This is a genomic window from Streptomyces sp. NPDC051907 (genome assembly GCF_040681075.1).
In the GTDB taxonomy this organism is placed as follows: Bacteria; Actinomycetota; Actinomycetes; order Streptomycetales; family Streptomycetaceae; genus Streptomyces.
In genome coordinates this window covers 56182-113041 of the sequence record NZ_JBFAYB010000014.1, presented here as the reverse complement: position 1 = coordinate 113041, position 56860 = coordinate 56182, and the positions used below count along the sequence as shown (strand labels likewise).

The 56860-nt window shown below is 70.8% G+C and carries 49 protein-coding genes and 4 tRNA genes (1 of these 53 cut by a window edge); 27 read left to right on the top strand and 26 right to left on the bottom strand.

What is annotated here, in order from left to right; all coding sequences use genetic code 11:
• The first annotated feature begins 29 nt into the window (after positions 1–29).
• From AB0M39_RS11595 to AB0M39_RS11585, 3 genes are all read left to right on the top strand, one after another.
• Complete coding sequence (locus tag AB0M39_RS11595; RefSeq protein WP_365362768.1) at positions 30–260, top strand: hypothetical protein; 231 nt, start codon at positions 30–32, stop codon at positions 258–260.
• A 247-nt stretch (positions 261–507) separates the two neighbouring features.
• Positions 508–951: a hypothetical protein gene (locus AB0M39_RS11590; RefSeq protein WP_365362766.1), complete on the top strand. Its 444-nt coding sequence runs from the start codon at positions 508–510 to the stop codon at positions 949–951.
• A gap of 70 nt (positions 952–1021) precedes the next feature.
• On the top strand, positions 1022–1858 hold the full coding sequence (locus tag AB0M39_RS11585) for a protein kinase (protein WP_365362764.1): 837 nt from the start codon (positions 1022–1024) through the stop codon (positions 1856–1858).
• A gap of 144 nt (positions 1859–2002) precedes the next feature.
• Here AB0M39_RS11585 and AB0M39_RS11580 read toward each other — a convergent pair whose 3' ends face one another.
• The 3 genes from AB0M39_RS11580 to AB0M39_RS11570 form a co-directional block, all read right to left on the bottom strand.
• Entirely contained in the window at positions 2003–2755 is a 753-nt protein-coding gene (locus tag AB0M39_RS11580) for a PASTA domain-containing protein (RefSeq protein ID WP_365362762.1), read from the bottom strand.
• A gap of 360 nt (positions 2756–3115) precedes the next feature.
• A tRNA-Arg gene (locus AB0M39_RS11575) sits at positions 3116–3188 on the bottom strand.
• A gap of 349 nt (positions 3189–3537) precedes the next feature.
• Positions 3538–3631: transfer RNA gene (locus tag AB0M39_RS11570), tRNA-Ser, on the bottom strand.
• Positions 3632–3916: 285 nt separating this feature from the next.
• On the opposite strand from AB0M39_RS11570, the gene AB0M39_RS11565 reads away from it, so the two are divergent.
• Both AB0M39_RS11565 and AB0M39_RS11560 read left to right on the top strand, forming a co-directional pair.
• Positions 3917–4402 (top strand): SSI family serine proteinase inhibitor, encoded by a 486-nt coding sequence (locus AB0M39_RS11565; protein WP_365362760.1) that lies wholly within the window; start codon positions 3917–3919, stop codon positions 4400–4402.
• 176 nt (positions 4403–4578) lie between these two features.
• Positions 4579–8901, top strand: coding sequence for a PAS domain-containing protein (locus AB0M39_RS11560; RefSeq protein WP_365362758.1), 4323 nt, complete (start codon positions 4579–4581; stop codon positions 8899–8901).
• A 131-nt stretch (positions 8902–9032) separates the two neighbouring features.
• Here the strand turns inward: AB0M39_RS11560 and AB0M39_RS11555 are convergent, their stop codons facing one another.
• The 8 genes from AB0M39_RS11555 to AB0M39_RS11520 all read right to left on the bottom strand — a co-directional run bounded on the left by AB0M39_RS11555 (position 9033) and on the right by AB0M39_RS11520 (position 17371).
• Entirely contained in the window at positions 9033–10679 is a 1647-nt protein-coding gene (locus AB0M39_RS11555) for a long-chain fatty acid--CoA ligase (RefSeq protein WP_365362756.1), read from the bottom strand.
• 129 nt (positions 10680–10808) lie between these two features.
• Positions 10809–11402: a SigE family RNA polymerase sigma factor gene (locus AB0M39_RS11550; protein WP_365362754.1), complete on the bottom strand. Its 594-nt coding sequence runs from the start codon at positions 11400–11402 to the stop codon at positions 10809–10811.
• A gap of 306 nt (positions 11403–11708) precedes the next feature.
• Positions 11709–12875 (bottom strand): lipid-transfer protein, encoded by a 1167-nt coding sequence (locus AB0M39_RS11545; protein WP_365362752.1) that lies wholly within the window; start codon positions 12873–12875, stop codon positions 11709–11711.
• Positions 12872–13318, bottom strand: coding sequence for a MaoC family dehydratase (locus AB0M39_RS11540; protein ID WP_365362750.1), 447 nt, complete (start codon positions 13316–13318; stop codon positions 12872–12874). Before AB0M39_RS11540 ends, AB0M39_RS11545 begins: the two co-directional genes overlap by 4 nt.
• Positions 13305–14486: an acyl-CoA dehydrogenase family protein gene (locus AB0M39_RS11535; RefSeq protein WP_365362748.1), complete on the bottom strand. Its 1182-nt coding sequence runs from the start codon at positions 14484–14486 to the stop codon at positions 13305–13307. The genes AB0M39_RS11540 and AB0M39_RS11535 overlap by 14 nt, the downstream gene beginning before the upstream one ends.
• The gene (locus tag AB0M39_RS11530) at positions 14486–15565 is read right to left on the bottom strand and encodes a bifunctional MaoC family dehydratase N-terminal/OB-fold nucleic acid binding domain-containing protein (protein WP_365362746.1); all 1080 of its coding nucleotides are present in this window, start codon (positions 15563–15565) and stop codon (positions 14486–14488) included. The genes AB0M39_RS11535 and AB0M39_RS11530 overlap by 1 nt, the downstream gene beginning before the upstream one ends.
• Positions 15562–16734, bottom strand: a complete 1173-nt coding sequence (locus AB0M39_RS11525; RefSeq protein ID WP_365362744.1) for an acyl-CoA dehydrogenase family protein — start codon at positions 16732–16734, stop codon at positions 15562–15564. Before AB0M39_RS11525 ends, AB0M39_RS11530 begins: the two co-directional genes overlap by 4 nt.
• A 319-nt stretch (positions 16735–17053) precedes the next feature.
• Positions 17054–17371, bottom strand: a complete 318-nt coding sequence (locus AB0M39_RS11520; protein ID WP_365362742.1) for a hypothetical protein — start codon at positions 17369–17371, stop codon at positions 17054–17056.
• Between the two features lie 312 nt (positions 17372–17683).
• Between AB0M39_RS11520 and AB0M39_RS11515 the strand changes: the two genes are divergently transcribed.
• The 4 genes from AB0M39_RS11515 (at position 17684) to AB0M39_RS11500 (ending at position 22901) form a co-directional block, all read left to right on the top strand.
• A complete protein-coding gene (locus tag AB0M39_RS11515; protein ID WP_365362740.1) occupies positions 17684–18562 on the top strand; it encodes a bifunctional DNA primase/polymerase in 879 nt (292 codons plus the stop codon).
• Positions 18563–18824: 262 nt separating this feature from the next.
• Positions 18825–19223 (top strand): amphi-Trp domain-containing protein, encoded by a 399-nt coding sequence (locus tag AB0M39_RS11510; RefSeq protein WP_365362738.1) that lies wholly within the window; start codon positions 18825–18827, stop codon positions 19221–19223.
• 325 nt (positions 19224–19548) lie between these two features.
• Positions 19549–21444, top strand: a complete 1896-nt coding sequence (locus tag AB0M39_RS11505) for a glycoside hydrolase family 15 protein (protein WP_365362736.1) — start codon at positions 19549–19551, stop codon at positions 21442–21444.
• Entirely contained in the window at positions 21444–22901 is a 1458-nt protein-coding gene (locus AB0M39_RS11500; protein WP_365362734.1) for an MFS transporter, read from the top strand. The genes AB0M39_RS11505 and AB0M39_RS11500 overlap by 1 nt, the downstream gene beginning before the upstream one ends.
• A gap of 59 nt (positions 22902–22960) precedes the next feature.
• Here AB0M39_RS11500 and AB0M39_RS11495 read toward each other — a convergent pair.
• From AB0M39_RS11495 to AB0M39_RS11485, 3 genes are all read right to left on the bottom strand, one after another.
• Positions 22961–23050, bottom strand: a tRNA-Ser gene (locus tag AB0M39_RS11495).
• A gap of 206 nt (positions 23051–23256) precedes the next feature.
• A complete protein-coding gene (locus AB0M39_RS11490) occupies positions 23257–23805 on the bottom strand; it encodes a hypothetical protein (protein WP_365362732.1) in 549 nt (182 codons plus the stop codon).
• A gap of 191 nt (positions 23806–23996) precedes the next feature.
• Complete coding sequence (locus AB0M39_RS11485) at positions 23997–24446, bottom strand: DoxX family protein (RefSeq protein ID WP_365362730.1); 450 nt, start codon at positions 24444–24446, stop codon at positions 23997–23999.
• Positions 24447–24658: 212 nt separating this feature from the next.
• On the opposite strand from AB0M39_RS11485, the gene AB0M39_RS11480 reads away from it, so the two are divergent.
• The gene (locus tag AB0M39_RS11480; RefSeq protein ID WP_365362729.1) at positions 24659–25927 is read left to right on the top strand and encodes an amidohydrolase family protein; all 1269 of its coding nucleotides are present in this window, start codon (positions 24659–24661) and stop codon (positions 25925–25927) included.
• 55 nt (positions 25928–25982) lie between these two features.
• Positions 25983–26924, top strand: coding sequence for an FkbM family methyltransferase (locus AB0M39_RS11475; RefSeq protein WP_365362727.1), 942 nt, complete (start codon positions 25983–25985; stop codon positions 26922–26924).
• A gap of 209 nt (positions 26925–27133) precedes the next feature.
• Here the strand turns inward: AB0M39_RS11475 and AB0M39_RS11470 are convergent, their stop codons facing one another.
• Both AB0M39_RS11470 and AB0M39_RS11465 read right to left on the bottom strand, forming a co-directional pair.
• Positions 27134–27886 (bottom strand): glycosyltransferase, encoded by a 753-nt coding sequence (locus tag AB0M39_RS11470; protein ID WP_365362795.1) that lies wholly within the window; start codon positions 27884–27886, stop codon positions 27134–27136.
• 5 nt (positions 27887–27891) lie between these two features.
• Positions 27892–28680: a GntR family transcriptional regulator gene (locus AB0M39_RS11465; RefSeq protein ID WP_365362725.1), complete on the bottom strand. Its 789-nt coding sequence runs from the start codon at positions 28678–28680 to the stop codon at positions 27892–27894.
• Positions 28681–28852: 172 nt separating this feature from the next.
• On the opposite strand from AB0M39_RS11465, the gene AB0M39_RS11460 reads away from it, so the two are divergent.
• A complete protein-coding gene (locus AB0M39_RS11460) occupies positions 28853–29788 on the top strand; it encodes a hypothetical protein (protein ID WP_365362723.1) in 936 nt (311 codons plus the stop codon).
• A gap of 69 nt (positions 29789–29857) precedes the next feature.
• Here AB0M39_RS11460 and AB0M39_RS11455 read toward each other — a convergent pair whose 3' ends face one another.
• Complete coding sequence (locus AB0M39_RS11455) at positions 29858–31453, bottom strand: trypsin-like peptidase domain-containing protein (RefSeq protein WP_365362793.1); 1596 nt, start codon at positions 31451–31453, stop codon at positions 29858–29860.
• Between the two features lie 411 nt (positions 31454–31864).
• Between AB0M39_RS11455 and AB0M39_RS11450 the strand changes: the two genes are divergently transcribed.
• The 3 genes from AB0M39_RS11450 (at position 31865) to AB0M39_RS11440 (ending at position 34411) form a co-directional block, all read left to right on the top strand.
• Positions 31865–32662: a glycerophosphodiester phosphodiesterase gene (locus AB0M39_RS11450; protein ID WP_365362721.1), complete on the top strand. Its 798-nt coding sequence runs from the start codon at positions 31865–31867 to the stop codon at positions 32660–32662.
• Between the two features lie 53 nt (positions 32663–32715).
• Entirely contained in the window at positions 32716–33315 is a 600-nt protein-coding gene (locus tag AB0M39_RS11445; RefSeq protein WP_365362720.1) for an ATP-binding protein, read from the top strand.
• A 103-nt stretch (positions 33316–33418) separates the two neighbouring features.
• Positions 33419–34411, top strand: coding sequence for a DUF5926 family protein (locus AB0M39_RS11440; protein ID WP_365362718.1), 993 nt, complete (start codon positions 33419–33421; stop codon positions 34409–34411).
• A gap of 195 nt (positions 34412–34606) precedes the next feature.
• On the opposite strand, the gene AB0M39_RS11435 is transcribed toward AB0M39_RS11440, so the two are convergent.
• Together AB0M39_RS11435 and AB0M39_RS11430 are read right to left on the bottom strand one after the other, a co-directional pair.
• The gene (locus AB0M39_RS11435) at positions 34607–35185 is read right to left on the bottom strand and encodes a hypothetical protein (RefSeq protein ID WP_365362716.1); all 579 of its coding nucleotides are present in this window, start codon (positions 35183–35185) and stop codon (positions 34607–34609) included.
• 350 nt (positions 35186–35535) lie between these two features.
• Positions 35536–36219, bottom strand: a complete 684-nt coding sequence (locus AB0M39_RS11430; protein WP_365362714.1) for a bifunctional DNA primase/polymerase — start codon at positions 36217–36219, stop codon at positions 35536–35538.
• A gap of 454 nt (positions 36220–36673) precedes the next feature.
• Between AB0M39_RS11430 and AB0M39_RS11425 the strand changes: the two genes are divergently transcribed.
• Complete coding sequence (locus AB0M39_RS11425; protein ID WP_365362713.1) at positions 36674–38233, top strand: PP2C family protein-serine/threonine phosphatase; 1560 nt, start codon at positions 36674–36676, stop codon at positions 38231–38233.
• A gap of 201 nt (positions 38234–38434) precedes the next feature.
• Positions 38435–39919: an aminopeptidase P family protein gene (locus tag AB0M39_RS11420; protein ID WP_365362712.1), complete on the top strand. Its 1485-nt coding sequence runs from the start codon at positions 38435–38437 to the stop codon at positions 39917–39919.
• A gap of 87 nt (positions 39920–40006) precedes the next feature.
• On the opposite strand, the gene AB0M39_RS11415 is transcribed toward AB0M39_RS11420, so the two are convergent.
• The gene (locus tag AB0M39_RS11415; RefSeq protein WP_365362711.1) at positions 40007–40558 is read right to left on the bottom strand and encodes an ATP-binding protein; all 552 of its coding nucleotides are present in this window, start codon (positions 40556–40558) and stop codon (positions 40007–40009) included.
• 249 nt (positions 40559–40807) lie between these two features.
• Here AB0M39_RS11415 and AB0M39_RS11410 point away from each other — a divergent pair, with 249 nt between their 5' ends.
• From AB0M39_RS11410 to AB0M39_RS11370, 9 genes are all read left to right on the top strand, one after another.
• On the top strand, positions 40808–41593 hold the full coding sequence (locus AB0M39_RS11410; RefSeq protein WP_365362710.1) for a hypothetical protein: 786 nt from the start codon (positions 40808–40810) through the stop codon (positions 41591–41593).
• Positions 41594–41689: 96 nt separating this feature from the next.
• Positions 41690–42430 carry a YcnI family protein gene (locus AB0M39_RS11405; RefSeq protein WP_365362709.1) on the top strand — a complete coding sequence of 247 codons (741 nt, stop codon included), beginning with the start codon at positions 41690–41692 and terminating at the stop codon, positions 42428–42430.
• Between the two features lie 304 nt (positions 42431–42734).
• A complete protein-coding gene (locus AB0M39_RS11400) occupies positions 42735–43391 on the top strand; it encodes an SCO family protein (RefSeq protein WP_365362707.1) in 657 nt (218 codons plus the stop codon).
• Complete coding sequence (locus AB0M39_RS11395) at positions 43388–43843, top strand: copper chaperone PCu(A)C (protein WP_365362705.1); 456 nt, start codon at positions 43388–43390, stop codon at positions 43841–43843. The genes AB0M39_RS11400 and AB0M39_RS11395 overlap by 4 nt, the downstream gene beginning before the upstream one ends.
• A gap of 15 nt (positions 43844–43858) precedes the next feature.
• Positions 43859–46081, top strand: coding sequence for a copper resistance protein CopC (locus AB0M39_RS11390; protein WP_365362703.1), 2223 nt, complete (start codon positions 43859–43861; stop codon positions 46079–46081).
• A 7-nt stretch (positions 46082–46088) separates the two neighbouring features.
• Positions 46089–47321, top strand: a complete 1233-nt coding sequence (gene efeB, locus AB0M39_RS11385) for an iron uptake transporter deferrochelatase/peroxidase subunit (RefSeq protein WP_365362701.1) — start codon at positions 46089–46091, stop codon at positions 47319–47321.
• A gap of 120 nt (positions 47322–47441) precedes the next feature.
• Positions 47442–48377: a prephenate dehydratase gene (gene pheA, locus AB0M39_RS11380; protein WP_365362699.1), complete on the top strand. Its 936-nt coding sequence runs from the start codon at positions 47442–47444 to the stop codon at positions 48375–48377.
• A gap of 699 nt (positions 48378–49076) precedes the next feature.
• Positions 49077–50354, top strand: a complete 1278-nt coding sequence (gene serS, locus AB0M39_RS11375) for a serine--tRNA ligase (RefSeq protein ID WP_365362697.1) — start codon at positions 49077–49079, stop codon at positions 50352–50354.
• A complete protein-coding gene (locus AB0M39_RS11370; protein ID WP_365362695.1) occupies positions 50351–51151 on the top strand; it encodes an HAD family hydrolase in 801 nt (266 codons plus the stop codon). Before serS ends, AB0M39_RS11370 begins: the two co-directional genes overlap by 4 nt.
• 186 nt (positions 51152–51337) lie before the next feature.
• On the opposite strand, the gene AB0M39_RS11365 is transcribed toward AB0M39_RS11370, so the two are convergent.
• The 6 genes from AB0M39_RS11365 to AB0M39_RS11340 form a co-directional block, all read right to left on the bottom strand.
• A tRNA-Ser gene (locus AB0M39_RS11365) sits at positions 51338–51425 on the bottom strand.
• A 249-nt stretch (positions 51426–51674) separates the two neighbouring features.
• Positions 51675–52292: an NAD(P)-binding domain-containing protein gene (locus tag AB0M39_RS11360; RefSeq protein WP_365362693.1), complete on the bottom strand. Its 618-nt coding sequence runs from the start codon at positions 52290–52292 to the stop codon at positions 51675–51677.
• A 335-nt stretch (positions 52293–52627) separates the two neighbouring features.
• Complete coding sequence (locus tag AB0M39_RS11355) at positions 52628–53347, bottom strand: ABC transporter permease (protein WP_365362691.1); 720 nt, start codon at positions 53345–53347, stop codon at positions 52628–52630.
• A 17-nt stretch (positions 53348–53364) separates the two neighbouring features.
• Positions 53365–54276 carry an ABC transporter ATP-binding protein gene (locus tag AB0M39_RS11350; protein WP_365362689.1) on the bottom strand — a complete coding sequence of 304 codons (912 nt, stop codon included), beginning with the start codon at positions 54274–54276 and terminating at the stop codon, positions 53365–53367.
• Complete coding sequence (locus AB0M39_RS11345) at positions 54273–55190, bottom strand: ABC transporter permease (RefSeq protein ID WP_365362687.1); 918 nt, start codon at positions 55188–55190, stop codon at positions 54273–54275. The genes AB0M39_RS11350 and AB0M39_RS11345 overlap by 4 nt, the downstream gene beginning before the upstream one ends.
• On the bottom strand, positions 55187–56173 hold the full coding sequence (locus AB0M39_RS11340; protein WP_365362792.1) for an ABC transporter ATP-binding protein: 987 nt from the start codon (positions 56171–56173) through the stop codon (positions 55187–55189). The genes AB0M39_RS11345 and AB0M39_RS11340 overlap by 4 nt, the downstream gene beginning before the upstream one ends.
• Positions 56174–56391: 218 nt before the next feature.
• Between AB0M39_RS11340 and AB0M39_RS11335 the strand changes: the two genes are divergently transcribed.
• Positions 56392–56860, top strand: partial view of a M24 family metallopeptidase gene (locus AB0M39_RS11335; protein ID WP_365362685.1) — the 5' portion only. 371 nt of this gene lie beyond the right edge of the window; 469 of the gene's 840 nt are visible here — the first part of the coding sequence; its start codon is at positions 56392–56394; its stop codon lies beyond the right edge, outside the window.

Genomic DNA, 56860 nt, shown 5'->3' with positions numbered 1-56860 from the left:
TCCTGATGGGCGGCAGGATGCTCGTTCGCATGGCGAGCAACCAGCAGACCAGACCAGGCATCGGTGAACTGGCGAAGGACATCGGCAGTGGACGTATCGGCGTCGTCATGGGTGAGGTCGGCGCCCGGGTGCAGATAAGGCCCGTCGGTGGCGGCGTCGAGTGGGACGCCAGGCCGGACAACGTGGTGGCGCCGACTGCGCGGGAGGAACTGACCGCCCGCCTGGCCGTCAAGAACGGCAACAGCCGGAACGGCCTGTGATGCGCGCCATCGGCCGGTGCACCGGGGTCCTTTTCATCATCGTGATCAGCGGATCGTGTGGCCTGGCAATCGGCATGGCCCTCGGTACCAGCCAGTAGACCGGTCGCCCCGAACGGGGTGCCACTTTCCCTGGCTCGCCCTTCCCCGTTCGAGGTCGGCCTTCCATCCCCCGGTCGCTATAGGCGGCGCCTCGGCGACCGATGCGGGCGCAAGTGCCAGAGCACAGCGACACACAAGGAGTACTCGTATGACGGCAACGGCCAATGACCAGAAGACCGGTCGCGCGGTGGCTGGTGAGGAATTGTTCGACAGCCTCACCCACTTCGTGATCGTCCACGACCGGCAGTCCCGCGAGCAGGCCGAGCGCATCGCAGACCAGGCGGTGGCCTTCGTGGTCGCCGCCGCGACCGCCACCGTCCCCATGGTCCCGTCGGACGAAGTGGACCTCGGTCTGCACGCGCTCATCCTGCACACGAAGGAGTACGCCGCTCTCTGCGACCGGTACGCAGGCCGCTTCCTCCACCACAATCCCACGCCGGGCGGAGGGCCCCGTGACCCGAAGAGGGTCGCCGCCTCCGCGCACGCGATGAAGGCGGCCGGGTTCATGGTCTTCGACGACCTCTGGACCATGGACGGCACAAACCTCGCGCAGTGCGACTCGGACTGCGGCCGTCCGTACGGTCAGGCGTAGCGACACGACACCAGCGGCGCGGCCGGCTTCGATACGGAGTCGGCCGTGTTGCCCGGAAGGAGAACAGACGTTGTCCGGGACAACCCCTGAACTGCCGATCGTCGTGCGCGACGCGCTCATGCCCAAGGCTCAGCGCTTGGTCGTCAATCGCCGGGGCTCAACGGTCTGGGAGGTCGAGAGCCGTCGGGGGCGGTACGCCGTGAAGGTCGGTCGTCCGATCGAGGCCACCGCCGACTGGCCCGCCCAGCCCTGGACGGCGCTCGCTCCCGCCCGTGAGGGGGCCGTGCTGCATCGCCTCGGCCGCGACGACATCGCGTACGGCGTGTGGAAACACGGGACGTGGAACTTCCAGCAATGGCGCAACGGGCCGGACCTGTACCGACTCTGGGAGCCCTGCCGTAAGCAGGACTCACCCGTCGAACCGCACGTCAGCGCGGCCTTGGGCTGTGTCGAGGCGCTGGCCGAACTCCATGCCAAGGGCTGGGCCCATGGTGACGTACAGCCCGCTCACTTCATCATCGGGCCGGAGCGGACACATCTCATCGACCTCGCCCTTGCCGGAGGCGGACATGTGCCCGGGTGGTACGACTTCCCATTCCGCGGCTGCCTCGTCCACTACGAGGCACCGGAGATCGCGCGGAGCGTGCTCGACACGGGAGAAGCCGAGCCGACGCCGGAGGCGGACGTCTACGCGCTCGGCGCGTCCCTGCTCATCTCCGCGACCGGCTGGCGGGCGGTCGAGTATCCGGACGACGCCCCCCGCCCGGTCCAGAGGGAGGCGGTGGCGAACGGCAGTCGACGTCCCGTCAAGGTGCCCGGTGAACTGGGCACGTTGATCAGCGCAATGCTCAGCCACGCTCCGGAGGACCGGCCCACCGTCTACGAAGTGGGCAAGGCCCTGAGCTGACTCCCGAACCCAAGGAGCCGGACCACCCGTCAGCCTGGACAGCACTCCGGGTGGTCGGGCGCGGATCCCTGATCAGGACCCCGACGCCAAGACACCGCCTATGAGGGCCCGCACCGAAGCAACTCTGGCGCGGGCCCTTGCGCACTACCGGCAGCCCCCTGGCGGACACGGGTTGTAGCAACCGCCAGGCGGGCAACCACCCTTGTCTCCGGGGTAGTAGTCCTCCTCGCTGCTGCCACTGTCCCCACTGCTGCCGTCGTCTTCCGACCGTCCATCGTCGGGGTCGACGTAGTCCGGATCGTTCGTGGGGTCCTTGTAAAGCCCCTTCGACGACGGACACGCCTCGCCGTTCTCCACGGTGTGCAGGGTGACATCTGGTTCATACGGCAGGGCAGTTCCAGCCTTGACGCTCTGGAAACACACCTTCCAGTTCGCGTAGTCACCGTCTTCGTTATCCGTGTCGTAGGCTGCCTCGTCCTCGTAGGCAGCCGCGATGGCTACGTGACCGACGGCATTCCCCAGTTTCTCCACTGCCTCGGCGTACGTGATGCCCTTCACGTTCGGCATCTCGGGCCAGGGAATGCGCCAGCCATCCTTTTCCGGGCACGGCGCCCCGTCCGGCACGGCAGCGAAGTCGACCTTGCTCAAGGTCGCTTTCTCGAAGCACACCGTCCAGCCCCCGCCTGGAGCCTCGTCCTGATTGCTGGCGTCGTGGACCGCAACGCTCAGCCCGCTCTGCCGTGCTCGCTCCGAGGCGCTGTCGACGCTCTTCCCGACCTGGCTCCCAGCCGGGCTCGGAGTGGCCGTGACGGTGACCGTCACACCCGGCGCCGATGCCTCGTCCTCACAGTCGTCGCCACAAGAGCTGAGCAGCATGAGGAGCAGCACCACGGCCAAAGCGCTTACTCCGCCGAACCATCCCTTTTCACCCCTAGTCATTGCCAATGCGGTGATACCCCCCTGGTTCGCACGATCGATCCCCGGGAGCCCCACCGGGGTGCGGGACTGCTGCCCGGCCAAGGAATCCGCCAGAAGGACGGCATGCGCACGTCACCTTCAGCCAGCGCCAGGCCACACTGATCCGCGCATATCGGGTTCTATCGGAACGAGAGGGGTGATGGCAACAGATGGGACGAAAGACGATGGTCTGCGCGCTTGCCCTGTCACCGTGCGATCCACAGCTGCCGTCACAGCACTACCGCCAAAGAAAAAAGCCAGAGGCCCTGTGGACTGATCCACAGGGCCTCTGGCCTGTTGTGCACTCGGCAGGATTCGAACCTGCAACCTTCTGATCCGTAGTCAGATGCTCTATCCGTTAAGCTACGAGTGCTTGGCGTTCCGGGCTTTTCTGCCTGGTCGGCGTTGCGGGAACAACATTACATGACCTGCGCCGTCAGGCGAAATCCATTAGCCGCACCCTCTCTGACCTGCGAAAACACCGCAGATGGCCCTGGCTGTACGCCTCCAGGGAAGACCCCTCGGAGGAGACGCCTCCACAGAAGCCGGCGCCAGAGAACGACCGGTGTTGATCAAAGGCGACCCGCGGCGACCGAAAGCGGCCGAGCGCGGCCGAAGACGACTGGACGCGACCGGCGACCACCCGCGGCGACTGAAGACGACCGAAGACAGCCGGAGACGACCGAAGCCCCGGCCGTGTGGCCGGGGCTTCGGTGATCAACTGGCGGAGGCGGAGGGATTTGAACCCTCGATGGGCTTTAAGACCCAAACCGCATTAGCAGTGCGGCGCCATAGACCGGACTAGGCGACGCCTCCAGCACACCCGCGCGGGCGCGAGTGGTGCGTGCAGATGATGACACAGCACGGTGTCGTGCCACCAATCGCTGACCACGGTACTAGGCACGCGGCCCACAGGGCAAAGCCCGGCCCCGATGCTCGCGCCGCAGGGCGCGGGCGCCCCGGCGACCCGGACGGGCGAGCCCGCCGTCCGACGGCCCACCCACACAGCGCAGCCCGCTTGCGCAACGCCCCGGCGTGCGGAGCGTTAGAGATGGCAGGGCCCCGCGCCTCGGCCGGACCCGTGACTCTCCAGGAGCTCTCATGCTGCGCCGCCTCGTCCTCACCGCCGCCGCGTCCGTCGCCGCGCTGGCCTCCGCCCTCCCCGCCGCCCCCGCGTCGGCGGACCCTCTCCCGCTTCCGCTGCCGCCCCTCCTTCAGGGCTCCGGCGCGGTCGTCGAGGAGGACGAGCAGGAGAGCGAGCTGACCGTGACCACCGCCGACACGGGGAACGTGCGGACCAGCGGACAGTACGAGCTGGCCTGCGGCCCCGCCGGCGGAAAGGGCAGCCACCCCCTGCCGCAGGGCGCCTGCGACCGTCTGGACAAGCTGGCGCAGGAGGGCAAGAACCCGTTCGCCCCCGTGCCCGAGGACCAGATGTGCACCCAGCAGTACGGCGGGGACGCCACCGCGCACATCGTCGGAACATGGCGCGGCCAGCCCGTCGACGCCCACTTCAGCCTCAAGAACGGATGCGAAATCTCGCGCTGGGAGACGCTGGTGCCGGTACTGCCGAAGACCAGGTCATAGGCCCGTGCGGCACGCCGCACGCACACAACCTTGGTGAGAGCTCCCCCTCATCCGCCGTCGCGGCCGCATCGGCTGCCTTTAGACTCCCTGCAGTGACAGGCCGGGGCCAGAGGGGCAAGATGGGGTCGGCTGTCCGCAATACGCAGTAGGGCAGTAGGTCAGGGAGGAAGCGTCTCGTGAGCAGCAGGCCATCCCGAGGCGCTGCTCGCCTCGCCGCCATACTCGACGCGCTGCCCGACGGGCTCGTCCTCGTCAACTGCAACGGCACGGTCGTCAACGCCAACACCATCGCGCTCGAACTCTTCGAGACGCCCGGCACCGCGCTCGTGGGCCGGGGGCTGCTCGATCTGCTGCCCACCTTCGACTCGCGGCTGATCCCCGGGTCCATGCGCCGGCCCGAGGCGGCCGACGACCGCGGCCGCACCAAGCCGGCCCGGATGATCGCGCGCCGCACGGACGGCAGCGAGTTCCCCGTCGAGGTGACCAGCGCCAGCCTGGAGGACGGGCGCGAGGCCTACGACTCGTACAGCGGCTACACCGGCGACGAGCTGCTGATGCTCGTCGTACGGGATCTCTCCGGCACCGTGGACACCGAGGCGGAGCTGGCGCGTTCGCAGCGGCAGACCGAGATGATCCTGCGGGCCGCGGCCGAGGGCGTCGTCGGCACGGACACCGACGGACGGGTCGTGCTGGTCAACCCGGCCGCCGCGCAGATCCTCGGCTTCCGCGCGAGCGACCTGGGCGGCCAGGAGCTGCACCCGCTGATCCTGCACTCGCGGGGGGACGGCGAGCCGTTCCCGTACGAGGAGTCGCCGCTCGCGGACACCCTCAAGTCCGGCCGCAAGCACCGGGTGCGCGGGCAGGTCCTGTGGACGAAGAGCGGCTCGAAGGTCGCCGTCGACCTGACGACCGCGCCGGTACGGGACGGGGACCAGCTCGTCGGCGCGGTGATGACCTTCACCGACCGCCGGCCGTACGAGGAGCTGGCGCAGCAGCACGAGGCGGAGCTCAAGGAGACGACCGAGCGGCTCACGGCGGAGCTCAAGGAGACCGCGGACCGGCTCACGGCGGAGGCGGCCGACGACGCCGAGCGGCTGACGGCCGAACTCGCCGACAAGTCCGAGCGGTACGCCGCCGAGATCGAGACCCGCGACGAGCGGCTCGCGGAGCTGACCGCCCGGCACGCCCAGCTGACCGCCGTGCTCGGCGAGTCGCTGCGCGGACCGCTGGAGGAGCTGCGCGCCGAGCTGAGCACGCTGGCCGCCGACCCGGCCGGGCAGCTCTGGCCCGAGGCCAACCAGCTCCTGCACCATCTGGCCGCCGGATACGCCCGGATGACGACGCTTGTCGACAATGTCCTCGGCTACCAGCGGCTCGACGCGGGCACGGAGGAGCTGCGCAAGCACGTCGTGCTGCTCGACTCGATCGTCGCGGCCGGCGTCGAGGGCGCGATCGAGCTGATCGGCCCGGGACGGGCGCAGTTCGCGGTCCACGCGCCGCCCATAGAGGCCGAGGTGGACGGCGGGCGGCTGGCGACGGCCCTCGCGCATCTGATCGCGGACGTGGCCGGCGTCGACTCGACCGGCAAGGCCCGGCTGTTCCCGGGCGGCGGGTACGTGGACTCGACGGTCGTGGTGGCCGCGGCGCAGCGCGGCGACGTCGTACGGATCGAGGTGCGGGGGCCGTTCGCCGGGGGAGACCCGGTGCACGAGCCGATCGTGCGGGGGATCGTACGGGCGCACGGCGGGGTGCTGCAGACGCACGAGGTGCCGGGGATGAGCGGCAGCGCGTACGTCTTGGAGGTGCCTCTCGGCGAGGGCTCCGGGACCGTGACGGCCCCTCCGGCGGAGGTGCCGACGGACGCCTCGGCGGGCGTTCCGGCGGACGCCTCGGCGGCTGCTCTGGGCGCTGAGCGGGCCGATGCCTTGGGCTCTGTGCAGTCCGACGGCCAGGGCGTCGTCGCGGAGGGAACCGGTGCTGTCGCCGTGTCGGACGGCGCGCTGGCGCTGCCCGCGCAGCAGAACGCGGAGACCGCGACGGAGAGCTCGCCGCGCACTATGGGCGGCGGCGGGCGGCGGCGCGCTCGGCGGGCGTCCACGGACGCCTTCCTGGAGAGCCCGATCGCTATGGAGGACCCGGTCGCCGCGCAGCCCACGGGCCGGCGCCGCGCCGCCCAGGGCGAGCAGCAGCCGCAGGAACTGATTCCGGCCCAGGCGGCGACGCCGAGCCAAGCTCAGGTTCCGGCTACGGGCCTGGCCCCGGGCGTGGCTCCCGGTTCGGGTCTGGTGCCGGCGACGGCCGCAGCCCCAGGCACGGGCGCGGGCGCGGGCGCGGGCATCGGGGAGGGCGGCGGCCAGGGCGGCGGTACGGGACGGCGGCGCGGGCGGCCCAGTCCGGCCGAGCAGAACGCCATCGTGGGCGCGCTGCCCGCAGGCATGCCCGCCGAGGGCTCAGTCGTGACCGGCGCGGAGAGCGCGGCGTCCACCGGACGCGCGGCGCTCGGCGCGGCCGTGCCGCCGCAGGGCGTGCCGGTCGACGCGCAGGGCATGGGCCCGGGGCCGTCGGGGCGGCGCGCACGGCGCAGCACCATGCCTGAGCTGCCCGCGCCTCCCTCCGCTGCTGCTCAGACTCCCACTCCTGCTCAGACTCCGGTTCCCGCTGGGGCTGCCGCGCCGACCGGGCGGCGAGCCCGGCGCGCGCTGGCGGCCGCACCGGCGGAGATGCCGCAGACCGCCGAGGCGGAGGGCGTACGGTCCCCGTTCGCGCTGCCGCCGGCCGAGGCCGACCGCATCCCGCCGACCGCCGGCGAGGCGGACTCCTCGCTGGCGGGCCGGCACGACGCCGTACGCACCGATCCGGGCGCCGACCACACCCCGCCGCAACCGCACCCGGTGCCCACGGGCCGCCGACGCGCTCGCCAGGAGGCTCAGCCGCTGCCCGCGCAGGCGCCGCAGACGGCCCAGCCGCAGCCGGTCGCCCAGCAGCCCGTCCCCACGGACGACTCGACCGGACACCACACGGCCGCTCCGGACGAGCACGTCACGGGTGTGGGCACGGGTGTGAGTGCGGGCGTGGGCACGGGCGTCGGCTTGGGCGAGGGCGCTGCCGCGAGCACCGACTCTCAGGCACAGGCCCAGGCCCAGAGCCCGGCGGTTCAGGCACAGGGCCAGAGCCAGGGTCAGAGCATGGGCCAGGGCCAGAGCCTGGGTCACACGGCCCCCGGCGCTCCCGCGCCCGCGTCCGACGTGGTCCAGGGCACCGGCTCCGTATCGATGCCGCTTCCCGAGTCGCAGCCTCTGCCCCAGCCGTTGCCGCTCGCGCTGCCCGACACCGCGCAGCCGCTGCCCGCAGCCCAGCCGCTGCCCGCCGAGGAGCCGGTCACCGCGTCGGCGTCCGCGGCGGCTGCCGTGGGCGCGGACTCCACGCAGGGGCGGGCGTTCAGTGTGCGCACGCTCGGGCAGGGGGTGCCGTTCGCGCAGCAGATCGCCCAGCAGCAGAACCAGCCGCTCGGCTCCGGCCGCCGCCGCAAGCTGGCCACGCCCCCCGACGGCGATCGGCCCGAGTCGGCCGCGCGGCCGCATCCGCAGGCCGCGCCCGCTCCTGCTCCCGCGCCCGCCCAGACCGGGTCGCGGCTCGCCTCCGAGCGGACGGAGGGACGTTCGTACGCCATCGGCGCTCCCGACGAGGGCGCCGAGGGCCCGCAGCCGTTGGACGGCCCCGGCGGCGCGGTCGAGGTGGCCAACCGGCCCCAGCCCCAGCCCGTCGACGACGAGCTGCCCCCCGAGCCGCTGGACAACCCGCGCCGGCTGCTGGTCTGGCCCGCGCCCGACGTCTCCACGCAGCAGGCGCTGAGCGACCGCGGTTACCGCCCGGTGGTCGTGCACTCCCGCGAGGAGGTCGACGCCCAGATCGCGGCCTTCCCCGCAGCGCTCTTCGTCGACCCGCTGACCGGCCCGATCACACGGACCGCGCTGCAGTCCCTGCGGCAGGCCGCGGTGGCCGCCGAGGTGCCGGTCCTGGTGACCGCGGGTCTGGGGCAGGCGACGCGGGAGGCCGCGTACGGCGCGGACCCGGCCGTACTGCTCAAGGCGCTGGCTCCGCGCGACAGCGAACAGCACCCGCCGCGCGTGCTGTTGATCGAGGAGCACGAGGAGATCGCGCTCGCGCTCACGGCGACGCTGGAACGGCGCGGCATGCAGGTCGCCCGGGCCGGCGCGGACGCGGACGCGGTCACGCTCGCCACCCAGATGCGGCCGAACCTCGTGGTGATGGACCTGATGCAGGTACGCCGCCGCAGGGCCGGGATCATCGACTGGCTGCGGGCGAACGGCCAGCTCAACCGCACGCCGCTCGTCGTCTATACGTCGGCAGGCCTCAACGAGGCCGAGCTGCCCAGGCTCTCCTCCGGCGAGACGGTGCTCTTCCTCGCCGAGCGCTCCACGAGCAGCGAGGTCCAGTCGCGCATCGTCGACCTGCTGGCGAAGATCGGCACCAACTGATCACGTGCGGTACGAGATCACGTACAGGGGAAGGGGGCGGCACTCGACGAGTGCCGCCCCCTTCTGTTCTGTCGTCTCTCGTCGGGATGAGAGAACTGCGTCGCTAGAGCCGCGTCGCTAGAGCTGGGCCGCTAGAGCTGGGTGACGTCCAGCTCGCCGTCCGCGTACTGCTTGCGGATGACCTTCTTGTCGAACTTGCCCACGCTCGTCTTCGGCACCGCCGGGATCACCGCCCACCGCTCCGGCAGCTGCCACTTGGCGACCTTGGTGGCGAGGAAGGCCTTCAGGCTCTCGTAGTCCGCGGTCGAGCCCTCCTTGAGGACGACCGTCGCCAGCGGGCGCTCGCCCCACTTCTCGTCCGGGACGGCGACGACGGCTGCCTCGGCGACCTCCGGGTGGGCCATCAACGCGTTCTCGAGGTCGACGCTCGAGATCCACTCGCCGCCCGACTTGATGACGTCCTTCGCCCGGTCGGTCAGGGTCAGGAACCCGTCGGGGCTGATGACGCCGACGTCGCCCGTCTTGAGCCAGCCGTCCTCGCTGAACTTGTCCGCGGGCCTGAAGTCGTCGCCGCCCGCGCCGCCGTAGTACGCGCCCGCGATCCAGCCGCCGCGCACCTCGAGCTCGCCCGCGGACTCGCCGTCCCAGGGCAGCCGATCCCCGCCGGGCCCGATCAGCCGCGCCTCGACGCCCGCCGGGAAACGGCCCTGGGTGATCCGGTACGGCCACTCCTCCTCGGCGCTGAGCCCGGCCGGCGGGTGCGCCATCGTCCCCAGCGGGGACGTCTCGGTCATGCCCCAGGCGTGACAGAGGCGCACGCCGAGCTTGTCGTACGCCTCCATCAGCGACGGCGGACAGGCCGCGCCGCCGATGGTCACCTGCTTCATGGAGGTGAGGTCCCGCGGGTTCGCGGTGACCTCGGCCAGGAGGCCCTGCCAGATGGTGGGGACGGCCGCGGCGTGCGAGGGCTTCTCGCGCTCGATCATGTCGGCGAGCGGCGCGGGCTGGAGGAAACGGTCCGGCATCAGCATGTTGATGCCGGTCATGAACGTCGCGTGGGGCAGGCCCCAGGCGTTCACATGGAACTGCGGGACGACCACGAGCGTCGTGTCGGCGCCCGTCAGCCCCATCGACTCGGCCATGTTGACCTGCATGGAGTGCAGGTAGATCGAACGGTGGGAGTAGACGACGCCCTTGGGGTCCCCCGTGGTGCCGGAGGTGTAGCACATGGCGGCGGCGGCCCGCTCGTCCAGCTCCGGCCAGTCGAAGGTGGTGGGGCGGCCGGCGATCAGCTCCTCGTACTCGTGCACCTCGGCCTGCGCCTCGGCGAGCAGCGCGCGGTCGCCGGGGCCGGAGACCACGATGTGCTCGATCGTCGGCAGATGCGGCAGGAGCGGCGCGAGCAGGGGGAGCAGGGAGCCGTTGACGAGGACGACGCGGTCGGCGGCGTGGTTGACGATCCACACCAGCTGCTCAGGGGGAAGCCGGAGGTTGAGGGTGTGGAGCACGGCTCCCATGGACGGGATCGCGAAGTACGCCTCGACGTGCTCGGCGTTGTTCCACATGAGGGTGGCGACGCGCTGGTCGCCGTCGACTCCGAGCTCGTCGCGCAGGGCGTTGGCCAGCTGGGTCGCCCGCGCACCGGCTTCCGCGAAACTGCGGCGCTGCGGCTCGGGCTCCCCTGTCCAGGTGGTGATCTGCGACTTTCCGTGGATCGTCATCCCATGCTGAAGGATGCGGGTCACAGTCAGCGGTACGTCCTGCATGGTGCTCAGCACGGCGTCCTCCCGGTGGGCGCTAGCGCTACGTGGCAGTAAGGGTGTGAAGATTCTGCTCACGTACCGCGCGGTATGTCACTACCCGGGGGTAAGGAATCACCGCGTGAGGGACGTCACCGGGAAGCGGGATCACCGTACGGGAGTCAGCTCCGGGTCCTCGCGGAGCTTGCCGAGGGCCCGGGATACCGCGCTCTTGACCGTGCCCACGGAGACTCCGAGCACCTCGGCCGTCTGGGCCTCGCTCAGGTCCTCGTAGTACCGGAGCACCACCATCGCCCGCTGACGGTCGGGCAGCTTCATCACGGCGCGCCACATCGCGTCGTGCAGCACCTGCTGCTCGGCCGGGTCGGGCTCCGGCGTCGTCTCCCGCTCGGGCAGCTCGTCGCAGGCGAACTCGTCCACCTTGCGCTTGCGCCACTGCGAGGTACGGGTGTTGAGCAGGGCCCGGCGGACATAGCCGTCGAGCGCCCTGTGGTCCTCGATCCGCTCCCACGCGACGTACGTCTTGGTGAGCGCGGTCTGCAGCAGGTCCTCGGCGTCGCTCGGGTTCGCGGTGAGCGAGCGGGCGGTACGCAGCAGCACGGGCCCCCGCGCCCGTACGTACGACGAGAACGACGAGTAGCGAGTGTGCGTCGACGCATGGGGCGCGTAGGCCGCATGCGTCGCGTACGACGGCGCCGGCAGGGCGGCCCTAGAAGCGCTTGTGCAGACTGGCGTGGTCATAGGTCCACGCTAGGAGCGGGTACTACGGTCGCGGATCGGCCCCAGGTCCCGAAGACGAGTCCGCCTCAGGTTGTAGTGCCGCCGTCGGCCACACCTCCTGAAGGTGGATGAGACCCTCAGGGGAGGGACCTCACCACGGCCCTCGCACGGCCCTCGCCCAGCCCTCGCGCGGTCACCGCCCGGCCCTCGGACGGTCGCCGCCCACTCGTCGCACGGCCCTCGCACGGTTGCCGTTCCGGTCGCCACTCGGGTCAGCACTCGGTCGCCGCGCGGTGTCGCGTTCCCTCGCCGTTGTCCCGGCGCCCCTCAGTCGTCCGCGCCCAGGATCAGCCCCGACGTCGGCACGCCCGTGCCCGCCGTGACCAGCGTCCTGGCCGCGCCCGGTATCTGGTTCACCGAGGCGCCCCGCAGCTGTCTGACCGCCTCCGCGATGCCGTTCATCCCGTGCAGATAGGCCTCGCCGAGCTGCCCGCCATGGGTGTTGAGCGGGAGGGCGTCCGCCGCCACGAACTCCGCCGCCTCCCCAGGGCCGCAGAACCCGAACTCCTCCAACTGCATCAGTACGAAAGGGGTGAAATGGTCGTAGATGATCCCCACGTCGATATCGGCGGGCGCGAGCCCCGAGGTCCTCCAGAGTTGTCGGGCGACCACGCCCATCTCGGGCAGGCCGCTGAGGTCGTCGCGGTAGAAGCTGGTCATCTGCTCCTGCCCGCGGGCCGCGCCCTGGGCGGCGGCGACGATCACCGCAGGCGGGTTCGGCAGATCACGGGCGCGCTCGACGCTGGTGACGACGATCGCCTGCCCGCCGTCGGTCTCCTGGCAGCAGTCGAGGAGGCGCAGCGGCTCCACTATCCAGCGCGAGGCCGCATGGTCGGCGAGCGTGATCGGCTTCTGGTGGAAGTACGCCGCCGGGTTGTTAGCGGCATGGCGCCGGTCGGTGACGGCGACATGGCCGAACGCCTCGGGCGTCAGTCCATACGTGTGCAGATAGCGCTGCGCGGCCATCGCGACCCAGGAGGCGGGGGTGAGCAGCCCGAACGGGAGGTTCCAGCCCAGCGCCGCGCCCTCGGCGGACGGCTCGCGCTGCTGCACCCCGGAGCCGAAGCGCCGCCCGGAGCGCTCGTTGAACGCCCGGTAGCAGACGACCACTTCGGCGACGCCCGAGGCGACGGCGAGCGCGGCCTGCTGCACGGTGGCGCAGGCCGCGCCGCCGCCGTAGTGGATGCGGGAGAAGAAGGAGAGCTCGCCCATGCCGGCCGCCTGGGCGACGGTGATCTCGGGACTGGTGTCCATCGTGAACGTGACCAGCCCGTCCACGTCCCTCGGCGAGAGCCCCGCGTCGTCCAGGGCGGCATGCACCGCCTCGACCGCCAGCTTGAGCTCGCTGCGCCCGGAGTCCTTGGAGAACTCCGTCGCCCCGATCCCGACGACGGCCGCCCGGCCGCCCAGCGAATCGCGTCTGCCGATGCTCATGCCCGGCTCCCGGGGAGGGCGACGGCGTCGGGGAGGGCAGCGGTTTCAGGCAGAGTGTCGGCGTCGGGGAGGGTGACCGTGACCGTGCCCGTCACGTGGTTGCCTATCCCGTTGGCGCCGGTGATCCGAACCTGGGCCGTCCCGTCGTCGACGGAGGCGATCTCGCCGGTCAAGATCATCGTGTCACCGGGGTAGTTGGGCGCGCCGAGGCGGATCGAGACCTTGCGGAGCACGACCCGCTCGCCGAGGCAGTCGGTGATGTACCGCCCGACGAGACCGTTGGTCGTCAGGATGTTCATGAAGATGTCCGGGGAGCCCTTCTCCTTGGCGAGCTCGGCGTCATGGTGCACGTCCTGGTAGTCACGGGAGGCCACGGCCCCGGCGACGATCAGCGTGCGGGTGATCGGAATGGTCAGCGGCGGCAGTTCGTCACCGGCTTTCACGAGAGGGCTCCTTGAGATCGATGAGCTCCGTTGACTCCATGGACTCCGAAGGCTGCGTCGGGTCTGTTGGCTGCGTTCGCCCTGTTGGCTGCCTTGGGCCTGTCGGCTGTGTCGGCTCTGCGGGCTTCTCTGCGAGCGACTTGCCCAGTTCGGCGAGGAGTTCCGAACCGCACCCGAGGTAGGCGTCCAGCTGCCGGCCCCAGAGGAAGTGCCGGTGGACGGGGTGGTCGAGGTCGGCGCCGGTCCCGCCGTGCAGATGCTGTCCTGCGTGCACGACGCGCTTGCCGGCCTCGGACGCCCACCAGGCCGCGGTCAGCGCCTCGGCGGTCGCGTCCAGGCCCTCGTCCTGCCGCCACGCGGCCTCGTACGCCGTGACGCGTATCGCCTCCGTGTCCATGTGCGCGTCGGCGGCGCGCAGCAGCACCCCCTGGTTGGTGGAGAGCGGACGCCCGAACTGCTCGCGGGTCGAGGTGTGCTCGACGGCCCGCGCGAGCGAGCCCGCGCAGACTCCGGCCTGGAGTCCGGCGAAGGCCGTACGGCTCATGGCCAGCACGGACCCGTAGGCGCCGGGTCCGCCGAGCCGCTCGGCGGGCGTCTCGGACAGTTCGAGCCGCCCAGCCGCCCAGGGCGCGGTGGTCTCCACGGGCGCCACCTCGGCGTCAGCGGTCCGCACCAGCCACAGCGCCCGCTCGGCGTCGGCGACGAGCACATGGGTGGCGTCCCGCAGCCAGGGAACGAGGGGCGCCGAGCCTGTCAGCCGCGCCGACGAGGCAGGCCCGTCCGACTGCAGCGACCGGACTGGCCGGATGCTCGCGTGGGCGGGGAGCGCCCCCGTCGCCACCGCCGTCCCTTCACGCAGCGCGGGGAGCAGCCGGGCCCGCTGCTCCTCCGTGCCGTGCGCGGCGACCGGCAGCAGTCCGTACACACACGTCGCCGCGAACGGCGTCTGCGCGGTGGTCCGCCCCTGCTCCTCCAGCAGCAGCACCAGCCCCAGCAGCCCGATGTCCTCCACCGCCGCGGGAAGGCCCGCCATGCACAGGGCCTTCCACAGCTCCGCGTCCGTCCCGGTCCCGGCGGCCACCAGTCGCTCGTGCGTGGACAGATCGCCGAAGATCCGCGCCGCCAGCTCCTGCGCGGCGGCCTGCTCCTCCGTAGGCGTGAAGTCCATCAGCCGCTGCCTCCGCCCGACTCCGACGCCCCGCCCGCCGCCGCCGGCTCCGGCTCCGGCTCCGGCTCCGGCTCCGGCTGCGACTTCGGCGGTGGCTCCAGCCCAGCGTCCGACCCTCTGAACACCGGGAGCTCCAGCTCCCCGTCCACCCGCAGGAACTCGAGCCGCACGGGCATCCCGATCCGCACCTTGTCGTACGGCGTGCCCACCACATTGCTGACCATCCGCACGCCCTCGGCCAGCTCGATCAGCCCCACGGCATAGGGGGGATCGAAGGCCGGGAAGGGCGGGTGATGCATGACGACGTACGAGTAGACCGTCCCCTCGCCGATCGCCTCGACCGTGTCCCACTCCGCCGATCCGCACGCACCGCACCCCGGCAGCCAGGGAAAGCGCAGCGCCTCGCACCCCCCGCACCGCTGGATCAGCAGTCGGCGCTCGGCCACCCCCTCCCAGAACCCCGCGTTGTCCCTGTTGATCACCGGGCGCGGCCGCCCGGGAGGGGAGTCGGCAGGGGAGCCGGGCTTGGAGCTCGGCTTGGTGCCAGGGCCGGCCATCCGGTCGGTCTTCCCGTCGGTCTTCCCGTCGGTCTTCGCGCGCCCGGCCGGGGCGTACTTGAGGATCCGGAAGCGGTGCGCGCCAGCTGACTCGCCGTCTGCCCTGATGTCCATGCGCGTCGTGACGAAGTGGCCCGACCCCAGCTTCGTCGTCTTGAGCTCCGACACCGACTCGATCACCGAGTCGAAGGTGATCCGGTCCCCCGGCCTCAGCGGCCGCAGATACTCCTGCTCGCAGTCGGTCGCGACCACCGAGGTGTATCCCGCGCCGTCGAGGAGAGCCGACAGCTCGTCGTACGCGCCGAAGCGGCCCGTGCTGCCGGACAGACCGGCCATCGTCCACGCCTGGAGCATGGTCGGCGGCGCTATGGCGTCGGGCCCGGTGTACGCCGGATTGGCGTCGCCCATCGCCTCGCACCAGTGCCTGATCATCGGTTCGTTGACCAGGTCCCTGCCGACGCCCGAGAAGGAGGATGCCCTGCCCTCGTACGCCTTCAATCGTTCGTACAACTCGTCCGTCACCGCCGCCCCCTTTTCATGCTCTTCATGCCGAGTCGCATCGTCGCGACGATCTCCCGCTGCACCTCGCTCACTCCGCCCCCGAAGGTGTTGATCTGCGCCGCCCTGTTCATCCGCTCCAGCTCGCCGTCCCCCGCCGCCCCCGGCGAGCCGGCTCGGATCAGCCCCGCCTCCCCGGTGATTTCCTGACACATTCGATACACCTCGACCGCGGATTCGGTTCCCACGAACTTCACGCCGCTCGCGTCTCCAGGGGCCAGCCGACCGGCCCCCACATCCCCCACCAAACGCCAGTTGAGCAGGCGCGTTGCCGCCAGCCGGGCATGCACTTCGGCCGCCCGAAACTGGACCCACGGCTCGTCAATCCTGCGCTCGCCAGTCACCGGATCGGGGGTACGAGCCCGCTCCAGCGCCGACGCGTAGAAGTCCTCGGCCTGCATCCCGATCGCCGCGAGCGCCACCCGCTCGTGATTGAGCTGGTTGGTGATCAGCCCCCAGCCGCCGTTCTCCTCGCCGACCAGATGCCCGAGCGGAACGCGTATCCCGTCGTAGTAGGTCGACGTCGTGGTCAGCCCGCCCACGGTCTCGATCGGCGTCCAGGAGAACCCCTGCGCGTCGGTCGGGACGAGGATGATCGAGATGCCTCGATGCTTGGGCGCCTCCGGATCCGTACGGCAGGCCAGCCAGATCCAGTCGGCGTTCTGGCCGTTGCTGGTGAAGATCTTCTGCCCGTCGACGACCCAGGACTCTCCGTCCCGTACCGCGCGCGTACGCAGCGAGGCGAGGTCCGTCCCGGCCTCCGGCTCGCTATAGCCGATCGCGAAGACGAGATCGCCGCTGAGGATGCGCGGCAGGAAGAAGGCCTTCTGCTCCTCGGTGCCGTACCTCATCAGCGTCGGGCCGACGGTGTTCAGCGTCACCATGGAGACGGGCGCGCCGGCCCGGTATGCCTCGTCGAAGAAGACGAACTGCTCGTCGGGGCCGCGGCCCTGGCCGCCGTACGCGACCGGCCAGCCGAGCCCGAGCATCCCGTCGGCGCCGATCCGCCGCAGCAGCCGGCGCTGCTCCGCGGCGTCGTCGGCCGGCGGAGGGCCGTCCGGCATCACCTCACGGAAGTACGTGCGCAGTTCGGCGCGCAGCTGCTGCTGCCGCTCCGTCGGGGCGAGGTGCACGGCGGCTGCCTCCCAGGCGTACGGATCAGGATTTCTGACTGTCCGTCAGATACGTACGCACTGTCAAGGTCGCTGCCGAGTTCACGGTCGCGGCCGCCGCCGAGCCGCCAGACGGCCACCAGACGGGTCGCCCGACAAGCCGGCGGACGATCCAGCGGACGAGCTGACGGACGAGCTGGCGGACGAGCCGAGGGGCCTGGCCGTGGACGGGGTCGCCCATCCCGCGCCCACCACGCACGACAGCCTGTGCGGCAGTGCCGAAGCACCGCCGCACAGGCTGTCGTTCACCCCTTGGTCAAGCCCCCCTCGGGCCGCCGGGTCACCAGAGGTTCGTGAAGTTCACGACCGCGGTGTCCTGGTCGATCGCGGTGAAGCCGAAGCCGTTCACGCTCGCCGTGTTGTTCTGATTGGACGCCCCGTCGCCGGTGGCGACCTGTTGCGTGGTGGTCGAATTACCGAAGTTGTCACCACCTACACCGCTGCCGACGATCGCGGCAAAGGCGGCGTTCGCGCTAGCGATCGATCCGTCGGCCGCGAGGGCGCCGTTGTCGGCCTGAGCGACACCCGAGAACAGGGCGGCTGCGAGAGGCAGGGCGGCGACAGCGGCGAGGACGCGGGCGGTACGGATGCTTGCCATGTCTTTTCCTCCAGGAACCGGAACTTCGGAAGTGCTCTTCGCTCCAGGGCAGTTGGCCGACCGCCCCGGATCTTGGTCTCGACGTCGCGAGATCAGAGTTGCCCACCGAATCTCTGGCGAACCACCCCGGGCACCCCAATTCCCCCTCAAGCGTGATGACATGTCGATAAACCCCTACACCTCGACAGAATCCCCTGCTCAGGCGGCTTCAGGCCACCGAATCCAGCCACCGCACGAGCTGAAGCGTTCCGGCATATTTCCGGCCAGATTTCCGCCCTTCCCTTCTTCGAACATGTGTACGAACATAGAGCTATGGCCACCACCGACCGGCAGACCGCCACCCTGGCCCTCGCCCACGCTCTCTCCGCCGCCGAGCGCGGGCTCCCCGTCATCCCGCTGTCCGCCACGAAGCTCCCAGCCCTGCGGTCACCGCACCGCGACGATCCCGAGCCGGTCCTGTGCCGGGGCGAATGCGGCATGCCGGGGCACGGCGTCCATGACGCGACGACCGACCCCGCGGGCGTCCGCGCCCTCTTCGCGGCCGCGCCCTGGGCGACCGGCTATGGCATCGCCTGCGGCCGGCCGCCGCATCATCTGATCGGCATCGACCTCGACACCAAGTCCTCGACCGACTCGCTGGCAGCGCTCCAGCACCTGGCGCTGCTGCATCTGTTCACGATCCCCGAGACGGTCACGGTCCTCACGCCCAGCGGCGGCCGTCATCTATGGCTGACGGGACCGCCGGACGTGGTCGTTCCGAACTCCGCGAGCCGTCTCGCCCCCGGCATCGACGTCCGCGGCGCGGGCGGCTATCTGGTGGGCCCCGGCTCGGTCACCGCCCATGGCGCGTACCGCCTGGCGCCCGGCACGGCGGAGCTGTCCCCCGCGCCCTGCCCAGGCGCACTCCTACGCCTGATCACGCCCCCCGCACGCCACCCCGCGCCCCCTTCGTCGTCCCGCCCGCCCCAGGGTCAGGGCCAGGGCCTGGTCCAGTTCGTGCTCGCCGCGCACGAGGGGCAGCGGAACACGCGCCTGTTCTGGGCGGCCTGCCGGGCGTACGAGAACGGCTTCGGCGACGAGCTCGCGGACGCCCTCACCAGTGCGGCGGTCCAAGCGGGCCTCCCCGAACGCGAGGCCCGCGCCACGATCGCCTCCGCCGAACGCCTCACCACGGGCCGCCCCGGCCGCTGAACCCGAAGCCGACGGGAGGACCGGCAAAGTTCCCCGGCTGCTGTGGCGAGGTGCCCGCTGACCCAAGGCCGACGGGCAGGGACCGGCCGCTCCTTCGGCGGGGCGGCCGTCACCCTCACCCGTTCCGGCTCCTCGAACGGCACCTCAGGCGGCTTTCTCAACCGCTCCTCGAACGGCTCCTCAGGCCGCTCCTCGGGATGTCCGCTGCGATACCTGGCAGCAGACTGGGCTCGACCGACTGTTTCTGCCGATCGGAGCCACCATGAAGGACCTCAAGTTTGAGCAGAAGCGCTCGCTGTCGCGCCTCGAAGCGGCCGATCAGCTCACCGCGCTCGCGGACGCGCTGCGCAAGGGTGGGGAGGCCGAGCTGGAACTCGGCTTCGGGAGCCTGAGCCTGCGGATCCCCGACGACCTCGAGAGCGAGGTGGAGATCGAGGTCGAGGACGGCGAGATCGAGCTGGAGATCGAGCTGAAGTGGTCGACCGGACAGCGCCGGACAGCGCCCTCGAAGGCGGCGTCAGCAAAGAAGGAGGCCGCCCTGAAGCCGAAGAGCGCGCCCGCCAAGCCGGCACGGAGCAGCGGCGCCACCAGGACCGCCACCAGGACCAGGACCGCCAAGCGGCCCGCCACGAAGCGGCCTGCCAAGAAGACGGCGGCCTGATCCGCGCCATGCCGGCGGACCGCGGCCCCGCTGTCGTCCGCTCGCGTCGCGGTGAGCGTCGGCCCTCCCGCTCCGGCATGCGCGGGGCCCAGGTGCGGCGCACTCTATGAGCGTGGGTGCGTTCCGGCAGGCGCGGAGAGGCGGAGAGGCGGCTTCCCCGCGCGAACCGCGACTCGGGCACGAACCGCCATTCGAGTACGGCGCACGGCGGCCGGCCGCGGACGGCTCGCCAACCCAGGTGACGGCGCCGCGCTGTCGGGCGAGGCCGTCGGGTGCAGCTGCCGGGTGAAGCCGTCAGGTGCAGCTGTCGGGTGAAGGAGGGCGCGTGACTGGTTACCCGCCTATCGCCGACCACGGCATGGTGGGCGATCTGCAGACCGCCGCACTGATAGCCGCCGGGGGCACGATCGACTGGTGGTGCACGCCCCGTTTCGACTCCCCCAGCGTCTTCGCCTCGATCCTGGACAGCGAACGCGGCGGCGACTGCCGGTTCTCGGCGGACCTACAGAGCGAGAACGGCGCGACGGTCCGTCAGCTGTACCTCTCGGACACGGCCGTCCTGGTCAATCGGTTCCTGGCCCCCGGCGGCGTCGGCGAGGTGGCCGACTTCATGGTTCCGATCGACAGCGCTATGCCTACCGGCCGGCACCGCCTGGTCAGGGCGGCTCGCGTGGTCCGCGGCAGTCTGCCGTTCACGTTCAGCTGTCGCCCGCGTTTCGACTATGGACGTGCCCCGCACACCCTGGCGCGGACCGACGACCGCACGGCGACCTTCCACGGGCCGGGGACGGACCTCCACGTCCAGGCCACCCCGGGCGTCGCGCTGCACGCGGACGGCGACGACATCACAGCCTCCTTCACGCTCGCCGCCGGCGAGATGGCGGCCATGGTGCTGACGAGCGCGGCGAGCGGCGACCCCGCCCCCGCACCGCCGTCCCTCGACGGCGTCGCCGACGAGCTGGAGTCCTGTCGCGCGTTCTGGCTCTCCTGGCTGCGCTCCTCCACGTACCGGGGCCGCTGGCGCGACATGGTGAACCGCTCGGCGATCACGCTCAAACTGCTCACCTACGCCCCGACCGGCGCCCCTATAGCCGCCGCCACCATGGGGCTGCCCGAGCAGATCGGCGGCGAGCGCAACTGGGACTACCGCTACACCTGGATCCGGGACGCCTCGCTGTCCGTCCGGGCGCTGATCGACCTGGGCTTCACCAAGGAGGCCGACGCCTTCCGCCGCTGGCTGCGCGACCGCATCGACGCCGGCGGGACCGCGTCGGGAGACCCGTTGCAGATCATGTACCGGGTCGACGGCGCCCCTCATCTCACCGAAGAGGTCATCGACCACCTCGAGGGATACATGGGATCGTCGCCGGTACGGGCCGGGAACGCCGCCGCGGACCAGGTCCAGCTCGACATCTATGGCGAGGCCGCCGACGCCCTCGCGCAGGGCCGCGACATAGGGACCATCCGCGGCTGGAAGGCGTTCCGCGAGGTGCTGGACTGGCTCGCCGACAACTGGGACCGGTCCGACGAGGGGATCTGGGAGACCCGCGGCGGCCAGAAGAACTTCACGTACAGCCGTCTGATGACCTGGGTCGCGTTCGACCGCGGCATCCGGCTCGCCACCGCGCACTCCCGTCCGGCTGACATCGCGCGCTGGTCGGGCGCCCGCGACATGGTCTTCCAGCAGATCGTCGAGCGCGGCTGGAGCGAGGAGCGGCAGGCGTTCGTACAGCACTTCGACACCGACGTCCTGGACGCCTCCCTGCTGCTCATGCCGCGGGTCGGCTTCCTCTCCCCGAAGGACCCGGCCTGGCTCAGCACGCTCGACGCCATGGACCGGGAGCTGGTGAGCGACAGTCTGGTCTACCGGTACGACCCGGCGGCGTCCCCCGACGGGCTGCGCGGCTCCGAGGGCACGTTCAACCTGTGCAGCTTCCTGTACGTGGAGGCCCTGGCCCGCTCCGGCCGGCTGCAACAGGCCCGGTACGCCTTCGACAAGATGCTCACCTACGCCAACCACGTCGGGCTCTTCGCCGAGGAGATCGGCCCCTCTGGCGAGCAACTGGGCAACTTCCCGCAGGCGTTCACCCATCTCGCGCTGATCGCCGCGGCTATGGCTCTCGACGAGCAGCTCGACCGGGCGGAGACGGGGGGCGAGTCCGCGACGGTCCTGGGCGGCGACACCCCCGTCGGCCTGCGCCCGGGCCCGGGCGGGGCGTGATGTCCGGCGGGCCGGGCGGAGGCGAGACGCCGGCGCCCGGGACACGAGGTGCGCAGCGGCCCTCCCGAGCACAGCGACGCGTCCTCGCCCCGCTGGCGCTCGCGCAGTTCATCTGCAGCTTCGCCGGGTCCAACATGAACGTGATGATCAACGACATCAGCGAGGACCTGGACACCACCGTCCAGGGAGTGCAGATCGCCATCACGGTCTTCCTGCTGGTCATGGCCGCGCTGATGATCCCCGGCGGCAAACTGACCGACCGCTACGGCCGCAAGCGCTGTCTCCTGGTCGGCCTCGTCGTCTACGGCGTCGGCGCCCTGCTGAGCGCCGCCGCCCCGGGCCTGGGCGTGCTGATCCTCGGAAACTCGATCCTGGAGGGCATCGGAACGGCCCTGCTCATCCCGCCGGTCTACATCCTCACGACGCTCCTGTTCACGGACCTGACCTCACGTGCCCGCGCCTTCGGCGTCATCATGGCGCTGGGCGGCATCGGCGCCGCGGCCGGACCGCTGATCGGCGGGCTCATCGCCTCGGCGCTGAGCTGGCGCGCGGCCTTCGTGTTCCAGGCCCTGGTCATCGCGGTGATCGTCGTACTGAGCAGGCATATCGAGGACCCCCTGCCGCCCGACCCGGCACGGCCCTTCGACACCACCGGCGCGGTCCTCTCGGCCGCCGGCCTCATCCTCGTCGTCATGGGCATCCTCGCGGCCGACGACAACGTCTGGCTGATGATCGGACTGCTCGCCCTCGGCGCCCTCGTGCTTCTATGGTTCTTCCGGTCGATACGGGCCAAGGAGCGTGCGGGGAGGGAACCGCTGCTGTCCACCGCCCTGTTCCGCAATCGCACCTCCAACCTGGGCCTCGTCACGCAGAACGTTCAGTGGCTGCTGCTGATGGGCTCCTCGTTCACCGTCGCGACCTACCTCCAGGTCGTGCGCGGCTACGACGCCGTCCAGACCGGCGTCATCTTCACCGCTGCCACCCTCGGCCTGCTCGTGTCCTCACTCGCCGCCGAACGCCTCGCCCAGCGGCGGACCCAGCGGACCCTCATCATGACCGGGTTCGTCGCCACCGTCGTCGGCATCGTCGTCCTGATCACGCTGGCCAGCAGCTCCACGACCCCCTGGGCTCTGGCCCCCGGGCTCCTGCTGATCGGACTGGGCCTCGGCGTGATGCTGACCCCGTCGGTGAACGTCGTCCAGTCGAGCTTCCCCGAAGAGCAGCAAGGCGAGATATCCGGCCTCTCCCGCAGCGTGTCGAACCTCGGCTCCTCCCTCGGCACGGCAGTCGCCGGCACCATCCTCGTCTCCGGCCTCACCTCCGGCGCCTACGCCGCCGCAATGACCGCCCTGGCCGCCATAGGACTCGGCGGCCTGGCCGCCGCGGTACTCCTCCCAAGAAAACCGCCCCCGACCACGCCCCCGGGCCCCGCCCCGGGACGCACCGGCGCCCCATGAAGAAGGGGCGCCCCGGAAGAACCGGAGCACCCCTTCTGACCAGCGTCTACGCTGATCCGTGGCGGTGGGTGTGGGATTTGAACCCACGGTGACATCGCTGCCACGACGGTTTTCAAGACCGTTCCCTTAGGCCGCTCGGGCAACCCACCCACGCTCCGCCCACCTGCGACGGAGCGGGCTACAGACTACCGGCCGCGAGGCCGCGTGTGGGTCCTTGGCCCGGGGAACCGTGTGGATCGGCTTTGTGCGCTCTCGGGCTGGGCCCCAGGCTTCATCGCTCCGCCCCACGCCGGCGGCCATGAGACGCGTGGATGGGCGCCGCAGCGCCCCATGGCGGCCGCACGGCGTCACGGCCTCACGTCGAGGCGTTCTCGCCCTCCTGGCGCGCCGACGGAAGCAGCAGGTCGCGTTCCGGATGGTTGTCGCCCTTGACGCTGCCCTGCACTCCGAGGTCGACCCGCGCGTTCTCGTGGAACTCGTTGATCTCCCGGAACACCGCACGGTTCCTGGCGCGCCAGTCCTCCAGCGAGCCGTGCGTCTTGCCCTCCGCCAGCCAGTCGACCTCCATAGCCGCCGCATTGAGCTCGTGCGCCGCCTCCACCACGTCGTCGCCGGCGAGCAGCATGATCCGCTCGAAGGCGCGTCCGCGCATGCGCCCGCCCTCTGACATCTCGGCGCGCATCTCCTGCTCCGACTTGTCGCTGCGGCGGAGGCCTTCCCGGTGCTCGTAGAGCTGCACCGCCAGGAAGATGGAGGCCCGCACCGCGTCGACGTAGCCCTCGTACGCTGCGAGCTTCTTGTCGTCCCAACGTGTCAGGAGCACCTGCTTGTTGCGGGTCCTCTCCATCATGAAGTTGGTCGCATGCGTGGTCAGCGCGCCGAGCAGGACAGCGCCGATCGTCACAAGCTGTTCAGTGGCCGCCAACGCATCCCCCGTGCACCCCGTCGAAGTCGTCGGAGAGGATCTTAGGACAGGCCTCGGACAGTTGATCAAGGACTTTCGGCGAGGCGTCCGGGGCCGGAGAGCCCGAGGACCCGAGGCACAAGATACCCGAGGCCCGGTGACCGCAGGGCCCGAGGACTACCCGAGGACTACTAGAGGAACAGCCCGAGCGCGTTGTCCAGCGACCAGCTCTGCCAGCTCATCCCGAACAGCGCGACCACGGAGATCAGCGCCATCATCAGGTTCTGCCCCTGCTCGGCCCAGTCGTGGATCATCAGCACGAGGTAGATCAAACTGAGCGCCAGGCCGCACACGAGCGCTATAGGCGTCAGGAAGCCCACGACCAGCCCGAGCCCGAGCGCCAGCTCCGCGTACGCGACGATGTACGCCATCACGCGCGGGCGCGGCTTCACCACCCGGTCGAAACCGCTCTTCACGAACGACCAGCGGTGCTTCTCGGCTATACCGGCCGCCCAGCGGATGCCGCCGCCCGCGAACCAGTCCTTCTTGTCCTTGTGGCGCCAGCTCTCCAGCCACCACAGACCGAGGCCGATCCGCAGCACAGCCAGCCACTCGGCCCCGTCGAGCCACATCGTCTGCATGGGGCATCCCTCCGCACCGGAAATCAGACCTGACGATGCGTCAGTTCAGCGGATGCGCGGTCGCCGCGCAAGAGGGCTGCCGCGCTTGCCGCGCCGCACCTCCCGCACCCCGCTGCGTCTTGCTGTCGCCCCGAGGAGGTTCTAGCCTGAATCTGATGGATCGTCAGATTCGGGCCGGGGGAACCGGCAGGCAGCAAGGGGTAACCGACGTGATGGGCAATCAGAACAGCACCGAACTCCCCAAGGTCGTCAGCGTGGACGACCATGTGATCGAGCCCGCGCACCTCTTTGAGACCTGGCTTCCCGCCAAGTACCGCGACCGGGGGCCGAAGCCCTTCACCGCCGGCATCGGGGAGCTGGAGTACATCGGCGGGAAGTATCGGTTCACCACTGACCCGAAGGGTCAGATCACCGACTGGTGGGAGTACGAGGGCGAGGTCTTCCCGTACAAGCGCATCATCGCCGCCGTCGGCTTCTCGCGCGACGAGATGACGCTCGACGGCATCACCCGCGAGCAGATGCGGCGCGGCTGCTGGGACCCCGCGGCACGGCTCGCGGACATGGATCTCAACCACGTCGAGGCGTCGCTGTGCTTCCCGACCTTCCCGCGCTTCTGCGGGCAGACCTTCGCCGAGGCCAAGGACAAGGAGGTCGGGCTCGCCTGTGTGCGCGCGTACAACGACTGGATGGTCGAGGAGTGGTGCGGCGACAGCGGCGGCCGGCTGATCCCGCTGTGCCTCATCCCGCTCTGGGACATCGACCTCGCGGTCGCCGAGATCAAGCGGAACGCGGCCCGTGGCGTCCGGGCGGTGACCTTCAGCGAGATCCCCACCTACCTGGGGCTCCCCTCGATCCACTCCGGCTACTGGGACCCGTTCTTCGCCGCCTGCGAGGAGACCGGGACGGTGGTCAACATGCACATCGGCTCGTCCTCGCAGATGCCGGCCGCGTCCCCGGACGCGCCGCCCGCCGTACAGGCGTCCCTGTCCTTCAACAACGCTATGGCGTCGATGATGGACTTCCTCTTCAGCGGAGTGCTGGTGAAGTTTCCCCGGCTGAAGCTCGCGTACAGCGAGGGCCAGATGGGCTGGATTCCGTACGCCCTGGAGCGCGCCGACGACGTCTGGGAGGAGCACCGCGCCTGGGGCGGGGTGAAGGATCTGATCCCCGAGCCCCCGTCGACGTACTACTACCGGCAAATCTTCTGCTGCTTCTTCCGCGACAAACACGGCATCGCCTCGATCGACACCGTCGGCGTGGACAACGCGACCTTCGAGACCGACTATCCGCATGTGGACTCGACCTGGCCGCATACGAAGGATGTGGCCGCCGAGCACATGGCCGGCCTGCCGGACGACGTGGTCTACAAGATCATGCGAGGGAACGCGATTCGTATGCTGGATCTGCCGCTGGACCGCGACGGAGACCGGAACCGGGATCGGGGCCGGGCTCAGGACCGGGCGGCGGCAGACAGCCTCTGAGTGCTCCGAGTCGTCTTCGGAGTGCTGAGGGGAGGGCCCGGGGAGAGGCGAGACGATGCACCGGCTGGACGAGCGCACCGCGCAGGCCCTGATCACGCTGTGCCGCTGGTACGTCCGCCATGCCCCGGGCCGGCTCGGCACGGCGGCCGTCGCGGCGCGGTACCTCAACCCCCGGCTGCAGCGGCTCCCCCGGCGGCGCGTGGCGCGGACCCGCTTCGGCGCGCGGTTCCTGGTCGACACGGAGGATCTGATCCAGCGCTACCTCTACATGTTCGGCGTGTGGGAGCCGCACATGACCCACTGGCTGCAGCGCAGGCTGCGGCCGGGCGACACCTTCGTCGACGTCGGGGCGAACATCGGGTACGTCAGCGTGCTCGCCTCCCGCCTGGTCGGGGAGTCGGGGCGCGTGGTCGCTATAGAGGCCTCGCCCGCGTTCCACCATAGGCTCCGCCAGCATGCCCGGCTCAACGGCTGCGCCAACATCCGCGCGGTCAACGCCGCCGTCTCCGACCAGCGAAAGCCGCTGACGTTCGTCCTCGCGAGCTCGAAGAACCTGGGCGCCAACAGCATCGTGCCGTACGACGGCCCGGCCGAGTCCGTCTTCGAGATCGAGGCGAGCCCGCTGCCCGACCTGCTCGATGCGGAGGAGATCGCCCGCGCCCGCGTGATCAAGATTGACGTGGAGGGCGCGGAGGGCGGCGTCGTACGCGGTCTGGCGCCCATGCTGGACCTGCTGCGTCCCGACGCGGAGATCACCGTCGAGGTCACTCCGGACCGGATGGCTCAGCTCGGCGACTCGGTCGAGGAGTTGCTGGAGATCATGCGGAAGCATGGCTTCCATGTCTACCGGCTGGTGAACGACTACGCGGCGGACAGCTACCCGGCGGCGCTGCGCCGCTCCGCCCAGGGGAAGTCGGCGCCCGTCCGGTGGCGCGGGCCGGTCGTCGACGAGAGCGATCTGATCTTCTCCCGGGTGGACGCGGAGACCCTGCCGTAGCTCTGACGGCCGCATGGGCGGGGCCGCCGCCTGTGCGCGGCCGCATGGGCGCGGCCGCACGTGCGGCCGTGAGCCGGCAGCCTCAGACCGGCGACCTCAGACCAGCCACCGGCGCGACCGGCGGCCGCAGATCAACGCGACTTGCGCGACCGGCCGCTGCCCACCGGCGTGACCGGCGACCCGCCCACCGCGCACCGGCGCGACCGCGACTAGGCCTCAGCGCGCCAGCCGTAGCCCGCGAGGGCGCGCGCCCTCGCCTCCACGACCGCCATACGCGCCTCGCGCTCCGCCGGGGCCGTGTGCGCGCCCTGGCTCGTCGCCTGTCCGGGCCACTTGCGGTAGAAGAGCCCCACCTCGCTGCTGAACCAGCCGCGTGCGGTGGCGTTCAGCGCGAGCAGCAGCCCGGTGTCCTCCGAGGCCGGCAGGGCCATCCAGCCGCCGAGGGCCAGCACCAGGTCGCGGCGCGCGAAGAGGGTCGCCGGGTGCACCTGGGCCCGGAAGTCGTTCGCCTTCCAGTGCTCCAGCACCGCTCCGTGCTCGATCGGCCCGTTCTCCGGGTCGCCGTCGAAGCCGACCGTCGTACCGTCCGGCAGGAGGTCGAGCACACGGGAGGTCGCCCAGCCGATGCTGCGGTCGGCCTCCAGAGCGGCCAGATCACGGGCCAGCGCGCCGGGGGCGAGCTGGTCGTCGGCGTCGAGGACCTTGACGTACTCGCCGTCTGCGTACGCGAGCGCCATAGTGCGCGCGACGCCCGGGCCGCCTGCCCTGCCCTGCCTGAACGTCACCCGCGGATCGTCCGGCACATGCGGGGCGACCGTGTCGCCCGTGCCGTCCTGCTGGATCACCCAGTGCCACTCCCACCCTTGTGGAAGCTCCTGCTCGCACAGCGACTTGAACGCGTCCTGCAGGTAGACGGCGCCGGGCTCGTGCACGGCAGTGATGATGACGATGCGCCGGAGCACGGCGGTCACCACCTTTCGAGGGGAGTGGTGAAGAGCATTTCCGTGCGGTCGCCGGGGAGGGTGACGTCGGAGATCTCCACGGCGCGGTCATCGATGTCGTACGAGGTCTTGCGGAGCACCAGGACGGCGGTTCCGGGCGGCAGTTCGAGCTCCTCGGCCTCCTCCACCGTCGGGGGGCGGGCCGTCACGCGTTCGTCGATGCGGCTCAGCTCGATGCCCACGGTGGAGAGCTGGTTCTGGGTGCCGCCGGGCCACGGCTCCTTGGTGTCGTCCAGGAGGTCGGGGTTCTGTGCCACCAACTCGCGTACGAGATAGGAGGTCACCAGGTTGAAGGGGGCGCTCTCGGCGCTGTACCGGGTCCGGTAGGTGCGCTCGACGAGAGTCGTCCCCTCGGGGACGCCGAACGCCTCGGCGATCTCCTTCTCGGCCTTGATCTCGCGGTAAGCGGCGTAGAACACAAGGTCGTTCACACCGAGGCCGGTGTCGTGCTCGGTGGCGCCCGTCTGCTGCCGCTGCGCCTCGGTCTCGCGGGCGCGGTCCTTCTCCCACTGGTGCCGCGTGTTGGTGCGCAGCACGGTCGTACGGGAGCGCCGTACGAAGTTGCCGCGGCCGTGCTGCTTCTCGATCAGACCCTCGGACTGGAGCATCCGCAGGGCGTCGCGCACGGTGGGGACGCTCTTGCGGTGGATCTCCGCGAGCTTCGTCTCGGCCGGGAGCTGGTCGCCTGGGGACAGCTGACCTGAGCGGATGGCCTGGCGAAGCTCGTCCGCGATCCGCTCGTACGCCTTTGCCACTGGCCCTTCACCGTCCCGTCGTGCAGTGGGGATCAGCCTACAAGTCCTCAAGAGGTCTTGACGAGTGAGGAGGGGAACGCCATAGTCGAGATAACTCCTAAAGAGGTCTTGAGGACAGGATCTCTTGAGGAGTGATCCTGCCGAACTCTGCCCCGTCGAGGAGGAGTCGCACATGGACCAGCCCTTAGCCCTCGCAGCGCCCATGGCCGTCGCGACGTCTATAGCGATCGCGCCGCAGAAAGCGGCTGCCGCGCCCCCTATAGCCCCTGCTATGTCCACCGCGAAGCCTGCCTCCGCGCCGACCGCACCCACCGCCGCTGACACGGCCGCCACCACGGCCGCCATAGCCGTCACAGCAAACGCAGCACCCGCTGCCACAGCCGCCGGGAAACCCGCACCGCAGTGGTACGAGACCCTCGCCGACAGCGTCTGCGCCCTCGGCGCGGCGGCCCGCGAGTACCGCGCCGCCCACCAGGCCGCGTGCGTCTACGCCCGGCAGGCCGAGCCCACCCGGCTGCTCCCGGTCGGCGGATCTCTCGGCGTCCTCGGCTCAGGATCCGTACGTCCGCACGCGCACGCCCTGTGGCAGCTCACCGACCTGTACGGGGATCTGGCGACGCGCACACGCGACCTCTACGACAAGGCGGCGCTGCTCTACGCGTACGGAACGGCCTCAGCCCTCCAGCGCGTACTGAACGGCGAACGCCCCCACCGCGTCGAGGCCCGCCGGCTCAACGGGCGCTATGTGCCGCCCGGAGACGTACTGCCCGACCTGCGCCAGTCGCTCGCCGACTGGCCGGAGTCCGCGCGGCTCGCCGCCCTCCGCGACGAGGTGCTGCGCCGGGAGCGGGACGCGGCCGCGCTCAACGGGCTGTTCACCTATGACGAGGTCCCCGACCACGGCATCGCCACCGCGCTGGCCGACAGCGCGTACGCCTATGGGAGCCGGGCCGAGGCCGCGCTCTTCTTTGTGCTGCTCACACGGACGGAGGCGAGCGGCGCACCGGCGCGCGCCCACCGAATTCCGACTGTTCCCGCTGTTCCGGCTGTCCCGGCTGGAGGGGGAGGCGGCGGCCCCGCCGGAGACCGGGCCCGCGACCGCGTCTGAGACGGCGTCGCCTCGTGTCCGCCCCAGCCCGGGCGACCCGTCCTCGTACGCGGGCCGCCCAGACCGGACTCAGCTGTCGCCCTGGCGCTCGCCCAGAACGACCTGGGCCGTGTGCTCGCTGCCGCCGCGCTCATAGGTCAGCGTGATCTTGTCGCCCGCCTTGTGGTTCCAGATCTCGCTGATCAGCGTCGGGCCGCTGTCGATCGGCTTGCCGTCGAACCTCGTGATGAGGTCGCCCGCCTTCAGACCCGCCTTGGCGGCCGGGCCGTTCGGGGACACCGGCTCGGTGCCGCCCGCCCCCTCGGAGGCGATCTTGGCGCCGGCGTCCTTGCCCGTCATGTCGACCGTCGCGCCGATCACCGGGTACACCGGCTGCCCGGTCTTGATCAGCTGCTGGGCGACGTTCTTCGCCTGGTTGATCGGGATGGCGAAGCCGAGGCCGATCGAGCCGGCCTGCGACTGGCCGAGGCCGCTGCCCGCCGACTGGATCGCGGAGTTGATGCCGATCACCGCTCCGGTGGAGTCCAGCAGCGGGCCTCCGGAGTTGCCCGGGTTGATGGAGGCGTCGGTCTGCAGGGCGCTCATGTACGAGTTCTTGCCGCTGGAGCCGTCGCCGGAGGCGACCGGGCGGTTCTTCGCGCTGATGATGCCGGTGGTGACGGTGTTCGACAGACCGAAGGGCGCGCCGATGGCGATCGTCGAGTCGCCGACCGCGACCCGCTCGGAGTTGCCGAGCGGCAGCGGCGTCAGGCCCGAGGGGGCGTTCTTCAGCTTCAGCACGGCGACGTCGTAGCCGTGCGCCCGGCCGACGACCTCGGCGTCGTACCGCTTGCCGTTGGAGAAGGTCGCGAAGAGCGTGCCGCCGTCGGCCGCCGAGGCCACCACATGGTTGTTGGTGAGGATGTGGCCCTGCTTGTCGTAGACGAAGCCGGTGCCCGTGCCGCCCTCGACGCTGCTGTCGCTCTCGCCGTCGCCGCCCGACTTCGCCTCGATGGTGACGACGCTCGGCAGGGCCTTCCCGGCGACCGCGGCGACCGTGCCGGGCTCGCGCTTGAGGTCCCTGGGGGCGTCGGCGGCGGCGATCGTGGTCGAGTCGACGGCGTCGTTGCGCTCGGCGGCCCAGTACCCGATGCCGCCGCCGACTCCGCCCGCGACGAGCGCGGCGACCAGCACGGCGGCGACGAGTCCGCCGGAACGTTTGCGCGGGGGCTGCGCCACCGGGGCGGGCGCGCCCCAGACGGGACCGCCGCCACCGCCGTGGGCGCCCGCGTCGCCTCCATAGGCGTCGCCTGCGTGGGAGCCCGCGCCTCCTCCATAGGAGGGGAAGGCGGCCGGGGGCGGCGGCCACCCGGATCCGGCGCCGCCTGTGGCGCCCGTCGCGCCCGGGGGGTGCGGGGCGCTCTCGGCGTACGCGGGCTGCACGGCCGTGGGCGCCTCCGCCGCAGGGGCGGAAGCCGGGGCGGCAGGCGGCAGCGGCGCGGTGGCGGGCTCGGGCTGGGGGGAGTGCCCGGGCCGCTCTGCCGCAGCCGCTGCCGGCTCTTGGGCCCCGTGCGGCCGCTGAGGCTCGCTCGGGGCGGACGCAGGCATGCCCTCGGGAGCGGCGACCGGCACAGGAGGTGCGGACGGGGCGGCCGGAACCTCGTTGCCCTCGTTCTCGGTGCTCACAGCTGCTTTCCCTTCAGGTTCCACGTCGGTCTCGTCAGTTCGGTCGTCGGTGCGGTCGGCGGTGCGGTCGTCTATGGGGACGTCGATCGGCACATCCGTTGGCTCGTCGGTCGGTACGTCGGTCGTCTCGGGCTGCGTCGCCGCGCCCGCGTCCGCCGCACGTCGGACCCGCCGCGCGCCCGGCTCGCCGGGCACGCTTCGGCCGTACGCCGGCAGGAGTTCCGCCGTACAGATATGCAGATGTCTCCGCTCAGCTTTTCCCACCGCACGTCAGGCCACTGTAAGCAGGACCTGTGCGTGCACCGACAATCCTTTACGTCCGGCAAAAAGGACGCATCTCCAGGACGTCCGACCGGCGCCGGAAATCCCGCTGGGCACACGCATACCCCGCGGCGGTGACACCATGACGCGGTGACTCAAGCACGACAGCACAACATCCAGGTCGTCGCCCACCGAGGCGCCTCCGAAGACGCCCCCGAGCACACGCTGGCCGCCTACAAGAAGGCGATCGAGGACGGCGCGGACGCCCTTGAATGCGATGTGCGCCTCACCGCCGACGGCCATCTCGTCTGCGTCCACGACCGCCGCGTCAACCGCACCTCCAACGGCCGCGGCGCGGTATCGGCCCTGGAGCTGGCCGACCTGGCCGCCCTCGACTTCGGCTCCTGGAAGGACGCGGCGGAGAGCCCCGACTGGGGAGACCCCTCCTTCACCTCCGTGCTCACCCTGGAGCAGCTGCTGGGGCTGGTCGCCGACTCCGGGCGCAGGATCGAGCTGGCCATCGAGACCAAGCACCCCACCCGCTGGGCCGGCCAGGTCGAGGAGCGGCTGCTGCATCTGCTGGGACGGTTCGGTCTGGACGCCCCGGCGGCGGGCGACTCGCCGGTACGGATCATGAGCTTCTCCGCCCGCTCGCTGCACCGCGTCTCGGCCGCAGCGCCGAACATCCCGACCGTCTATCTGATGCAGTTCGTGACGCCCAGGCTGCGCGACGGGCGTCTGCCCGCCGGCGCGAGGATCGCGGGTCCGGGGATGCGGATCGTCCGAAACCATCCGGCGTACATCGCCCGGCTCCACCGGGCGGGCCACCGCGTCCACGTCTGGACGGTCAACGAACCGGAGGACGTCGAGCTCTGCGCCAGTCTCGGCGTGGAAGCGATCATCACCAACCGCCCCAAACAGGTCCTGTCCCAGCTGGGTCGCCTGTAACTCCTGTTACAGGGAGTGCACCGGCGCGTTCGGTACGTATTCGATCGTTACGAGTGCGTCACCGGCGCGCCCTTGGCCGGTTTCCGGTCCAGTCCAATGGGGCATTCACTCCGTGGCGTGGGGCAAAGGAGGTCTCGGGGGTGGCGTTGGTGGTGGCACAGGAGGTGCCCACGTCGTCGAGCATGGCCGTACCCCATGGCCCTGCGGGCGTGGGCGAGGCAAGACACCGGATGCGGGAGCAGCTGAGCCGCAGCGGGGTCTCAGAGACGGTTGTCGACGATGCAGTACTGATTCTTTCCGAGCTTCTCAGCAACGCGTGCCGTCATGGCAGGCCCCTGGGGCGCGCAGAGGTGGGCGACGGCGACGTCCGCGCCGCCTGGGGCGTCGACCGGGTGGGCCGGCTGACCGTTGAGGTCACGGACGGAGGCGGTCCGACCCGACCAGTTCCGGCCACTCCTTCGGTGACGGCCCGTGGCGGTCGCGGGCTGAACATCATCAGCTCGCTGGCCCAGGAGTGGGGCGTACGGGACAGTGCCTCGGGCGAGGTCACCGTGTGGGTGATCGTTACGGAGGGGCACCGGCGCGAGGATTTCGCTACGCGCGTCACCGGTCCCGCGTTCGACTTCGCGGAGTCGTACGACGATCTCGACTGAGGCCCGGCATGCGGTGAGTGTGGGGCGCTGCACCACCGCGACGGCGGCGGACGGCTAGGCTCGCGCCGACACAGCACCGCCGCAAACGGGAGAAAGCCACACCATGGCCAAGAAGCGTCCCCAGACGAAGGCGACGAAGCCTCAGCCCGGAAGCGGGGCCCGCGCCGCAGGCGCCAACGAGCCGGTTCCGGTGGTGGGAGCCCGCGAGCCCTGCCCCTGTGGCTCGGGCCGCCGCTACAAGGCCTGCCACGGCCGGGCAGCCGCCCACGCCGTCACCGAGCTGATCCAGCGGCCCTTCGAGGGACTGCCCGGCGAGTGCGACTGGGTGGCTCTGCGCGAGCTGGTCCCCGCCGCGACCGTCCCGCTCACCCTCAAGGGCGGGCTGCCCGAAGGCGTTCCGTCCGTGACGCTGGCCACCGTGCTGCCCATGGCCTGGCCGGCCCTGCGCCGCGACGACGGCTCCGTCCTGCTCGGTCTGCAGAACGACACCTCCTCCGGCGACCTCAGCCGGGACCTCGCCGACACCCTGCAGCGGGCGCTGACCGCCGAGCCGGGCACCCCGGTCGCCGCCCAGCGCGTCCCGGCCGACGGCGTGCGCCTGCAGGATCTGCTCGACGCGGACGCCGCCTTCGAGCCGGCCGTCCACTCCGGCTTCGAGTTCTGGATCCCGGAGTCGTCGGAGAACGCCTCCCCCGAGGTCTCCGCCTCCCTGGAGCGCGCCAACGCGGCCGCGATCCCGACGGTGAAGCTCTCCAGCGTGGACGCCGCCTACTGGTGCGAGACCCCGGAGAAGAACCACCTCCGCTGGGTCATGCCGCACGCCGAGGAGAAGCTCCTCGACGCGCTCGCGCGGCTGCACGCCGTCGGCGCGACCTCGATCGGCGAGGGCACCCGGCTCGTCGGATCCTTCCGCGCGCACGGGCTGATGGTCCCCGTCTGGGACCTGCCGAGCGCTATGGGCGCCGAGGAGTGCGAGAAGCCCGCGGCGGAGTTCGCCGAGCGGCTGGCGAAGGCGCTGGAGACGGACGCTCCGCTGTCCGCGGAGGAGCGCCGGGCGCGCGGCGGGCTCACCAACCGCCAAGTCACCCTCAGCTGAGAGTGACGGTTTCTGTCGACCGATAGGTGACTCCAGTCACAACTCACCCTAAGGACAGGTAAATCCCTGTCCGAATACCCGAGATCGAATTTGCGAACAGCAGATCTCTTGTTACGGTTCTAGAAGCCCGGTCGCTGGTGCATCCCCCGTCGCCAGCGACCGGGCGCTTCCATTTCTGCGGAACGGTCCGTTCCGTCAACGCCCCGCCGGCTCAGCGGAGTTGCTCCCCGAGCGCAGCAGCAGCGGGCCGTCCTCAGCCTCGTCAGCAGGGGCGAACTCCGCTACCGCCGAGTACTGCGCAACAGCTCCCCGCGCGGCCTCCCTAGGCGTCTCACAGGCATCCGGCTCGTCTCCCGCTTCAACCGCGCAGTTGATCTGCAGAGTGCGCCCGCCGGGACCCATCAGAGTGAGAACGGAAATCAATTCCCGAGCCGTCGCATTGCGGTAGTAGGTACGCGCCCAGGTGTCGCGGCCATCGGTCAGCACACAGGTCTGCGCTTCGACGCCATCGGGAGAGGCGAGTTCCGGCCCACATCGCGCTGTCGTCTGCGGCGCGGGTTTCTCGGTAGCATTCGCCGCTTTCGACTCACCCGCCTCAGAAGGCTCATCAGACGCGCCGAGCCCGGCCAGCAGGCCGGGCTTCTGCCCGGGCTCTGACCTGGGATCGGGGTCCGCGGGCTTCGCGTCGTCCATAGCGGGCCCGGCGGATGCGGCCAGCGGCAGCAGCGTGGCGAACACCACGGCGCCGGCGAGCCCGATCATGCGGAGATTCACAGTGGGTCCACCTGCCGACTGCGCGGAAAATTCATGACGGTGGGCCGAAGATATCGATGGAATACGGGCGCTCGGTGCGCCGCGCGCCCAATTCCCGTACAACTCGGGCTGGCTCCTACCCGTACGAGTGACAGAACCGGCGTTGAGGAGACGAGCGGCGGGGGCTTGTGCTGGCGGTCGGGGCGGGCGGGCACGCCTCCCGCCCGGCGGCAGCCGAACGGGACCGCCGGAGCGCGGGACCGCGGTCGGCGTGCGAGCGCGACCGCGGTCTACGGGCCTGCCGGCCCTGGCTATAGCGCCCAGCCCGCGGGGTGCGTGTGCCGGCGGGCCGTCGGGTGCGCGGGCCGCCGTCAGTACGCCAGGCGGCTGCCGCCGTCCGGGGCGCTGGTGCTCGCCTCGACCAGCGCGTCCACCACCGCCTCCACATCCGGCAGCCACGGCGCCGCGGATCCGGGCAGCGGCGCCCGCTCCCAGCGGACCTGGCCCGTCCCCGTCTCCGAGGGAGGCAGCACCAGATAGCCGCCCTCGCCGTGGAAGCGCAGCGAGCTCGGCACGCAGTCCTTGACGAAGAGCAGTTCGCCGAGCTGTTCGAGGGTGTACGGCGCCACGAGCAGGGACCAGCGGGTGGGCGTCGCCACGACGGGGCCGAGGCGCATGCCCATCCGGTCCAGCTCGGTCAGCGCACGGGCGCCGGCGACGGCGGGCAGGCTCACCGCGCACGGCGCGCTTCCCCCGGTCGCCAGCATGATCGGAGCGGCGGGCCGGTTGGTCCACCACCAGCGCACCATCCGCTCGTCGACGGAGGCCGCCAGGATTCCGGGGTCGAAGGGGTGCGCGCCGGGTACGACGCACTCGGGATCGGGGCAGGCGCAACCGCGGTCGCGGTCGCCGCGGCTGCCGGCTGCCTTGAGTCCCACACCGGGGAGCACAGGCCATTTCCACTCGACGGCGCAGGTGATCGCCGTTTCGAGCTGGACAGGCCCCCTCTTGCGCCGGAACCGGAGCCTGCGTCGCCTTCCGAGGATCTCGCGCATGAGCGCTCGTTCCTTTCCGTTGACCGCCGAGGTCCACATCACACCATGTGTGCAGCTCTTCACTGTGCGTACAAATCGGCGCATCATCGCCCCTTGCCGGTGGCATGGGCGATCCCCCGGATTGCCTGCGGCAGGATCGCCGCCTGGGGGCCGAACGTGGGCTGTAGTCCATTAAACGCGTGGCGAGGGGTGGCGCGCGCCTGGCGCTTGCCGTCCCGCGGTAACTCTTCCCCGCCACTCGGGGATGGGGCGCGGCCACCGGCTCTTAAGACGCCCGGGCCCGCTGCCAGGTTCCAGGGCGTCCCAACTGCCCCTGGCCATCACCGTATACGTACCCAACACGCTTCGAATGACGCTGTGCCGATCGGCCTCAGTCGACCCCAAAGGGCCGCCATCGGGTGCATTTTTCAGCCAAGTTACCAGGCCCGCAGACACCATCAATCCCACTGGAGCAATGCTGGACATCCCCTCACTTGTGCGTGTACATGTGGATGCATTGATAGCGGCGCAGAATGACATGGGGGTTTGCGATGCTATTGAGCGAAACGCACCAGTCGGAAAGCCGGCTGCCATGAGCGCCCCTCACCTGCCGAAAGTGGCTGGAATCGATTCAGCGGTTCCAGCTCCCACGCACACTGCCTCCACCCTGCCCGCCGTCCCGCCCGCACCGGCCCCGCCCGGAGCGGTGATTCAGGACCGGCTGGCCGGCTGGGTCTCCGATCTGACCACCCTCCACGAACTCACCGAGCGCCTCGCCCGGACCTCTTCGCTCGAGGCCGCCCTCCACGAACTGCTGCGCGCGGGAGCCGCCCTGGTCGGCGCCCGGCGCGGCTTCGTCGTACTGGAGCCGCCGCAGGGCCCCACCAGGGCCGAGTGCTTCGAGGGCGGCCGCGGCTCAGCGCTCACCATGGGCCTCGGGCTCACCCATAGCGAGCTCGGCCATATCGAGACGGTGCCGCGCAGCGTGATCGCGTACGGCCGGATCCTGGACGCGCAGCCCCGCCCCGGCCAGCCCCCGCAGCCCCCACACGCCGCTCCGCCCGAGGCCGTGGCCCACCCCGACCTGCTCGGCGACGAGTCGCTCGACCCCCGCCACCGCGAGGTGGCCGTCCGTCTCGGCTATGGCGCGAGCTATACCGTGCCGCTCGCCACGCAGGAGGCCGGCACGCTCGGCGCCGCGGTGTGGCTGTACGACGAGCCCGCCGCCCCGGTGGAGCGCCAGTGCCACCTCGTCGGCCTCTATATGCGCTACGCCACCGAGCACCTGGCCCGCCTCCTGGAGCTGGAGCACGCCCGCGCCACGGTCGCGACCGTCGCCGAGGAGCTGCTGCCCAGCCGGCTGCCCCGGGTCCCGGGCGTACAGCTGGCCGCCCGCCACCGGACGCACCCCCGCGGCGGCGGAGACTGGTACGACGCCCTGCCGCTGCCGGAGGGCGCGCTGGGGCTGGCGGTCGGCTCGGTCAGCGGCACGGGGCCGAGCGCGCTCGCCGCCATGGGACGGCTGCGGGCCTCCCTGCGGGCGTACGCGGTGATGGAGGGCGAGGACCCCGTCGCCGTACTGTCCGACCTCGAACTGCTGCTGCGGCTGACCGAGCCCGCGCGCACGGCCACCGCGCTCTTCGCCTACGCCGAGCCGGCCCGGGGAAAGATCGTGCTGGCCGGGGCCGGGCACACGCCGCCGCTGATCGTGGGCGAGCGCCGCACCGAGTTCGTCGAGACCTCCCTGTCGGCGCCGCTCGGGATGCTCGCCTGCTGGGAGGCGCCCAGCGTGGAGATCTCGCCGGAGCCGGGAGAAACGGTGCTTCTGTACACCGACGGGCTGCTGCGGCGCACCGGCGACCCGATGGACCGCGCCTTCGCACGGCTGCACGCGGCGGCGGCGAGCGTGCCGAAGTCCCTGCGCTCCGACCCCGGCGCCATCGCCGACCATGTGCTGCACCTGGTGCTGCCCGAAGGGCTGGACCAGACGGACGACGCCGAGGACGTGGTCCTGCTGGCCGCCCGCTTCGACTGACTCCTCAGGACTCCCCACGACTCGGCTCCCCGCGACTCTCCGCGACTCGTCATGGTTTCTCACCGTTTCTCAGGGATCTTCGCCATCCAGCCGATCTCCTATGCCCTGACGGATTCCTCACATGTTTTCCACAGGGTTCGGGGCCGTCTCCTCGTCGCACATACGATGCGAAGAGGGGGCCAGTGTGATCGAGGAGAAGACGTGGCTGAGGAGCTCGTTCCGGAGACCCCGGAAGCAGCTGAGGCAACCGGTCAGTCCGCCGACCCGGCGGAGCCGATCGAGCAGCGCAAGAACGGCCTGTACGCCGGCGTGTCCGACGAGCTCGCCGAGAACATGACCCAGGGCTGGGCCGACACCGAGCTGCACGACCTGCGGCCCATCGCGCAGGCCCCGCACACCGCCGCCCGTCGCGCGGCGCTCTCGGCGCGCTTCCCCGGCGAGCGCCTGGTGATCCCCGCGGGCCCGCTCAAGACGCGGTCCAACGACACGGAGTACGCCTTCCGCGCCTCCACCGAGTACGCCTACCTCACCGGCGACCAGAGCGAGGACGGGGTCCTGGTGCTGGAGCCGGTCGACGGCGGCCACCGGGCGACGATCTATCTGCTTCCCCGCTCGAACCGCGAGAACGGCGAGTTCTGGCTCTCCGGCCAGGGCGAGCTGTGGGTCGGGCGCCGGCACTCCCTCGCCGAGGCCGAGCAGCTCCTCGGCATACCGGCCGATGACGTGCGCGAGCTGCCCGACCGGCTCCGCGAGGCGACCGGCCCGGTGCGCACCGTCCGCGGGCACGACGCCGGCATCGAGTCCGCGCTGACCGACAAGGTCACCGCCGAGCGCGACGAAGAGCTGCGCGTGTACCTCTCCGAGGCGCGCGCGGTGAAGGACGAGTTCGAGATCGGCGAGCTCCAGCAGGCCTGCGACTCGACGGCGCGCGGCTTCGAGGACGTCGTCAGGGTCCTGGACAAGGCCGAGGCGACCAGCGAGCGCTATATCGAGGGCACCTTCTTCCTGCGCGCCCGCGTCGAGGGCAACGACGTCGGCTACGGCTCCATCTGCGCGGCCGGGCCGCATGCCACGACCCTTCACTGGGTGCGCAACGACGGCGCGGTCCGCTCGGGCGAACTGCTGCTGCTGGACGCCGGCGTGGAGACCCGCAACCTCTACACCGCCGACGTCACCCGCACCCTGCCGATCAACGGCCGCTTCAACGAGCTGCAGCGCAAGATCTACGACGCGGTGTACGCGTCGCAGGAGGCGGGCATCGCGGCGGTGCGGCCGGGCGCCAAGTTCCGCGACTTCCACGACGCCTCGCAGCGCGTGCTCGCCGAGCGGCTCGTCGAGTGGGGTCTGGTCGAGGGCCCGGTGGAGCGCGTGCTGGAGCTGGGCCTCCAGCGCCGCTGGACCCTGCACGGCACCGGCCACATGCTCGGCATGGACGTCCACGACTGCGCGGCCGCGCGCACCGAGGCATACGTCGACGGGACGCTGGAGCCGGGTATGTGCCTCACCGTGGAGCCCGGGCTCTACTTCCAGGCGGACGACCTGACGGTGCCCGAGGAGTACCGGGGCATCGGCGTCCGGATCGAGGACGACATCCTGGTCACGGAGGACGGCAACCGGAACCTGTCGGCGGCGCTGCCGCGGCAGGCGGACGAGGTCGAGGCCTGGATGGCCTCGCTCAGGGGCTGACGGAGGACGGCCGCTCGCTCGGCTCCACCGGCGGCGAAAGGCCGCCGGCCCGCTATAGCGGGGACGCCGTCGACGGCCGCGGGACGGTCATGACGCCGTCGGCAGCGCCGCTCCCTCGCGCCACTTGAGGATCTTGTCGAAGCTGACCACGGCGCCGCGCCCGGGGCGGTTGCGGAAGTGGACGTGGTCGGCCAGCTCCTCGATCAGGCAGAGGCCGCGGCCGCTCTCCGCGATGGCGGCGGTGGCGGCCGCGGCGCCCATAGCGGCACTGGTCGTGGTGGTCGCGTTCGTCGCGGCGGCGGCAGCGGTCGTCGCAGCGGCGACCGTCGCCTGGGGCAGGGAGTGCGCGAACTGTCCGCTACGACGGGCGGGAAAGCCCGGACCGCAGTCGGCGACCTCGATACGGCATTTCTCGCCGTCCAGATAGGCCGTCACGCGGTACGCCTCCGACGCCTCGCCGGACCCATAGCCGCCGCCGTGCTCGACGGCATTGGCGCAGGCCTCGCTGAGCGCGACCGAGAGGTCGTACGAGATCTCCGGATCCACCCCCGCGGTCTCCATCGTGCCGAGCAGAAGCCGACGCGCGAGCGGAACGCTCGCGGCTTCGCGCCGCAAGTGCAGAGACCACCAGATGCTCATGCTCCAGCCTCCTGGCTGCGGCTCGACATACCGATACGTATTGCCGCGAGACGACGTCGGTAAGCGCACAGTTGCTGTGATAACGCTCATTCGGCGGACGCGCGCCCCTCACATGCCGGTGTATGTCGACAGGTTCATGTCGTAGGCCCATGCCGGCAGGTCATGCGCGTGCCCCCGCCGGGCGGCAAAGAGGGATCTTCCGGACCTGCCGTATGGGCGGGCGCGGCGCAGTGCGATGATGACCCGGCCATGTCGTCCCTCCCCGTTGCACGCGTCGGCGCCGGTCTGCGGCTGCTGAGGGCCGCGGTGTTCACCGCGGTCTGCGTTGTGCTGTCCGCGACGGGGCATGTGCTGGCCGCCTGCGCGGCGGTTCCCTGGTGGACCCTGGCGCTCGGTTTCCTCGGGGTGTTCGCCCTGGTCGCGCCGTTCACCCAGCGGACGCGCTCGCTGCCCTCCATAGCGGTCGCGCTGACCGTCGGGCAGCTCTCGCTGCACACGCTGTTCGGGTACGGGCAGCACCGGTTGCAGCTCGCCCCGACGGCCGACGACGCACTGATCAGGATGGCCGCCAAGCTGGTGTGCGGGGCAGGCGCCGCGTCCATCAGCCCCACCGACGCGCACCGGATCGTCACCTCCGCGGGCATCGACCCCGCGAAGACCCACAGCACGCACCCGGCCCTGGCCGAGAGCGTCGTCGCCGGGCCCACGCTGCCCACCCTCCCCATGGTGCTGGGGCACCTGCTGGCCGCGCTCGCGACCGGCTGGCTGCTGCGGCGCGGGGACAGGGCGCTGGTCCGGCTGATCCGGCTGTCGGCCCACTCGGCCCATGAGCTGGCCGATGGGGCGCTACTGCGCTCGCTGCGGGCCGCGCTCGTTCTCGTACGGACCCTGCGGAGCGGCCTCCAGGGCGCGCGTACGGCAGGACCGCGCGCGACCCGGTCGTCGGCCGACCCTCCCGCCTCGCTCGGCGGAGAGGCACTCCAGCACACGGTGATCAGGCGCGGGCCCCCCGCCCAGCTCGTTCTCGCAGCCTGACGCGGTCCACTCGACGGGAGTGGCGCCGCGGCGCCAGCGCACCCTTGTGCGCGCGGCGCGCACTCACCTCTCCTGAACCGTGGAGTGTCCTACCCCATGAACGTTTCCCGCATCGCCCTCGCCGCCGGCGTCGCCGCCTCCTCCGTCCTGCTGCTGTCCTCCAGCGCCTTCGCACACGTCAGCGTGCAGCCGCAGGGCGAGGCGGCCAAGGGCGGCTACGCGACGGTCAACATCAAGGTTCCCAACGAGCGCGACAACGCCTCCACCGTGAAGCTCGAGGTCAGCCTGCCCACCGAGCACCCGCTGGCGTCCGTGATGCCGCAGCCCGTGCCCGGCTGGAAGGCCGAGGTCACCAAGGCCAAGCTGGAGAAGCCGCTCAAGATCCACGGCAAGGAGATCACCGAGGCCGTCTCCAAGGTCACCTGGACCGCGGACGGCTCCAAGATCGGCCCGGGTGAGTTCCAGCAGTTCCCGCTCTCGCTGGGCCAGCTGCCCGAGGACGCGGACCAGTTGGTCTTCAAGGCGCTGCAGACGTACGACAACAAGGAGGTCGTGCGCTGGATCGAGGAGCCGAAGGAGGGCGCCGACGAGCCCGAGTCGCCCGCGCCGGTCCTGAAGCTGTCGGCCGCCACGGACGACCACCACGGCGGCGGCGCGAAGGCGGCCAAGGACGGCGGCGCGGACGCCAAGAACGCCGGGCACGACGAGGACGAGAAGTCCAAGACGGCCGCCGACGCCAGCGACTCCACCGCCCGCGCGCTGGGCATCGTGGGCATCCTGGTCGGCGCCGGGGGCCTCGCCTTCGGCTTCCTCGCCAGCCGTCGCCGCGCCTCCTGACGTACTCCATCAGGCGCTTCCTCCGGCGATCGCCGCAGCGATCGGGGCGGTGACTCCTGTGGCGACTCCTGACGCGCTCCTCGGCTCGCTCTCGCTGAAGAGCTCCGAAGCGCCCGGAGTCGTCCGAGTCCCGCCTAGTACTCCCGAGCACTGCTGAGTACTTCTGAATCGTTCCGACGCGTTCTGACGCTCTCGTGGAAGCGCAGTCCGGAGCGCGGCCGAAGGCAGAGGCGGAATGCGCCGCCCATAGGCGCACTCTGCCGAGCCGGCTGACGCTCGTACATCACATTTGGGATATTTCTCCATGCGTAAGAAAACCGTGCTCGCGGCCGCGCTCGTCGTGGCCGCCGGGCTCACCCTCTCCGCCTGCGGCAGCGGCGACGACTCGGCCAAGAGCCCCGTCACCGACGTGTCCGCCCAGCCGAAGACCAAGGCCGCGACGGTGCTCGACCGTCCGTTCACCAAGCCGAACCTGGTGCTGACCGACACCCGCGGCAAGAAGTACGACCTGCGCGAGCAGACCAAGGGCAAGCCGACGCTGATCTACTTCGGCTACACGCACTGCCCCGACGTCTGCCCGCTGACGATGAGCAACATCGCCATCGCCAAGAAGCGGCTCCCCAAGGCCGACCAGGACAAGCTCCAGGTCGTCTTCGTCACCACCGACCCGGAGCGGGACACCCCGGCCGAGCTCGCCAAGTGGCTGCCCAGCGCGGGCGACGCCTCGTTCATCGGACTCACCGGCGACTTCCCGACCATTCAGGCGGGCGCGCGTCAGATGGGCATCGGCATCGACCCGGCGAAGAAGAACAAGGACGGCTCGGTCGAGTCGATGCACGGCGCGCAGGTCATCGCCTTCAGCCCGAAGACCGACGCGGGCTATGTGCTGTACGGCGAGAAGACCGGGATCGAGGACTTCGCCGCGGACCTGCCCAAGCTCATCCGCGGAGAGAAGCCGTGAAGCACCGCTCCACCGTCGCCGCCGCCATAGCTCTCGGCGCGGCGCTCGCGCTGTCCGGCTGCTCGACCGAGAGCGAGCAGCCGGCGCTGAAGGTCAGCGGCGCGTTCATGCCCCAGCCCGTCGACGACATGGCGGCAGGCTTTCTGATCGTCCAGAACAGCGGAGGCAGCGCGGACAAGCTCACCTCCGTCACCAGCCCCATCTCCGACGACGTCACGATCCACGAGACGAAGAGCCAGACGATGCGTGAGGTGAAGTCCTTCGACGTCCCGGCCGACGGCGAGCTCGATCTCGAACGCGGTGGCAACCACATCATGTTCATGAAGCTCAAGCAGAAGCCGAAGCAGGGCGAGAAGGTCTCCGTCGAGCTGCACTTCGAGAAGTCCGACCCCATCGCGGTTGAGCTTCCCGTGAAGGAGCCCACGTACAACCCGAAGAAGCACGAGCACTGAGGGACTGATCTCGCCATGACAGCCACCACCGCCCCGCACTTCGGCTCGCCAAACGCCCGGCTCAGGCCGTCGCCTGTCCGCCTCCGGCCGCTGCTCGCCGTCCTCGTACTCGTCGGCACGCTCCTCGCGGCGCTGCTGGCCGGCGCGAGCCCCGCGTCGGCGCACGCCGCGCTGACCGGGAGCAACCCGAAGGACGGGGCGGTGGTGCCCACCGCTCCCAAGGAGGTCACGCTCACCTTCTCCGAGCAGATCGCCATGGGCGACGACTCGATCCGCGTCCTGGAGCCCAGCGGAAAGCGCGCCGACAAGGCCAAGATCCGCGACCTGGGCCAGGGCGGAGAAGTCGCCTATGGCGTCGATCTGCTCCGCGGCCTGCCCAAGGGCACGTACACCGTGGCCTGGCAGGCCGTCTCCGCCGACAGCCACCCCGTCTCCGGGGCGTTCACCTTCTCCATCGGGGCGCCGTCCCAGACGACCGTCGCGCTGCCCAAGAACGAGGCGGGCGGAGGGGTCGTCGGCTTCCTCTACGACATCGCGCGCTACGCCTCGTACGCGGGCTTCGTGCTGCTCGCGGGCGGCGCGGCCTTCGTGCTCGCCTGCTGGCGGCGCGGCGCCTCGGTGCGGTCCCTGCAGCGCCTGGTCGTCCAGGGCTGGCTCACGCTCACCGTGGGCACCCTCGCGATGCTGTTGCTACGGAGTCCCTATACCGGCTCCGGAAAGCTGGGGGACGCCTTCGACCTCTCCGGCCTCCAGGCCGTCCTCGAGACCAAGACCGGGGCCGCGCTGATCTCCCGGCTGCTGCTGCTCGGCGCGGCGGCGCTGTTCGTGGCCGTCCTCTTCGGGGCGTTCGCGAAGCAGCACGCGGCGGGGGCGAGCCTGGGCGAGGAGAACGAGGAGAGCAAGGAGAGCACGGAGAGCACGGAGACCAAGGCGGTAGACGCCGACGAGCAGGACGCCGCCCAGAAGCGCGCGGCCGAGAAGGCCGAGAAGGAGAAGGCCGACAAGGCCGAGAAGAACGACCTCGCCTTCGGGCTCTCTCTCGGCGGCACGGTGGTGGCCGCGGGGATCGCCGCCACCTGGGCACTGTCCGAGCACGCGTCGACCGGCCTCCAGCCGGGGCTCGCGATGCCCATGGACGTACTGCACCTGCTGGCCGTGGCGGCATGGCTCGGAGGGCTGGCCGCGCTGCTCACCGCCCTCTATAGCGCTCCGTGGATCGAGCGGGCGGCGGTACGGCGGTTCTCGACGGTCGCGTTCGCCAGCGTCGTCGTGCTCAGCGCGACCGGGCTCTACCAGTCCTGGCGGCAGGTCGGCTCCTGGTCGGCGCTGACCGGGACGTCGTACGGGCAGCTGCTGCTGGTCAAGGTGGCACTGGTCGCGGTCATGGTCGCCGTCGCCTGGATCTCGCGCCGGTGGACGGCACGGCTGGGCGCCGGGCGGCTCGACGAGGCCCAGCAGGGGGAGAAGCAGGAAGAGCAGAAGGACGACACGAAGGCCGGTGCGAGCAACGACGAGGCTGCCGCCGACGCGGCCACCGCCGGCCGGCCTGAGCCTGAGCCTGTGGCCGTCTCCGTCTCCCGCTCCGCTGAGTCCGCCGAGGCCTCCGAGTCCTCCGAGTCCGCGCGATCTATAGAGGCGCCGGAGACGGATCCCGAGCGGGCGGCTCAACTCGCCCGGCAGCAGGCCGCGGTCGCGACCGCCAAGAAGAAGAAGAAGGACCGGGACGCCGACCCCGAGCGCTCCGGACTGCGCCGGTCCGTGCTCGCCGAGGCGGGCATCGCCGTGATCCTGCTCGCCGTGACGACGGTGCTGACCTCGACCGAGCCGGGCCGTACGGAGGAGCAGGCCGCCAAGGCGGGCGGCGGCTCGCAGGCCGCGGCCACCGTGCCCGAGGGCCCCACCGAGATCAAGATGCCCTTCGACACCGGCGGCCAGAACGGCAAGGGGACCGTACGGCTCAGCCTCGACCCCGCCCGCTCCGGCGCGAACGAGATGCAGGTGTATCTCGAGAGCCCGGACGGAAAGCCGCTGGACGCCCCCGAGGTGAAGGTCGCCTTCACCCTCACGGACAAGCAGATCGGGCCGCTGCCGATCGTTCCCGAGCGTGTGGCCAAGGGACACTGGAGGAGCGGAGCCGCGGTCCAGATCCCGATGCCGGGCGACTGGGAGGTCAAGGTGACCGTGCGGACCTCCGACATCGACCAGACGACCATCGACAAGAACGTGAAGATCGGCTGACCCACCCGTGAGCGAGAACGAGATTTCCAGGCGCCGGCTGCTGGGCGCCGCGGGCGCGGCCGGCGCGACTGGTCTGGTGCTGGGCGCCGCGGGCGGGGCCGCGGGCTATGCGGCCGCCTCCGGCGACGCCCCGACCGCGCTGACCACGGTCGGCTCGACCGGAGTCGCCTTCTATGGCGAGCACCAGGCCGGCATCACCACGCCCCTCCAGTCCTGCGGCCACCTGATCACCTTCGATCTCGCCCCCGGCGCCGGACGCAGGGAAGCGGCCGCCTTGATGCGCCGCTGGTCGACGCTGGCCGGCGAGCTGATGGCGGGCCGCCCCACCGGCGACGGGGACACGGGCGTGGCGCTGGACGCGGGGCCGTCCTCCCTGACGGTCACGTTCGGGTTCGGCCGCACCTTCTTCGACCGTACGAAGCTGACCGCGCGGCGCCCGGCCGAGCTGGACCCGCTGCCCGACTTCTCCGCCGACCAGCTGGACGCCAAGCGCAGCAACGGCGATCTATGGGTGCAGATCGGCGCGGACGACGCGCTGGTCGCCTTCCACGCGCTGCGCGCGATCCAGAAGGCAGCGGGCGACGCGGCCCGGCCGCGCTGGCAGATGAACGGCTTCAACCGCTCGCCCGGCGCCACCGGCAAGCCCATGACCACGCGCAATCTGATGGGCCAGATCGACGGCACGGGCAACCCCAAGCCGGACGAGCCCGACTTCACGGAGCGGATCTTCGTTCCGTCGAAGACGCAGCACGCGTGGATGGCCCACGGCTCGTACGCCGTCGTCCGCCGTATCCGGATGCTCCTCGACGACTGGGAGCGGCTCTCGCTCAAGCAGCAGGAGCTGGTCATCGGCCGCCGCAAGTCCGACGGGGCGCCGCTGACGGGCGGGAGCGAGCTGACCGAGCCGGCGCTCGACGAGGCCGGCCCCGACGGAAAGCTGGTCATCCCGGGCAACGCCCACTCCCGGATCTCCGCGCCGGAGCAGAACGGCGGGGCCGCGATGCTGCGGCGGCCGTTCTCGTACCACGACGGCATCGGCCCGGACGGGACGCCGGACGCGGGTCTGCTCTTCGTCTGCTGGCAGGCCGACCCGCTGCGCGGCTTCGTGCCGGTGCAGCGCAAGCTCGACCGGGGCGACGCGCTGTCGCCGTTCGTGCGGCACGAGGCGAGCGGGCTGTTCGCGGTCCCGGGCGGGGCGGGCAAGGGCGAGTACGTGGGGCAGGGGCTGCTGGAGGCCTGACGGCGGGGCCGGCGGGGCTGGGCGGGTTCCGTGGGGACGCCTCGTGCGGGCCCGGAACCGGGGCCGCGGAAGTGTGAAGATCGCGGGTCGCTTCGATCTCGGGCCCATTAGGGTGACGGTATGTCGGCCACGCGGTACACCTATCTCGGACCTGAGGGCACCTTCACCGAGGCTGCCCTGCGCACGCTCCCGGAAGCAGCCACCCGGGAGCTCGTCCCCATGGTGTCCGTGCCCGCGGCGCTCGACGCCGTGCGGAACGGAGACGCCGCGGCCGCCCTCGTACCGATCGAGAACTCCGTGGAGGGCGGCGTCACCGCGACCCTCGACGAGCTCGCATCGGGCGAGCCGCTGATGATCTACCGCGAAGTGGTGCTGCCGATCGCCTTCGCGCTGCTGGTGCGGCCCGGCACGAAGCTCTCCGAGGTGAAGACGGTGACCGGACACCCGGTCGCCCAGCCTCAGGTGCGCAACTGGCTGCGCAGCAATCTCCCGGACGCCCTGTGGGAGTCCGCCGCGTCGAACGCCGACGGTGCGCGGCTGGTGCAGGAGGGGCGCTTCGACGCGGCCTTCGCGGGCGAGTTCGCCGCGGCGACGTACGGGCTCGAGCCCCTGGTCACCGAGATCCACGACGCGGAGAACGCGGAGACCCGCTTCGTGCTGGTGGGCCGGCCGGCCAGGCCCGCCGCGCCGACCGGCGCCGACAAGACGTCCGTGGTCATCTGGCTCGGCGACGACCACCCGGGCGCGCTGCTGGAGCTGCTCCAGGAGTTCGCCGTGCGCGGGGTCAACCTGATGCTGATCCAGTCCCGTCCGACGGGCGCGGGCATCGGGAACTACTGCTTCGCCGTGGACGCCGAGGGCCATATCTCGGACCGCCGCGTGGGCGAGGCGCTGATGGGACTGAAGCGGATCTGCCCGAACGTGCGGTTCCTCGGGTCGTATCCGCGGGCCGGCGTGGCGGTGGAGGACGTACGGGCGCTGCGCGCCGGAACGTCGGACCAGGAGTTCACGGCGGCGTCGGACTGGCTGGCACGCTGCCAGGACGGGCGTGCCTGAGCGCGGAGTCCGCTCTGTCCTTGCGTAATCGCACTCCTCTCGTGATCGACCTGTCCTTGCGTGGTCGACCCGCCGGTTCCGTGTGCTTCGTGCGCGAGCCGATGGCCGGTCCTTTCCAGCCACACCCCCACAGGCGCCAGTCCTACCTGCCGATTTTCATTGTCCACAGGGCTTATCCACAGGGCGGCTTCTCGACCTGGGGACAAGTCGACACCGCAATCAGACATGGTCGACAAATCTGCTCAGTCACCCCACTTCCGTCCACAGGGCCTCAGCGCACCCCGTGTCACCTCAATTCCATTGATCAACTCTTTAGGGCGAGGAATTCCCACCCGAATGAGTGTGTGAAGCGAGTTTAGAAGGGGAATCGTTGGACCTACTTGCGGCTTTCGGAACGATCTCTTCCGCAGTCCACAGATCTTCCGCACAGCCTGTGGATAACTTTCCATCACCGCGCATCCCTGTGGACAAGAAGTGATCGAATCCCGCGTCCCGCAAGGACGATCAGTCAATGCCGGACCAGACCCCTTGCCCCATTTCGGCGAATAACAGGGGTTTATTGACGCCCGCGCGGGACAAGCGGCGGCGCGATGCGCTCGCACCTTTCTGAATTCAGGGCAAATAACCCAATCCAGACAAAGCGACACGCAAGGCAATATCGGGTGGGGTGGCCCGAGTCGCGGCCGGTAGCCTGGTGGGGTGATTGACCTTCGCCTGCTCCGTGAGGACCCCGACCGTGTTCGCGCCTCCCAGCGCGCCCGTGGAGAGGACGTCGAACTCGTCGACGCCCTGCTCTCCGCCGATGAGCGGCGCAGGTCGTCCGGCGTCCGCTTCGACGAACTCCGCTCCGAGCAGAAGTCGCTCGGCAAGCTCATCCCCAAGGCGTCTCCGGAGGAGCGCGCCGAGCTGCTGAGGAAGGCCGAGCAGCTGAAGAGCGACGTCAAGGCGGCGGAGGCGCAGCAGAACGAGGCCGACGAGGAGACCCGTCGGCTCCTGCTCCAGCTGGGCAACCTGGTCCACCCGGACGTTCCGGTCGGCGGCGAGGAGGACTTCGTCGTCCTCGAGACGCACGGCACGATCCGCGACTTCGGCGCCGAGGGCTTCGAGCCCAAGGACCACCTGGAGCTCGGCGAGGCGCTCGGCGCCATCGACGTCGAGCGCGGCGCGAAGGTGTCGGGCTCGCGCTTCTACTACCTGACGGGCATCGGCGCCCTGCTCGAGCTCGCGCTCGTCAACGCCGCGATCGCGCAGGCCACCGAGGCCGGCTTCATCCCGATGCTCACCCCGGCGCTGGTCCGCCCGCGCGCTATGGAGGGCACCGGCTTCCTCGGCCAGGCCGCGGAGAACGTGTACCACCTGGAGAAGGACGACTACTACCTGGTCGGCACCTCCGAGGTCCCGCTCGCCGCGTACCACATGGACGAGATCATCGACGCGGACAAGCTGCCGCTGCGCTACGCCGGCTTCTCGCCGTGCTTCCGCCGCGAGGCCGGCACATACGGCAAGGACACCCGCGGCATCTTCCGCGTCCACCAGTTCGACAAGGTCGAGATGTTCTCGTACATCGCGCCGGAGGACGCCGAGGCCGAGCACAAGCGGCTCCTGGACTGGGAGAAGCAGTGGCTCACCAGCCTGGAGCTGCCGTTCCAGGTCATCGACGTCGCCAGCGGCGACCTGGGCTCCTCCGCCTCCCGCAAGTTCGACTGCGAGGCGTGGATCCCGACGCAGGGCAAGTACCGCGAGCTGACCTCCGCGTCGAACTGCGACGGCTTCCAGGCCCGCAGGCTCTCGGTCCGCATGCGCGACGGCAAGAAGGTGCAGCCGCTCGCCACGCTGAACGGCACGCTCTGCGCGGTGCCGCGCACCATCGTGGCGATCCTGGAGAACCACCAGCTGGCCGACGGATCGGTCCGGGTGCCCGAGGCGCTCCGTCCGTACCTGGGCGGCCGCGAGGTTCTGGAGCCGGTCTCCAAGTGACGTTCCCGTACCGCCTCGTCGCCACCGACCTCGACGGCACGCTGCTGCGTGGCGACGACACGGTCTCCCAGCGCACCCGCGACGCGCTCGCCGCGGCCACCGCGGCGGGCGCCGCGCACATCATCGTCACCGGGCGGGCCGTGCCGTGGACCCGGCACATCCTGGACGACCTGGGGTACGAGGGCCTGGCCGTGTGCGGTCAGGGCGCGCAGGTGTACCACGCGGGCGAGCACCGGCTGCTGACCTCCGTGACGCTGGACCGGCAGCTCGCCGGCCTGGCGCTCTCCAAGATCGAGGCGGAGGTCGGCCCGCTGGCGCTCGCCGCGAGCCGCGACGGGCTGGGCGGCGAGGTGCTGGTCAGCGCGGGCTACCGGCTCCAGGATGGCCCGCTGCCGACGGTGGTCTTCGAGGACCCGGCCGAGCTGTGGTCCGCCCCCATCAACAAGGTCTACATCCAGCATCCGGAGCTCGACGACGACGCGCTGACGCGCGCGGCCAGGGCGACGGTCGGCAGTCTGGTCGACGTGGTGATGGCCGGACCGGGCGTCGTGGAGATCCTGCCGCTGGGGCTGAGCAAGGCGACCGGCCTCTCGCTGGCGGCGCGCCGGCTGGGGCTGCGGGCGGCGGACACGATCGCCTTCGGCGACATGCCGAACGACATACCGATGTTCGGCTGGGCGGCGCACGGGGTCGCTATGGCCAACGCGCACGAAGAGCTGAAGGCCGTGGCGCACGAGATCACCGCGTCGAACGAGCACGACGGCATCGCGGTGGTCCTGGAGCACCTGCTGAGCTGACTCACGCGGTGCGGACGGGCCCGTCCTGCGGGTGCCGGGTTGCGGCGTGATGACGGATGTCGAGGGCGGGCTCGGCTCCCTGGGCGTGACCTGGCGTGGACCTGTGCCCTGGGCGCCGAGTCCGCTCACGGTTGTACGGCCTGGTCCCGCTCAGGGTCGTGCGGCCTCGGCCCGTTCACGGTTCTGCGGAGGATGCGCGGATCGAACGCGCGCGGGGCTGTCCACCCCGACGACGGCTTAGCAAGCCGCTGCCTTACCACTCGGCCAATCCTCCGGGAGGGGGCGACCCGCGCAGATGCGCGCTCGAAGCGGCCGCCCCCGGGCAACTGCCGTGAGCGGCTCGCGGAGTGTCGGTGGCTACTCCGGCGCCTGCTCTGCGCTGCCCAGCTGGGAACTCGACGGACTCGAACTCGTACTCTCGGTCATCGTCGCGCTCCTCTCCCGGTCGGTGGCGTCGGTCGCACTGATGTGCTGTCCGACGTCAACTACTCTGCCCGGCACGGTGGTTCGCCGCCACTTGTTTTTATGAGCGCGCCACCACCTTGAAGTTGAAGCCGTATGTGCCCAGCGAGGTGGCCACGGCGATGAACATCAGCGCGAGATGCTCCTGGCCTCGTGACGTGGTGATCCCGCCCAGGTCGAGCCGCGACTCGGGCGCCCAGCCGAGGTCCCCCAGCAGCTCGCCGACCCGCTCCTTGGCCGCGGCGTCGTCGCCGGAGAGGAAGACATGGCTGGGGCCGGCGAGCGCGCCGGGCTCGATCATGACGGTGGAGTCCATCGTGCACAGCGTCTTGACGACGGCGGTGTCCGGGAGCGCCTGCTGGATCTGCTCGCCGATGCTGGAGTTGGGGTGGGCGAGCTCCATAGTCTCCGTGAGGCCGACGGCGACGTCGAGGAGCACCTTGCCCGCGAGCCGCGGTCGCAGCGCGGTGAGCAGTTCGAGGGACTCGGCGCCGGGGGTGGCGTTGACGACGATGTCGCCATAGTCGGCGGCTTCGCCGACGGCGACCACGGGGAAGCCGAGGTCCTTCTTGTCGTCCGGGTTGCGGGAGCCGAGGACGACGTCGTGTCCGGCGGCGTGCGCTCCGGCCGCGAGTGCCTTGCCTACGTTGCCTGTTCCAAGGATTGCGATACGGGTCATGCGAACGACGCTATGCGGGGCGGCAGTTGCTCCGGATCGGGCGAAGGGACCAGGCGGGGCGGCGGGGAGTCCTAGGGCCTCGGACCTGTGTGCGCCGGCCGGACAGCGAGTCCTGGCAAGGGGCCGGCAGCTCGGCCAGAGGCCTGCGGGTCTTCGCCCGCGTCATCGACGGATGCCCCGCGATCGACGGACACCCCGTACGCCGCCCTCCATGTGCCCCGGCGGCGCCCGCCGAGCCCCCGCCGCCGCATGCGTATCGGCCCCCGCCCACCCGGGCGGAGGCCGATCCACAGCAAGGAGCCGTGAGCCCGACTCCCCGGCTCACGGCTCCCGTCTCACTCCTCCCCGGCGAGCTTCAGCACCCGCAGCTTCTGCCCGGCGTACCAGGTCGCGGCCACCGTGACGCCCGCCAGCAGCGATACCGCCAGCGGCAGGCCCACGTCGGAGCCGATCAGGCCCTCGCCGGCGATCCTCTCGGCGAGCGAGAGCGCCCACTGCTGGACGCTGAGCGTGCGCGCACCGGGCACCAGGCTGCCGAACAGCGTCTCCCACACCAGGGCGTAGACGAGTCCGATCACCACCGCGTGACGGCTGACCGTGCCGAGCAGCAGGAACAGCGCGCTATAGGCGATCGATGCGACCAGGGCGGCCACCGTGTAGGCGATGGCGACCTGCTGCCCGTTGCCGTTGAGGATGAATCCGGCGATGAAGGTCGGGACGGCCGAGAACGCCATGGTGACCGCTATGGCGACGATCAGCTTGGTGAAGATGATCGTCGGGCGCTTCACCGGCTTGGCCAGCAGATAGACGATCGAGCCGTCGTCGATCTCCGGTCCGATCGAGCCGGTGCCCGCGATGACGCCGATGAGCGGCACCATGGTGGCGATGGCGAATCCGCCCAGGACGTTGGCGGCGACCTGGTCGTCGGCGCCGCTGAGGGCGCGGATGGACACCGAGATGAGCAGCAGCAGACCCGGCAGGATGAACAGGATCGCGGCCCGCCGCCTGCCGAGCACGGCCCTATAGGTGAGCCGGGCGACTGTGGGGTTGTACATGGACGTCACAGCTCCTTTCAGGCCGCTACGAGGTAGGAGAAGACCGACTCGAGGGACTCGTCCGAGGGCGAGACCGTCAGCAGCCGGATGGAGTGCTCGCGGGCGACCCTCGGCAGCAGCTCGGTGAACCGGCCGAAGTCGACCGCCTGGATGCGCAGGGCGCCCTCGGCCACGTCGACCTCGATGCCCGCCGTCGACGGGTCGGCGATCAGGGCCGCGGCGAGCGCCCGGTCGTCGCTGGACCGTACGAGGTAGCGGTGCGGGCGGTCCGTCATCAGCCGGCGGATCTTGCGGAAGTCGCCGCTCGCCGCGTGCCGTCCGGCGACGATCACCTCGATATGGGCGGCGAGCTGCTCGACCTCCTCCAGGATGTGCGAGGAGAAAAGGACCGTACGGCCTTCCGCGCCCATCCGCCGCAGCAGATCCATCAGCTGCATGCGCTGGCGCGGGTCCATGCCGTTGAAGGGCTCGTCCAGCAGCAGCACGGACGGCTCGTGGACGAGGGCCGAGGCCATCTTCACGCGCTGCCGCATGCCCTTGCTGTACGTCGCGATCTTGCGGTCCTGCGCGTACTCCATCTCGACGGTGGCCAGCGCGCGCTGCGCCTCCCGGTCGCCGAGGCCGTGCAACTCGGCGTTGGCGACGACGAATTCGCGTCCGGTGAGGAAGTCGTACATCGCCTCCCGCTCCGGCACGACGCCGATGTGGCGGTAGACCGACTCGTTGCGCCAGATGGGCCGGCCGTCGAGTGTGACGCTTCCCGTCGAGGGGGCGAGGAAGCCGCCCATCATGTTGATGAGCGTGGACTTGCCCGCGCCGTTGGGGCCGAGCAGTCCGGTGACGCCCGGGCTGATCGACATGCTCACGTCGTTGACGGCGACGACGTTTCCGAACCACCGCGAGGTGTGCTCGATGTTGATGACGGTCACAGCCCGACCTTTCGGTAGCGGCGCATCAGGGCGGCGTACGAGCCGGCGACGAGCGCGAAGACGACCAGCAGATAGACCGCGCCCGTGCCGGCCCCGGGGCCCTGTCCGCCGGGGAACGCCGATTCCGCGCCGAGGAAGGCGGTCTGCACCCCGTCGACGAGCGTGATGGGGGAGAAGAGGCCGAACCACTCGATCGCGCCGGGCGCGCCGGTCTCCCAGGCGATGGCCTGGACGGTGGAGACGGCGGCGTAGGTGATCGTCAGCGTGGCGATCACGGCGGCGACGCCGAAGCCGCGGCGCGGGGTGAGCGCGGCCATCACCAGTCCGAGGCCGCCGAACAGCACGGACAGGAGCGCCACGGAGACCATGCCCTGTGCGAAGCCCTTCGTCTGGTCCGCGAAGTCGAACTTGGCGAGCAGCGAGCCCAGGTAGAGGATCACCAGCGGCGTCGCGGTGAGGACGAAGAGCGCCGACGCCATCGCCGCGAACTTGGCGAGCACGTAGTCCACGCGCTCTATAGGGCGCGAGAAGTACAGAGGGACGCTCTTGAAGCGCAGGTCGCGGGAGACCGACTGCGGTGCCTGCGCGGCCAGGAAGAGGCCGATGAGCGCCTGCATGACGATCGCGTACCGCGTGTACTCGAGCGGCAGGTCGGACATCGTGGGCACCGAGATGGCGACGGCGACGATGATCGCCGCGACCAGGCAGGTCACGCCGAAGAGGATCATCGGCAGCACCTTGGACTTGGCGGAGCGGCCCAGTCCGAACGCCCCGCGCAGCGACTGCGAGTAGAGCGAGCGGCGGGCATAGGCGCGGCCGAGGCGCGGCCCGTCGTAGTTGCGGTAGCCGATGTTGTGGATGCGGGTGGACTCGCTCCGGCTGCCCGGCTGGACCCCTGCGGTCTCGGTGCTCATCGGGGCTGCACCTCCATAGCGTGGTCCTTCGTCGGGTTCGTCTGGTCGGCCGCCTCCGGGCGGAAGACCTCCGCGATGTGGTGGCGTCGCTGTTCCATCCGTACGAGACCGAGGCCGAGCCCGGCGACCGCGTCGCGCACGACGTCGTACGTCTCCTCGCCCGTCGCCTCGACGAGCAGGATGTGGCCCGCTCCGGGCAGGCCCTCCTCCAGGCCCGCGTGCAGGGTGACTCCGGCGGCGGCGAGCGCCTCACGGAGCGCCGCGGCGCCGTCGGGGTGGGCGTCGGAGTCGGTGACCTCGACCGCGAGAGTCGCGGTGGTCTGGGTGAAGTCGCTGGTGGAGCTGGAGCGCAGCAGCGCCCCGCCGTCGATGACGACGACGTGGTCGCAGGTGCGCTCGAGCTCGCCCAGGAGGTGGGACGTGACCAGGACCGAGATGCCGAAGTCGGTGTACACCCGGCGGATCAGGCCGAGCATCTCGTCGCGGCCGACCGGGTCGAGGCCGTTGGTCGGCTCGTCGAGGAGGACCAGCTTGGGGTCGTGGACCAGGGCCTGCGCGAGCTTGACGCGCTGTTTCATGCCCGTGGAGTAGCCGCCGATGGGCCGGTAGCGCTCCTCGTACAGCCCCACGTGGCGCAGGGTGTCCGCGGTGCGCTCGCGGGCCGCGGTCGGCGGGAGTCCGGACATGCGCGCCATGTGGACGACGAACTCGGTCGCGGAGACGTCGGGCGGCAGGCAGTCGTGCTCGGGCATATAGCCCACCTGCTCCCGGATGGCGCCGCCGCTGACCGCGACGTCGAGGCCGAGCACCGAGGCGCGGCCCTCCGTGGCGGGGGACAGACCCAGCAGGATCTTGATCAACGTGGACTTGCCGGCTCCGTTGGCGCCCACCAGGCCGGTCACACCGGGTCCGATGTCCAACGAGAGCCGGTCAAGAGCGGTCACCCTCGGGAACCGCTTGCTCAGGCTTTCGGTCGCGATCACAGTCACATTTCGAAGGTAGTGGCGCACGACACACCCGGCGTCAGCCCTGACGGCTGGATCCATGTCCGACTCGAGAGGTACGGGCCCTAGGGGGCGTCCGACGCGAGAGGGGCGGTTTTCCACAGGCTGGCGCACGGCCCTTGACGCAGCCGCCGAGCATTGTCACATTCATCAGTGTCAAGTTACGACCACGTACCGCACAGGGACGGACCGGTGGCATGACCTCAGCAGCAAGCGAACTGACCGCGGAACTGCGGGGGTTCCAAGAAGTGCAGCGCCTCGCGTACGAATGCGCCGAGGCGGTCGCCGCGCAGCTCAAGCCCGGGGTGAGCGAGCGCGCGGCGGCGCGGATGCAGCGCGAGTGGCTGCGCGAGCGGGGCGTGCGGGACTGGTTCCATCTGCCCTTCGCGTGGTTCGGGGACCGTACCGCCTTCGTCGGCTTCCGCGTTCCGCTCCAGTTCTTCCCGACCAACCGGGTCCTGGAGGCGGGGATGCCCTTCATCCTCGACATGGCCCCGGTCTACAAGGGCTTCACGGCCGACATCGGGTACTCGGGGTGCCTCGGGCCGAGCCCTGTGCACAGCAAGCTGACGGCCGACCTCGAGGCGCACCGCGAGCTGATCCTGCGCGAGGTGCGGGAGCGGCGCCCGCTGCGCGAGATCTACGAGGACGTGGACCGGCTGATGG

Bases quoted from the DNA above. Each gene is read 5' to 3' on its own strand.
- AB0M39_RS11595 (WP_365362768.1), top strand. From the start codon at position 30: ATGGCGAGCAACCAGCAGACCAGACCAGGCATCGGTGAACTGGCGAAG.
- AB0M39_RS11590 (WP_365362766.1), top strand. From the start codon at position 508: ATGACGGCAACGGCCAATGACCAGAAGACCGGTCGCGCGGTGGCTGGT.
- AB0M39_RS11565 (WP_365362760.1), top strand. From the start codon at position 3,917: ATGCTGCGCCGCCTCGTCCTCACCGCCGCCGCGTCCGTCGCCGCGCTG.
- AB0M39_RS11550 (WP_365362754.1), bottom strand. From the start codon at position 11,402: ATGACCACGCCAGTCTGCACAAGCGCTTCTAGGGCCGCCCTGCCGGCG.
- AB0M39_RS11545 (WP_365362752.1), bottom strand. From the start codon at position 12,875: ATGAGCATCGGCAGACGCGATTCGCTGGGCGGCCGGGCGGCCGTCGTC.
- AB0M39_RS11535 (WP_365362748.1), bottom strand. From the start codon at position 14,486: ATGGACTTCACGCCTACGGAGGAGCAGGCCGCCGCGCAGGAGCTGGCG.
- AB0M39_RS11520 (WP_365362742.1), bottom strand. From the start codon at position 17,371: ATGGCAAGCATCCGTACCGCCCGCGTCCTCGCCGCTGTCGCCGCCCTG.
- AB0M39_RS11515 (WP_365362740.1), top strand. From the start codon at position 17,684: ATGGCCACCACCGACCGGCAGACCGCCACCCTGGCCCTCGCCCACGCT.
- AB0M39_RS11510 (WP_365362738.1), top strand. From the start codon at position 18,825: ATGAAGGACCTCAAGTTTGAGCAGAAGCGCTCGCTGTCGCGCCTCGAA.
- AB0M39_RS11500 (WP_365362734.1), top strand. From the start codon at position 21,444: ATGTCCGGCGGGCCGGGCGGAGGCGAGACGCCGGCGCCCGGGACACGA.
- AB0M39_RS11485 (WP_365362730.1), bottom strand. From the start codon at position 24,446: ATGCAGACGATGTGGCTCGACGGGGCCGAGTGGCTGGCTGTGCTGCGG.
- AB0M39_RS11480 (WP_365362729.1), top strand. From the start codon at position 24,659: ATGGGCAATCAGAACAGCACCGAACTCCCCAAGGTCGTCAGCGTGGAC.
- AB0M39_RS11475 (WP_365362727.1), top strand. From the start codon at position 25,983: ATGCACCGGCTGGACGAGCGCACCGCGCAGGCCCTGATCACGCTGTGC.
- AB0M39_RS11460 (WP_365362723.1), top strand. From the start codon at position 28,853: ATGGACCAGCCCTTAGCCCTCGCAGCGCCCATGGCCGTCGCGACGTCT.
- AB0M39_RS11440 (WP_365362718.1), top strand. From the start codon at position 33,419: ATGGCCAAGAAGCGTCCCCAGACGAAGGCGACGAAGCCTCAGCCCGGA.
- AB0M39_RS11430 (WP_365362714.1), bottom strand. From the start codon at position 36,219: ATGCGCGAGATCCTCGGAAGGCGACGCAGGCTCCGGTTCCGGCGCAAG.
- AB0M39_RS11425 (WP_365362713.1), top strand. From the start codon at position 36,674: ATGCTGGACATCCCCTCACTTGTGCGTGTACATGTGGATGCATTGATA.
- AB0M39_RS11415 (WP_365362711.1), bottom strand. From the start codon at position 40,558: ATGAGCATCTGGTGGTCTCTGCACTTGCGGCGCGAAGCCGCGAGCGTT.
- AB0M39_RS11410 (WP_365362710.1), top strand. From the start codon at position 40,808: ATGTCGTCCCTCCCCGTTGCACGCGTCGGCGCCGGTCTGCGGCTGCTG.
- AB0M39_RS11405 (WP_365362709.1), top strand. From the start codon at position 41,690: ATGAACGTTTCCCGCATCGCCCTCGCCGCCGGCGTCGCCGCCTCCTCC.
- AB0M39_RS11400 (WP_365362707.1), top strand. From the start codon at position 42,735: ATGCGTAAGAAAACCGTGCTCGCGGCCGCGCTCGTCGTGGCCGCCGGG.
- AB0M39_RS11390 (WP_365362703.1), top strand. From the start codon at position 43,859: ATGACAGCCACCACCGCCCCGCACTTCGGCTCGCCAAACGCCCGGCTC.
- pheA (WP_365362699.1), top strand. From the start codon at position 47,442: ATGTCGGCCACGCGGTACACCTATCTCGGACCTGAGGGCACCTTCACC.
- AB0M39_RS11360 (WP_365362693.1), bottom strand. From the start codon at position 52,292: ATGACCCGTATCGCAATCCTTGGAACAGGCAACGTAGGCAAGGCACTC.
- AB0M39_RS11355 (WP_365362691.1), bottom strand. From the start codon at position 53,347: ATGTACAACCCCACAGTCGCCCGGCTCACCTATAGGGCCGTGCTCGGC.
- AB0M39_RS11345 (WP_365362687.1), bottom strand. From the start codon at position 55,190: ATGAGCACCGAGACCGCAGGGGTCCAGCCGGGCAGCCGGAGCGAGTCC.